42 protein-coding genes are annotated in these 46,600 nt (G+C 36.5%); 5 read left to right on the top strand and 37 right to left on the bottom strand.

The genetic code is table 11. From position 1 onward, the window contains the following. The coding region (locus JZO69_RS11990) for a BspA family leucine-rich repeat surface protein (protein ID WP_207113106.1) at window positions 1-333 on the top strand (333 nt) is incomplete at its 5' end. Window positions 334-514: 181 nt separating this feature from the next. On the opposite strand, the gene JZO69_RS11985 is transcribed toward JZO69_RS11990, so the two are convergent. Continuing rightward, complete coding sequence (locus tag JZO69_RS11985) at window positions 515-877, bottom strand: winged helix-turn-helix transcriptional regulator (protein WP_207113105.1); 363 nt, start codon at window positions 875-877, stop codon at window positions 515-517. A gap of 156 nt (window positions 878-1,033) precedes the next feature. On the opposite strand from JZO69_RS11985, the gene JZO69_RS11980 reads away from it, so the two are divergent. Both JZO69_RS11980 and JZO69_RS11975 read left to right on the top strand, forming a co-directional pair. Further along, the gene (locus JZO69_RS11980) at window positions 1,034-1,876 is read left to right on the top strand and encodes an aldo/keto reductase (RefSeq protein WP_207113104.1); all 843 of its coding nucleotides are present in this window, start codon (window positions 1,034-1,036) and stop codon (window positions 1,874-1,876) included. Between the two features lie 22 nt (window positions 1,877-1,898). Beyond that, window positions 1,899-2,693, top strand: a complete 795-nt coding sequence (locus tag JZO69_RS11975; RefSeq protein ID WP_207113103.1) for an SDR family NAD(P)-dependent oxidoreductase — start codon at window positions 1,899-1,901, stop codon at window positions 2,691-2,693. Between the two features lie 61 nt (window positions 2,694-2,754). On the opposite strand, the gene ftsY is transcribed toward JZO69_RS11975, so the two are convergent. The 25 genes from ftsY to JZO69_RS11850 all read right to left on the bottom strand — a co-directional run bounded on the left by ftsY (window position 2,755) and on the right by JZO69_RS11850 (window position 31,493). Next, on the bottom strand, window positions 2,755-3,984 hold the full coding sequence (ftsY, locus tag JZO69_RS11970) for a signal recognition particle-docking protein FtsY (RefSeq protein ID WP_207113102.1): 1,230 nt from the start codon (window positions 3,982-3,984) through the stop codon (window positions 2,755-2,757). After that, window positions 3,985-4,812, bottom strand: coding sequence for a Cof-type HAD-IIB family hydrolase (locus JZO69_RS11965; protein WP_207113101.1), 828 nt, complete (start codon window positions 4,810-4,812; stop codon window positions 3,985-3,987). It lies immediately after the preceding gene. A 23-nt stretch (window positions 4,813-4,835) separates the two neighbouring features. Then, the gene (smc, locus tag JZO69_RS11960; RefSeq protein WP_207113100.1) at window positions 4,836-8,414 is read right to left on the bottom strand and encodes a chromosome segregation protein SMC; all 3,579 of its coding nucleotides are present in this window, start codon (window positions 8,412-8,414) and stop codon (window positions 4,836-4,838) included. A gap of 23 nt (window positions 8,415-8,437) precedes the next feature. Then, entirely contained in the window at window positions 8,438-9,130 is a 693-nt protein-coding gene (gene rnc, locus JZO69_RS11955) for a ribonuclease III (protein WP_207113099.1), read from the bottom strand. A 233-nt stretch (window positions 9,131-9,363) separates the two neighbouring features. Then, the gene (gene ndk, locus JZO69_RS11950; protein ID WP_207113098.1) at window positions 9,364-9,771 is read right to left on the bottom strand and encodes a nucleoside-diphosphate kinase; all 408 of its coding nucleotides are present in this window, start codon (window positions 9,769-9,771) and stop codon (window positions 9,364-9,366) included. 227 nt (window positions 9,772-9,998) lie between these two features. Further along, window positions 9,999-11,774 (bottom strand): ABC transporter substrate-binding protein, encoded by a 1,776-nt coding sequence (locus JZO69_RS11945; RefSeq protein ID WP_207113097.1) that lies wholly within the window; start codon window positions 11,772-11,774, stop codon window positions 9,999-10,001. A gap of 17 nt (window positions 11,775-11,791) precedes the next feature. Next, window positions 11,792-12,694: an ABC transporter permease gene (locus JZO69_RS11940; protein WP_207113096.1), complete on the bottom strand. Its 903-nt coding sequence runs from the start codon at window positions 12,692-12,694 to the stop codon at window positions 11,792-11,794. Window positions 12,695-12,724: 30 nt separating this feature from the next. Beyond that, complete coding sequence (gene opp4B, locus JZO69_RS11935) at window positions 12,725-13,687, bottom strand: oligopeptide ABC transporter permease (RefSeq protein WP_207113095.1); 963 nt, start codon at window positions 13,685-13,687, stop codon at window positions 12,725-12,727. Then, window positions 13,687-14,631, bottom strand: a complete 945-nt coding sequence (locus JZO69_RS11930; protein WP_207113094.1) for an ATP-binding cassette domain-containing protein — start codon at window positions 14,629-14,631, stop codon at window positions 13,687-13,689. The genes opp4B and JZO69_RS11930 overlap by 1 nt, the downstream gene beginning before the upstream one ends. Then, the gene (locus JZO69_RS11925) at window positions 14,631-15,656 is read right to left on the bottom strand and encodes an ABC transporter ATP-binding protein (protein ID WP_207113093.1); all 1,026 of its coding nucleotides are present in this window, start codon (window positions 15,654-15,656) and stop codon (window positions 14,631-14,633) included. Before JZO69_RS11925 ends, JZO69_RS11930 begins: the two co-directional genes overlap by 1 nt. Before the next feature lie 211 nt (window positions 15,657-15,867). Continuing rightward, complete coding sequence (acpP, locus tag JZO69_RS11920) at window positions 15,868-16,107, bottom strand: acyl carrier protein (protein ID WP_069635051.1); 240 nt, start codon at window positions 16,105-16,107, stop codon at window positions 15,868-15,870. A 143-nt stretch (window positions 16,108-16,250) separates the two neighbouring features. Continuing rightward, window positions 16,251-17,249: a phosphate acyltransferase PlsX gene (gene plsX, locus JZO69_RS11915; RefSeq protein ID WP_207113092.1), complete on the bottom strand. Its 999-nt coding sequence runs from the start codon at window positions 17,247-17,249 to the stop codon at window positions 16,251-16,253. 242 nt (window positions 17,250-17,491) lie between these two features. Further along, window positions 17,492-19,546, bottom strand: a complete 2,055-nt coding sequence (gene recG, locus JZO69_RS11910) for an ATP-dependent DNA helicase RecG (RefSeq protein ID WP_207113091.1) — start codon at window positions 19,544-19,546, stop codon at window positions 17,492-17,494. A gap of 85 nt (window positions 19,547-19,631) precedes the next feature. Further along, window positions 19,632-21,302 carry a DAK2 domain-containing protein gene (locus tag JZO69_RS11905; RefSeq protein ID WP_207113090.1) on the bottom strand — a complete coding sequence of 557 codons (1,671 nt, stop codon included), beginning with the start codon at window positions 21,300-21,302 and terminating at the stop codon, window positions 19,632-19,634. Window positions 21,303-21,367: 65 nt separating this feature from the next. Then, on the bottom strand, window positions 21,368-21,730 hold the full coding sequence (locus JZO69_RS11900; RefSeq protein ID WP_010761897.1) for an Asp23/Gls24 family envelope stress response protein: 363 nt from the start codon (window positions 21,728-21,730) through the stop codon (window positions 21,368-21,370). A 220-nt stretch (window positions 21,731-21,950) separates the two neighbouring features. Continuing rightward, on the bottom strand, window positions 21,951-22,670 hold the full coding sequence (locus JZO69_RS11895) for a LytR/AlgR family response regulator transcription factor (RefSeq protein WP_207113089.1): 720 nt from the start codon (window positions 22,668-22,670) through the stop codon (window positions 21,951-21,953). 5 nt (window positions 22,671-22,675) lie between these two features. Beyond that, on the bottom strand, window positions 22,676-23,980 hold the full coding sequence (locus tag JZO69_RS11890; protein ID WP_242586779.1) for a sensor histidine kinase: 1,305 nt from the start codon (window positions 23,978-23,980) through the stop codon (window positions 22,676-22,678). Window positions 23,981-24,081: 101 nt separating this feature from the next. Further along, a complete protein-coding gene (locus tag JZO69_RS11885) occupies window positions 24,082-24,522 on the bottom strand; it encodes a hypothetical protein (protein ID WP_207113088.1) in 441 nt (146 codons plus the stop codon). Then, entirely contained in the window at window positions 24,509-25,744 is a 1,236-nt protein-coding gene (locus JZO69_RS11880) for an ABC transporter permease (protein ID WP_242586777.1), read from the bottom strand. The genes JZO69_RS11885 and JZO69_RS11880 overlap by 14 nt, the downstream gene beginning before the upstream one ends. Before the next feature lies 1 nt (window position 25,745). Then, entirely contained in the window at window positions 25,746-26,636 is an 891-nt protein-coding gene (locus JZO69_RS11875; RefSeq protein WP_207113086.1) for an ABC transporter ATP-binding protein, read from the bottom strand. A gap of 18 nt (window positions 26,637-26,654) precedes the next feature. Then, the gene (locus JZO69_RS11870; RefSeq protein WP_207113085.1) at window positions 26,655-27,368 is read right to left on the bottom strand and encodes an SDR family oxidoreductase; all 714 of its coding nucleotides are present in this window, start codon (window positions 27,366-27,368) and stop codon (window positions 26,655-26,657) included. Window positions 27,369-27,398: 30 nt separating this feature from the next. Beyond that, on the bottom strand, window positions 27,399-28,322 hold the full coding sequence (locus tag JZO69_RS11865; RefSeq protein WP_207113084.1) for a hypothetical protein: 924 nt from the start codon (window positions 28,320-28,322) through the stop codon (window positions 27,399-27,401). Next, window positions 28,315-29,553 (bottom strand): aminotransferase class III-fold pyridoxal phosphate-dependent enzyme, encoded by a 1,239-nt coding sequence (locus JZO69_RS11860; protein ID WP_242586775.1) that lies wholly within the window; start codon window positions 29,551-29,553, stop codon window positions 28,315-28,317. Before JZO69_RS11860 ends, JZO69_RS11865 begins: the two co-directional genes overlap by 8 nt. After that, window positions 29,540-30,289, bottom strand: a complete 750-nt coding sequence (locus JZO69_RS11855; RefSeq protein ID WP_207113083.1) for a methyltransferase domain-containing protein — start codon at window positions 30,287-30,289, stop codon at window positions 29,540-29,542. Before JZO69_RS11855 ends, JZO69_RS11860 begins: the two co-directional genes overlap by 14 nt. Then, complete coding sequence (locus JZO69_RS11850) at window positions 30,282-31,493, bottom strand: hypothetical protein (protein ID WP_242586773.1); 1,212 nt, start codon at window positions 31,491-31,493, stop codon at window positions 30,282-30,284. The genes JZO69_RS11855 and JZO69_RS11850 overlap by 8 nt, the downstream gene beginning before the upstream one ends. 1,211 nt (window positions 31,494-32,704) lie before the next feature. Here JZO69_RS11850 and rpmB point away from each other — a divergent pair. Beyond that, a complete protein-coding gene (rpmB, locus tag JZO69_RS11845; protein WP_010761898.1) occupies window positions 32,705-32,893 on the top strand; it encodes a 50S ribosomal protein L28 in 189 nt (62 codons plus the stop codon). Window positions 32,894-32,937: 44 nt separating this feature from the next. On the opposite strand, the gene JZO69_RS11840 is transcribed toward rpmB, so the two are convergent. The 11 genes from JZO69_RS11840 to gmk all read right to left on the bottom strand — a co-directional run bounded on the left by JZO69_RS11840 (window position 32,938) and on the right by gmk (window position 44,861). Next, a complete protein-coding gene (locus JZO69_RS11840; protein ID WP_207113081.1) occupies window positions 32,938-33,582 on the bottom strand; it encodes a thiamine diphosphokinase in 645 nt (214 codons plus the stop codon). Continuing rightward, the gene (gene rpe / locus JZO69_RS11835) at window positions 33,582-34,232 is read right to left on the bottom strand and encodes a ribulose-phosphate 3-epimerase (RefSeq protein ID WP_207113080.1); all 651 of its coding nucleotides are present in this window, start codon (window positions 34,230-34,232) and stop codon (window positions 33,582-33,584) included. The genes JZO69_RS11840 and rpe overlap by 1 nt, the downstream gene beginning before the upstream one ends. A 37-nt stretch (window positions 34,233-34,269) precedes the next feature. Next, window positions 34,270-35,169 carry a ribosome small subunit-dependent GTPase A gene (rsgA, locus tag JZO69_RS11830; protein ID WP_207113079.1) on the bottom strand — a complete coding sequence of 300 codons (900 nt, stop codon included), beginning with the start codon at window positions 35,167-35,169 and terminating at the stop codon, window positions 34,270-34,272. A 130-nt stretch (window positions 35,170-35,299) separates the two neighbouring features. Next, the gene (gene pknB / locus JZO69_RS11825) at window positions 35,300-37,492 is read right to left on the bottom strand and encodes a Stk1 family PASTA domain-containing Ser/Thr kinase (protein ID WP_207113078.1); all 2,193 of its coding nucleotides are present in this window, start codon (window positions 37,490-37,492) and stop codon (window positions 35,300-35,302) included. After that, window positions 37,489-38,238 (bottom strand): Stp1/IreP family PP2C-type Ser/Thr phosphatase, encoded by a 750-nt coding sequence (locus JZO69_RS11820; protein ID WP_207113077.1) that lies wholly within the window; start codon window positions 38,236-38,238, stop codon window positions 37,489-37,491. The genes pknB and JZO69_RS11820 overlap by 4 nt, the downstream gene beginning before the upstream one ends. A gap of 15 nt (window positions 38,239-38,253) precedes the next feature. Continuing rightward, window positions 38,254-39,618 (bottom strand): 16S rRNA (cytosine(967)-C(5))-methyltransferase RsmB, encoded by a 1,365-nt coding sequence (rsmB, locus tag JZO69_RS11815; protein ID WP_207113076.1) that lies wholly within the window; start codon window positions 39,616-39,618, stop codon window positions 38,254-38,256. Window positions 39,619-39,623: 5 nt separating this feature from the next. After that, complete coding sequence (fmt, locus tag JZO69_RS11810; RefSeq protein WP_207113075.1) at window positions 39,624-40,565, bottom strand: methionyl-tRNA formyltransferase; 942 nt, start codon at window positions 40,563-40,565, stop codon at window positions 39,624-39,626. Beyond that, window positions 40,558-41,052, bottom strand: a complete 495-nt coding sequence (def, locus tag JZO69_RS11805; RefSeq protein WP_207113074.1) for a peptide deformylase — start codon at window positions 41,050-41,052, stop codon at window positions 40,558-40,560. The genes fmt and def overlap by 8 nt, the downstream gene beginning before the upstream one ends. Window positions 41,053-41,103: 51 nt before the next feature. Next, window positions 41,104-43,536 carry a primosomal protein N' gene (gene priA, locus JZO69_RS11800; RefSeq protein WP_207113073.1) on the bottom strand — a complete coding sequence of 811 codons (2,433 nt, stop codon included), beginning with the start codon at window positions 43,534-43,536 and terminating at the stop codon, window positions 41,104-41,106. 400 nt (window positions 43,537-43,936) lie between these two features. After that, window positions 43,937-44,242 carry a DNA-directed RNA polymerase subunit omega gene (gene rpoZ / locus JZO69_RS11795; RefSeq protein WP_207113072.1) on the bottom strand — a complete coding sequence of 102 codons (306 nt, stop codon included), beginning with the start codon at window positions 44,240-44,242 and terminating at the stop codon, window positions 43,937-43,939. A 4-nt stretch (window positions 44,243-44,246) separates the two neighbouring features. Next, window positions 44,247-44,861: a guanylate kinase gene (gene gmk / locus JZO69_RS11790; protein WP_207113071.1), complete on the bottom strand. Its 615-nt coding sequence runs from the start codon at window positions 44,859-44,861 to the stop codon at window positions 44,247-44,249. A gap of 270 nt (window positions 44,862-45,131) precedes the next feature. Here gmk and JZO69_RS11785 point away from each other — a divergent pair, with 270 nt between their 5' ends. Then, window positions 45,132-46,580 (top strand): DUF1958 domain-containing protein, encoded by a 1,449-nt coding sequence (locus JZO69_RS11785; protein WP_207113070.1) that lies wholly within the window; start codon window positions 45,132-45,134, stop codon window positions 46,578-46,580. Window positions 46,581-46,600 lie beyond the last annotated feature (20 nt).

The raw sequence follows: 46,600 nt of genomic DNA, 5'->3' as shown, positions 1-46,600 counted from the left end.
AATGTTGAACAGTGGAATACCAGTAAAGTAAGCAATATGTCAAACTTATTTAGAACTACCAACATAAAATCTTTGAATTTAACTAACTGGGACACCAGTAATGTAACTAATATGTATGAGATGTTTCATTATTCCGCAATAGAAGAACTTACTTTAGGGAAAATGTTTGTTTTCAAAGGTGCCCCTCTCCTGCCTGAAAAAAATGTTCACCCCTATACAGGCGCTTGGGTCAGTAAAGACAAGACTTACAATAACAATACGGACTTTACAACAAACTATGACGGGACTTTCCCTGGAACCTACGTGAGAGAAAAAAATAAAACAAGTCAATAACCCCTTTATTTTACTGAAGGATATATATGTTAAAAAATGAGCTTTTGTGATTTCACTTTTTATATCCTCATTCTTCTTGTCACTTGTATTAAAAAAACATAAGAGCCCGGGACAAAACTAAAATCAGTTTTGTCCTGGGCTCTTATGTTTTTTTTAATCGTTTTCTATACTATACGTTTTCTCAATTATCACAATTCAAACTAATCGCTTCACCATTATCAATCAAATGCTCCGCATGTGTTTCTCCCCAAGAACAAAGTAAATCAAGAATATCCCCCAACGATTCGCCATAATCACTCAGACTATATTCAACTTTCGGCGGAATTTGGTTATATGACTTTCGATCAACGATATTATCTTGTTCTAATTCCCGTAATTGCTGCGTCAACATTTTTTGTGAGATATTCGGTATCGCTCTAAGTAGTTCACTTGTGCGCATGACTTGATGCCTTAAATTACAAAGAATAATCGGTTTCCATTTCCCACCAATCACATCCATTGTAACTTCTACACCTATATTGTATCTTTTTTCAATTGATTCCATAAACAACGCGTCCTTTCTTGATTTATTTAAACAAAAAAAGGTTGAAAAATCAATTAATTACTTTTTCGTTCGTATAGCACTTTAAAGTACGTACTAGTCATTTAGACCTGCTGCTGTTACCATAGATTTACTTTAAACGTGAAAGGAAGAGAAGCGATGATTGAATCATTAACAGATACAGTTTTATTAAATAACGAAGTAAGGATGCCTGGATTTGGTCTGGGTGTCTTTCAAGTAAGTAACGAAGATACTGTTTTATCCGTTCAAAAAGCAATCGAAGCAGGTTATGTCAGCATTGATACCGCACAAATTTACGGCAATGAAGTCGGTGTCGGCGAAGGGATCAGACGAGGGCTGGCTTCAACTGGTAAAAAACGTGAAGAGTTGTTTATCACAACGAAGCTGTGGAATCATCATTTAGACTACGATCAAACTATTACTGAATTTAACGATAGCCTAGTAAAATTAGGATTGGATTACTTGGATTTGTACTTGATCCACTGGCCTGGAAATAACGAATTCTTAGAACCTTGGACGGCGATGGAGGACTTATATCTTAGTGGAAAAATCAAAGCGCTCGGTGTCAGTAACTTTGAGATTCATCATTTAAAAACACTCCTAGAAACCACCCGAATCAAACCTGTGATCAATCAAGTGGAACTTCATCCAAGAATGGCGCAAAAAGAAATCCGTACCTTTGGAAAAGAATATGAAATTCTAACGGAAGCATGGTCACCTTTGATGCAAGGTAAATTACTAGAAGATGAAACAATTTTAAATCTTGCCTCAAAACACAACAAATCAGCAGCTCAAATCATTTTAAGATGGCATATCCAAAATGATATTATCGTTATACCAAAATCTGTTAAAGAAGCTCGAATCAAAAGTAATGCAGCGATTTTTGATTTTGAATTATCAAAAGATGATTTGGCTATGATTGATCAATTAGATGACGGAACTCGAGTTGGTCCCAATCCGGATACATTCTTTTTTGAATAAAATTTAGTGAGGAGATAGCATCATGGAAATGAATATCAAAGGAAAAACAGCTTTAGTCACGGGATCTACTAAAGGAATCGGTAAAGCCATTGCGATTGAATTAGCTAAAGAAGGTGCAAATGTCTTAGTCAACGGGCGCAATAAACAAGAAGTCACAGCTCTCGTTACACAACTAAAAGAACATTTTCCAGAAACCACACCGCAATCGGCTGTTGGTGATATTGTCTCACCAGAAGATCGCCAATCATTATTCGATACATTTCCTCACGTGGATATTCTTGTTAATAACATGGGTATTTTCCAACCAATGGCGTATGAAACTATTGAGGATGAAACTTGGGAAAAATTCTTTCGGACAAATGTACTTGCCGCCAATTCCCTCGTCAAATTTTATCTACCTAAAATGTTAAAAGAAAACTTCGGCAGAATCATTTTTATTGCCAGCGAAGAGGCGGTCATGCCCTCAGGCGAAATGCCACAATATAGTATGACAAAAACCATGCAGCTTTCTTTAGCGAAAAGCTTGTCTAAGTTAACCAAAGGAACACAAGTAACCGTTAATACAATCATGCCAGGCTCGACCATGACCGAAGGCGTACGTGATATGCTCGAAAAAATGTACCCCGATTCAGCTATGTCTTTAGCCGATAAAGAGAAATTATTTATGGCAAACAACCGACCTTTATCTCAAATCCAACGCTTGATCGATCCAAGTGAAATCGGACGTTTAGCTGCATTTATCAGCAGTCCTTATGCCACAGCCTTCAGTGGCGCAGCCATTCGGATGGATGGCGGTATGGTTCCAACAATAGTTTAACTAATAAAAACCTTTTGAATGTCTACTCGATGTAGTCACTCAAAAGGTTTTTGCTATTTCTTTAATCTTCGACTTTCAGTAAGCCTTTAAATAATCCAATTGCAAAATCATTTGCATCAAACGGTTCTAAATCATCGATTCCTTCACCTAATCCAACTAATTTCACTGGCAAATGCAGCTCATTACGAATCGCTAAGACGATTCCACCTTTTGCTGTACCATCCAGTTTAGTTAAGACTAAACCAGTGACATCTGTCGTTTCTTTGAATTGTTTTGCTTGTGACATTGCATTTTGCCCTGTCGTTGCATCTACTACAAGCAACACTTCATGAGGCGCATCCGGCAATTCACGCTGAATCACACGCTTGATTTTTTCTAATTCGTTCATCAAATTGACTTTGTTTTGCAAGCGACCTGCTGTATCTACAAGTAGGATATCCGCATTCTCCGTTTTTGCACGTTCTACTGCATCAAAAACTACTGCAGCTGGATCTCCTCCAGCATTGCCGCGAACAACTTCAACCCCCGCACGATCGCCCCAGACCACTAATTGGTCGATGGCTCCTGCTCTAAAGGTATCAGCTGCTGCCATTAAGACTTTTTTCCCGTCTTGTTTGAATTCATGGGCTAGTTTACCGATACTAGTTGTTTTACCAACACCGTTAACTCCCACGAACAACATGACAGTCAAGCCATTTTCTTGAATGTTCAAGGCGTTATTTTCTTCGATACCTTCTGCTTCGTACAAATCAACCATTTTTTCAATAATCGTATTCTGAACTGCAGCTGGTTTTTTCACATTACGTAATTTTACTTCTTGGCGTAGTGACTCAGTGATTTTAATTGCTGTATCAAAACCAACGTCCGCACCAATCAAGGTTTCTTCTAATTCTTCAAAAAAGTCTTCATCCACTGAACGGAAATTCGCAAATAATTCATTCAAACGTTCGCCGAAAGTCTTCCGAGTTTTTTCTAGCCCTTTTTCATACTTTTCTTGTACGATGATTTCTTCTTGTTGTTCCTCAATAATTTCAGGATCAACCAGTTCTTCTGCTTGGGTAACAGGATTTACTGTAATCAGAGGGTCGATTTCTGGTTCTTGTTCTTTTTCAGGCTCTTCTGCTGCTTCAAAAATCTCCTCTTGGACTTGCTCTAGTGATTCCGTATCAGCTTGTTTTTCTTCTGGCATTACTTCAACGGACTCGATGACTTCTTCATCTGTCTTGATTTCAGCTGGTGGTGTTTCTTTTTCGTTCATAAAAGCTTTTTTTATTTTATCGAAAAATCCCATTTAATTCCCTCCTTCCAATGGTTCTAAAACAAATTTTTCAACGGCTTGTGCGACTCCGTCATTGTCGTTTGTGTCTGTTATTATGTCTGCCAAGTCTTTCACTCTAGGAACGGCATTTTCCATTGCTACACCAAGACCTGCGTATTCGATCATCGGCAAATCATTTTCTTCATCGCCAATCGTCATGATCTCTTCTTGTTTAATGCCTAAATCTCTAGCTAATAATGAAATACCATAAGCTTTTGTGATTCCTTTAGGCATAAACTCTAGTAGGTTACTTCTAGTTTTGATGATTTCATAACGATCGTAAAACGGATCAGGTATTTTTTTGATTTGTTCATCTAGATACGTTTGATCTACTGCAATCACGGCTTTATTGTAGATTCTATCAGCAGTCAATTGAGCTAACTCGTAAGACTCATATGTCAGTAATTTATTTAGCTGACTATACAATGATTCATAATCCTTTGTCGTTGGTAGCTGCAACACTAGCCCATCAGATAAAATATCCAAAGGTACGTTCAATGAGGAAGCTAATTCAAACAAATCATGGACATTTTCTAAAGGCATCGTTGCTTTTTCAATAATTTCACCTGTATCATTTTTTTGAACCAAACCACCATTGAAGGTAATACTGTAATCACCATTGTCCCGCAAATTCAAGGCATCTAAATAAATACCGATGGCTGCTAATGGTCGACCTGTACAAATAACGATTTTAACACCTGCAGCTTTTGCTTGCACCAAAGCTTCTTTGTTTCTTATAGAGATTTCCTTTTTACTATCTAAAAGCGTGCCATCTAAATCAATAGCGACTAATTTAATCATTTTATTACTCCTATCATATACCCCTAAGTTTCAGCGACGATCGCGCCGCCTTCTTTGACTTCTTCTAAGCGAACCGAAACAATCTTCGACACACCTGATTCCTGCATTGTGACACCATACAGCACATCTGCAGCTTCCATCGTTCCTTTACGGTGAGTCACCACAATAAATTGCGTATCATCTTCAAATTCGCTTAAATAATGACCAAAACGAGAAACGTTCGCATCATCCAACGCCGCTTCAACCTCATCTAAGACACAGAAAGGTACTGGTCTAACGCGAATAATGGAAAATAGCAACGCAATCGCTGTTAAGGCGCGCTCACCACCAGAAAGTAAGCTTAGATTTTGTAATTTTTTACCTGGAGGTTGTGCTTCGATTTCGACCCCAGTATTCAATAAGTCTTCAGGGTTAGTTAAAATCAATTCTGCTCGACCACCGCCAAACATATTTGGAAATACCACTTTAAACTGGGCACGGATCGCTTCAAAAACTTCACTAAAGCGAGCTTTGACTTCTTCATCCATCTCACCCATCGTTTCAAACAACTGCTCTTTGGCATCTAACAAGTCATCACGTTGAGACACTAAAAATTCATGGCGTTCATTAACTTGCTCGTATTGTTCGATAGCGTTTAAGTTGACTGGACCTAAGCGTTCGATATCACGTTTCAAGCGTTTGACTTCGATTTTCGCTTGCTCTTTGTCGATCGTCAGTTCATAATCTTCGTTGGCACGTTCAAAGGTCAAACTGTATTCTTCTTGTAAATATTGCAAAGAATTGTCTAATTTGATTTCTGAGCGATTTTTCTCAACTTCTATTTTGGTTTGCTCTGTCAATAAATGTTGCTGCTGTTTATTCTCTTCTGCCAAACCTGTATCGATGTGATCAACTTGTTCTTGCAATTGTTGACGAGCCATTTTAGCTTCTTGAATGCTTGTTTGTAATTGCTCTTTTTTCTCAGCCAATTGTTCTAATTGAACCGCTAAGCTTTCTTCTGTGACTTGATGATCGCTTGAATTGTCATTCAATTGTTGTAATTGCTGACGCAACGCTGTTTCTCTTGCTAAGAATTCATCTAACTGTGTTTGTTTTTCTGATACTTGTTCAGTTAAATGAGCCAATTGTTCACTGGCAACAGCTTTATCTGCTTGTACTTGATTAAATCGCTCAAATGCTTGTGCTCGTAATGTTTCCATTTGGCTGGCTTCTTGATCAACTTGTTTCATTTCTTGGTCTAAACGCTCTTTGGTTGCGTTCAGTGCTTGTTGTTGTTCTGTTAACTCTTCTTTTCTTGTTTGGTACTCGGTTAAGAATTGATGCAATTCTCGGGCTTCAAATTCGAAAAGACGCTGTTCTTTCGTTAAACGAGTGATCGTTTCTTCTTGATTAGCTAATTTATTTTGCAATTCCTGCTGTTTCAGGCGGCTTGTTTCTCCAGTTGAACGCAATTGTTCTAGTTTTTCGTTTAGTTCTTTGACTTCTTCGGTCAACTGTTGGACTTCTTTTTCGTTGACTGTTAATTGTTTTTCCACACGTTCCATTTGTTCAGTCAGCGTTTGAAGTTCTTGGGTTTGAGAGAATAGGCTGCCTTGATTGCCTCGTTTGTTGGCACCACCTGTCATTGAACCACCAGAGTTCATGACATCGCCATCTAAAGAAACAACACGATATTGGTAGTTTACAGCTTTTGCTAATTGATTGGCACTTTCTAATGTCTCTGCTAATAAGGTCACACCTAAAAGATTTTGGATTACATTGCTGACATCCTCTGAAAAGTGGACTAATTCGCTGGCAATTCCTAGAAATCCTTGAACATTGCTAACTCGATCACGAACTGCACTAGAAACGGTTCTTGGTTTAATTGTCGTCAGTGGTAAGAATGTTGCTCGACCGCTATGTTGCTGTTTTAGGAATGTAATTCCCGCACGTCCGTCTTTTTCAGTTTCTACGACCACATGTTGAGCGGCTCCACCTAAGGCTGTTTCGATTGCCAACGTATATTCTTTCGGTACATCGATCAATTCGGCTACTGCACCGACGATTCCGGTTAGTTGTTCTTTATGTTTTAGAACTGCTCGAACCCCTTGATAAAAACCAGAATAGTTTTCTTGGATTTCTTGCAAGCTTTTTTGGCGAGCCTTAGCTTGTTGGACTTGGTTCATAGCTTGGTACATATTTTTTTGCTTAATAGCCAATTGTCCTTGTTTTTGATCCAATTGTTGCTTCAACTGTGTGTATTGCTCTCGTTGGTTTGTTAAAGATTGATCTGATTCAGACAAGGCGGCTTCCAGATTTTCTTTATCAGCCAAGGCATCTGTCATTTGTTTTTCTAATGCTTCATGCTTTTGGATAGATTGCTGATTTTTAGCCGTTTCTTGCTGATACTGACGTTCTAAATATTTTAGATCGTTAGTCGTATTGGCTTGTTCTTGCATTACTTCAACATATTGGCTACGCAGTTCTTCCAATAATTCTTTTGAAGATTTGCTGTATTTTTCAACTTCTAGTTCTGAGGCTTTGATTGCTTCAACTAGTGATTCACGTTGGGCTTTTTTCTCAGTAACTTTCGCTTGTAAGTCTTGGACTTCTTCACGATAGCGAGTGATTTTCTCGGCATTTTCTTCTAAAGACTGCTGATATTCACTGGTTGTTTGCATCGTATGTTTTGAGCGTTCAACTAGGACGTTTTTTTGTCCTTCGGTTTGTTTCAATGCTTCTGTGATTTGTAGAAGCTGTTGTTGTTCCGTTTCGATTTGCTCATCCAATTTGTTACGCTTACCGCGTAGTTGGAATAGTTCATCTTCTGAATCACGGATTTTTTTGCTGGCAAGCTGCAGCATTTCTTCGATTCCTGCAAGTTCAGCTGTTTTGATTTCCCAAATTTCTTTTGCTGCTTCGATTTCAGTAACTGTTAAGCTAACATCGATCTCAGTCAAGGTCTCTTTAAGTTTCAAAAACTCCTTGGCCGCTTCGCTTTGTGCAGCTAGAGGAGTCAGTTGATCTTCTAATTCATAGATGATATCTTGCACACGACTTAAATTATCTTCTGTTTCAAATAGCTTTTGTTCTGCCTTTTTCTTACGCTGTTTGTATTTCAAAACCCCTGCCGCTTCTTCAAAAATACCACGACGATCTTCTGGTTTACTATTAAAAATCGCTTCGACCTTCCCTTGAGAAATGATTGAAAAGGATTCTTTCCCTAAACCAGAATCCATAAATAAATCATGAATATCTTTCAATCGGCAAGCTTGTTTATTGATATAAAAATCACTTTCACCTGTTCTACGATAGCGACGTGTGACACTGATCTCTGTAAAGTCTAATGGTAAAAAATGATCACTATTATCTAATACAACCGTTACTTCAGCAATATTTAAGGCTTTACGGCCTTCAGAACCTGCGAATATGATATCTGGCATCTTGCCGCCACGAAGACTTTTGGCAGACTGTTCGCCTAAGACCCAGCGAATCGCTTCGGTGATATTACTTTTTCCACTACCATTAGGTCCGACAACAGCTGTAACACCATTTTCAAACTCTATAACGGTTCGATCCGCAAAGGATTTAAATCCTGCGATCTCAATTCGTTTTAAATACACGAATAAAACGGCTCCTTCCAAGCTTACTCAGGATTTTGTTTTAGAGCCTTTTCAGCGGCATCCTGTTCTGCTAATTTCTTCGATTTTCCTTGACCTGTGCCAATCAACTTTTCGTTGACATAAACTTCAACAAAAAAGATCCGATCATGCGCAGGCCCTTCTTCATTGGCTAAACGATAGTCAATATTGACATCGCCTTGACGTTGTAAGACTTCTTGTAAATGTGTTTTATGATCCATCTCATGTGAAAAAGCACCGGCATCGATTTTTGGAAAAATGACTTCTGCAATAAATTTCTTGACTGCATCGACTTTTTGATCTAAGAATAAAGCACCTAAAAACGCCTCAAATAAATCACAAAGCAACGCTGGACGTGTCCGTCCACCAGAATTTTCTTCCCCTTTGCCTAGAAGAATATATTGGTCAAAATGACATTCTTTCGCAAATTTGGATAAACTATCTTCACGAACAATTGCCGCTCGCATTTTCGTCAGCTTGCCTTCTGGCATTTCTGGGAATTGTTTATACAAATATTGAGAAACCAATAACTCTAAAACGGCATCTCCTAAAAATTCTAATCGTTCATTGTCAGATAGCTTTAAATAGCGATGCTCATTCACATAGGATGAATGGGTAAAAGCCTGTTCTAATAGGTTGACATCATGGAAAACAATGCCGTAACGTTCTTTTAATTCTGTAGTTAACTGATTGTCCATTTGCTACATTCCTTTAAGTTTATTTACAACCTTCTCTATTATACTTTTTTTTGTAGGATTTTTAAATGGTTAGGCGGGAATTGCCCTAAAATGACTGCTTAATTCGCGGTATTTGAAGAATTTCCTAATGATTTTAGCTTATTTTTATCATAAATCGCAAAATTTCTTCCATCCTTTCAGTTGAAAAAGACAAAAAGCGTTCAAGATCTCAAAAATCTTGATACGCTTTCAGTTTAATTTGTTTCAGTAAAAAATCGTTTAATTTCAACAGCGGCCGCTTCTGGTGAATCCGATGCATGGATAATATTTTCGTAACTATTAGCACCGTAATCTCCTCGAATCGTTCCAGGTTCAGCTTCTAAACAGTTTGTTGCCCCAATCATTTTCCGGACTGTTTTAATGACGCTTGTTCCTTCTAACACTAGATAAACAACTTCCGATGAGGTCATATACGTCATCATGTCTTCAAAGAAATCAAATTTTTTCACATGTGCATAGTGTTCTTCTGCTAATTCTCGGGACATTGTCGCTACTTTTAATTGGTTTAACTTTAACTGTTTTTTCTCAAATCGTTGAATGATTTCTCCAACTAATTTACGTGAAACGCCATCTGGCTTGATGATAACTAGTGTTTGCTCCATTTGATTTCTCTCCTTATTTTTCAACATTTATTTGAAAGCGCTTAACGAAAAGGTTATCATTCTTGTCGATTTATGTCTAGGATACAAGTGACAAAAAAAGTTAGTTCTTTGTCATTATTGGATATCCTTGAAAAAAAAGATGCTAGTTACAACTTGTTTTTATATGTAAATAAAAACAAGTAGTTATGAATTCAGTTCCATAACTACTTGTTTTTCAAATCAATAGATTAACGTTTTTCAGCTGTTAATTCAATGCTGTAGAAGTCTTTTGTATCTTCATAATTCCAAGTAAATGATTTCACTCGGTCATTAACTGGCATGATTTCATTACGATACAAGGTTGGAATAACCGGTGCTTGTTCAAACATATATTCTTGCCATGCATCGTATGCTTCTTTACGTTTTGTATCGTCAAATGATGCTTTTGAATCAATTGCTTTTAACAATTTATCATTTTCTTCTGAAGCAAAACGAGAGTAGTTGAATGCTGCATTGCGACTATATAATCCTGCTGGAGATGGCGCACTATTTACACCCCACGCCGCTTGGAAAACATCGATTTCTGGATCGTCATTTTTGATTTTATCGTAGAATGCTTGGAAATCGATTAAACGACCAGTTGCTAATTTCACATCTAAGCCAATCTCTTTCCATTGTTGTAGATAGTAATCAGCTAAAGGTTGAGCTGTTTCGCCACCTGCCATTGAAGCAAAGTTGATCGTTAATTTTTCACCTTTAGGATTTTCTCTAAGTCCATCGCCATCTGTGTCTTTGTAGCCAGCATCATCCAATATTTTCTTCGCTTTATCAAGATCATATTGATAGCCTTTTACATCCGTATTATGCAATGTTTTAAAGATTGGTGGAATCAATGTTGTTGCTCCAGTACGTAAGCCATTATAGAATTTTTGACCAATCGCATCGTTATCCATTGCATAGCCCATTGCTTGACGTAATTTTACGTCAGCCATTTTTGCATCTGGGTTCATAACAACTTCGCCTTTTTCTTTGTCAAAAGTACCTAATTTAAACCCAACATATGTGTATGCTAATTCTTCACGTCCTAGCATTTGGTACCCTTCTGAATCTTTGTAAGTTGGATAGTTATCTGTCGGCATTGAGTAAACCATATCATATTTTTTCGCTTTTACAGCTTCAACGATAGATGCTGTTGGTACGTTTGTAAATACGATTTTATTTAGCTTAGGTTTGCCTTGGTAGTAGTGTTCATTTGGCAAGTATTCCACTGATTCACCCGTTACAATTTTACTCATGTAGTAAGGACCAAAGGTTACAGGATTTTTACGGACTGCATCACTTTTTTCTTGGTCTTTAATAGGAATATCTTTAAAGATATGTTTCGGCATTGCACTTGTATAAACACCACCGTCTAATTGCAACATACCTGGATTCATTTCTTTATAAGTAACTTCAATCGTTTGATCGTCTACTTTCTTTATACCAGAAATAGTATCGGACTTACCATCATGATATTCATCCATTCCGACAATATTAGTAAAGTTATCATCATAACGAATTCCTGTGTAATCTTTATTTCCGATTACTTCATATGGATAGATCAAATCATCTGCAGTTACAGGTTCACCATCTGACCATTTAACATTTTCTTTAAGTGTAATCGTTGCTTTTTTATTATCAACATCTAAATCTAACTTAGCAGCACCATCATCTGTAATAACGAAATCTTCATCGTAACCAAATAGTCCTTCATCAGAAGGTCTCATATAATGGTAATCATAAGCATCTTGGTAGTATATTTTAGAAAATAGTCCTTTAAACTGAGTATCAGAAGCCACTGCAACTTCCAAAGTCCCGCCTTTGATTGCTTCTTTATCATTTTTGACCGTCATTGTAAATTTACTGATATCTTCAGTTTCCACGCTCTTATTATCTGAACCTGACTTCTTGCCTCCACATGCAGCTAATGTTACAGCCACTACTGCTGTTAATGTAATTAAACCCAAAAGTTTCTTGCTTTTCACACTACTTCCTCCTCTTCTTAACCTAAACGTTGTCTAGCATCTGCTGAACGCTTAAACGCTTGGCCAATATAATTTATACATAACATCATTACTAAAATCAGTACTGATGCAGGTACCCAGATCCATGTTTTATTCGCTAAAACGTCGCCATTGCTGGCATATCCAATCAATGTTCCCAAACTCGGTACATTTGTCGGCAAACCAAATCCTAAGAAAGTCAAGGTTGTTTCGATCCCGATATTTGCCGCAAAGTTAATCGTTAAGTTGGTGATGATCAATGAACTTAGATTTGGCATAATTTCTCGAAACATGATTTTAAAATCACTTGTCCCTAAAGTTTTTGAAGCACTCACATAATCTCTGCGAACCTCAGATAGTGTTTTACTTCTAAACAGTCGGGCTTTTGCAACCCAGTAAAAAGCACTCATGATTCCCACAAAGGACCAAACATTATAATTAGGAATGATTGTAACAAATACAATGATGATCATCATAATCGGTAAGATCATGATAAAATCAACGACACGCATCACTGCATTATCAAACATTCCGCCATAATAACCTGAAATAATCCCGATACCCACACCGATGATCGATGTGATAATCGTAATTGCAAAACCGATCACAACTGAATTACGGGCGCCAATGATCAATTGACCAAGGATATCACGTCCGCCTTCATCCGCTCCTAGTATAAAGTTTCCACCAGGCTCGGCATATTTATCTAAAATACTGACTGTCATTACTTTGTCTTGATCGGCTAATAAAGCACCAATGAAAACAACTAACAAGATAACAACTAGTAGTGCCAGTGAAAAAATAGCTAATTTATCTTTTTTGAATTCTCTTGCAATCATTCGAAATCCCATCGGTGGGATCGTTTCAGTTACAGTAACTGTATTTTCTTTATTTTTATCCATTTCGTCTCTTCCTCTCCTTAAAATTGATTTTTATTGAACCCGAATCCGTGGATCTACAAGACTCATCACGATATCTGATATCAGATTTCCGACGAGCGTCGCAACTCCTAAAATCAATACTAAGGCTGTGATTACTGCATAATCACGTTGTCCGATCGAATCGATAAATAATTTCCCAATTCCCGGGTAACCAAAGATTTTTTCAATAACTACTGAACCACTGATCAAAGCTGTGATTTCGTAACTTAATTGAGAAACAATTGGCAATGACGCATTTCTGAAAATGTGTCGTGTATATACTTTGTTGGTCGGTACCCCTTTTGAACGAGCTGTCCGCACATAGTCCAGTGACTGAGAATCAATGACTTCATTACGTAAATATTGAATCGTGATCGCCGTTCCAAGAAGTGCTTGAGACAAAGCTGGTAAGATCAAATGATAAAAACGATCCCAGATATACGCACCCGTGCCCGGCTCAACACCGCTGGATATCGAACCTGTCGTTGGAAACCAATCTAAACGGTAACCAAAAATAAATAGCATAACTAGTGCAAAAATAAATGGTGGCACTGCAAAACTAAAGAAGTTATAAACTACTACAAATTTATCTAAAATAGAATTTTGATAGCGTCCTGACAGAACCCCTAATGGTAAAGCAATTGCATACATGATCACAACTGTTACTAATGACAGAAGAATCGTATTGATCGCACGGCTACCGATCAGAGTAGAAACTGGTAATTTAAAAATAAAGCTCTCCCCAAAATCCCCATGAAAAACATTGGCAATCCAACGGATATATTGTGTCGTCCACGGATCATTCAACCCAGCAGATTCACGCATTTTTTCAATAACAGCAGGGTCTGTATTTGGATTGATCAATCCGGTAAAAGGATCACCAGGCATCATTTTTGCCAACATGAAAATCAGTACGCTTAAAATTAGAATTTGAGGGATCATAAAGAGTACACGTCGTAAAATCGTCTTCCACATTAGATTGCACCTCCATCTTTTAACGCTACTTGATGCGTTTCACTGACTTTACGTAAATCATATACGCGACCATTTTGATCGTAATAATCTTTTTGATGCTCAATATATTCTTTTTCTACTTGGCGACGTTGCGCCTTATGTGCTTCGCGATTAGCAACATCAATCTTAGGAATTGCTGATAATAATCGTTTAGTATAAATATGTTGAGGGTTCGTATAAATATCCTGACGCGTGCCGATTTCTACAAAACGACCTTTGTACATGATCGCGATATTGTCACACATATGCTTTACAACACCTAGATCATGGGAAATGAATAAATAACTCAAACCATATTCTTCTTGAATATTTTTCATAAAGTTCAAAACTTGTGCTTGAACGGATAAGTCCAAAGCAGAAACTGGCTCATCTGCAATAATCAATTTAGGACTAGTTGCCACAGCTCTTGCTACACCTAAGCGTTGACGCTGACCACCTGAAAATTCATGAGGGTATTTATACAGCGCATCTTCCGGCATCCCAACAATATCTAACAATCCTTTGACCTTTTTCTTTTCTTCTTGATCGCTCAATCGTTCAAAATTGCGGATTGGTTCAGCAATAATATCCAAGACACGTTTCTTAGGGTTCAAACTAGACATTGAATCTTGGAAAATCATTTGAACGTCTTTATTGTATTTCATCGCTTTACGATTATGCGCTTTTGTTACATCTTTATCTTCGTACAAAATACTGCCGTCGGTCACTTTTTCCAGCCCGATGATTGCTTTTCCAGTAGTTGATTTTCCAGAACCAGATTCACCAACCAAACCATATGTTTTACCTTTTTCGATAATAAAATCAACACCATCAACTGCCAACACATGGTCGGTCACTCGATTAAAGAAACCACTGCGGATAGGATAATGAACTTTCAAGTCTTTGATTTGAATGATTTCTGCCATTATACTTCCTCCTGATCGTCTCTAAAATGGAAATGCTGATAACATGTACAACGGACAAAATGTCCCTCTGATACTTCATGTAAAGTCGGTTCTGCCTCATGGGCATCTTCTGAAATCCAAGGAATTCTCGGTGCAAAGCGACAACCTTCCCTTGGTAATTTACTCAATGAAGGAACAACTCCTTCGATCACATGCAGCTGACTGTCATCTGAATTTTCTTGAGGAATCGATTGTAATAACGAACGTGTATATGGATGTTTAGGGTTGTTGAACAATTCTTCAGCTGTCGCAACTTCAACAAATTGCCCAGCATACATCACTGCTACTTTATCTGCCATTTCGGCTACCACACCTAAATCATGGGTAATCAAAATAATTCCTGAACCAGTCTCTTCTTGTAAATCTTTGAGTAAATCTAAAATTTGCGCTTGAATCGTTACATCCAATGCCGTCGTTGGCTCGTCTGCAATAATGATTGCTGGTTTACATGCAATTGCGATCGCAATGATGACACGTTGACGCATGCCGCCAGACAATTCATGAGGATATTGTTTCCCTACACGTTCTGGATTTGGAATACCCACTTGCGTCAATAACTCGATCACTCGCGCTTGTTTTTGTTCAGCGTTCATATCTGTATGATACGTTAAACTTTCTTTGATCTGATCTTCTATCCGCATCAATGGATTCAACGCTGATAAAGGATCTTGAAAAATCATACCAATATCATTACCTCGTATTTTATTGTATAGTTGCTCGTTAAACGTAGTTAAATTTAAATCCTTGTATAGAATTTCTCCAGTTACACGAGTATTATTTTCATCATGTAACCCAATAATTGTTGTAGCCAAAGTACTTTTGCCACAACCTGATTCACCAACGATTGCCAAGATTTCATTTTTGCCTAATTCAAATGACACATCATCAACTGCATCATAAAACTCGTCTTTAATACGAAACCCTGTGTGCAGATGCTGAACGTCTAATAATTGATTTCCGTCACTCACTTTAATACACTCCTCCATGCTCAGTAAATTATCTTTTTACAATCGAAAACCTTATTAAAAAAACTTTATTTTTTTAAGCATTTCTCTTTATATTCTCATTGTAATCATTTTTATGCAATTGTATATAATATTTGTAAAAATTGCAACATTTTGGTAATAGAAAATCGGTTATGTAAATAAGAAAATGAAGCAAAACGGCATTCGTTTTGCTTCATTTCTTTGTTTTAAATTATAAGTGATTCATAATATAATCTACAGCGGCACCAACTGTTTCAATTTGCTCTGCGTCTTCATCAGAAATTTCTGTACCAAACTCATCTTCTAGCTCTAAAACAAATTCCATTACACTAATTGAATCTGCATTCAAGTCATCTTTAATGTTTAATTGATCTGTCACATTCTCAGCTTCAATATCAAAGTGGTTTGAGATAATCTTCGCTACTTTTCCAAGTACTTCTTCACGAGTCAACTGTATTCACCTCCACTGCTTTTGAAAAGCGTTTCTCCTTATAGAGTTAAACGCTATGATACATTGTACTCACATTTGATTGATTTGTCCATCTTTTTTTGCAAAATCATTACAATATGGTTGCAAATAGGTTGCGGAATTGGTTATTCTTTTGTTTCATAATAGCTGACAAGTTGCGGTACAACTTCTGTTTTCAGCATAGTATGAATTTGACGAATCGTATAACGAACCGCTTCTGGTCCTGTCGATCCATGGGTTTTAATAACTGGTGCTTTCAAGCCAAAAAGAACTGCTCCACCATGTTTAGAATAATCCATTTCATCTTTCATTCCACGCAATGCATTCTTTAAAAGTAATGCGCCCATCTTGCCTTTAAACCCTTCAGCAAGAATCGATGATTTTAATAGTCCCATCATATTTAACGCTGTTCCTTCAATTGATTTCAACACGGCATTTCCCGTAAAACCATCTGTTACAACAACATCGGCTGCTCCACTAAGTAAATCACGTGCTTCCACATTACCAATAAAGTGAATACCTTCTTCTTCTGAAAGCAATTCAAACGCTTTTTTAGTCAGCTCGCTGCCTTTCGTTTCCTCAGAACCATTATTTAAAAGCGCTACACGTGGCTTCGTGATATTTCTAACTTTTTCAGCATAAAAAGAACCTAGTACTGCATATTGAACAAGATGCTCTGGTTTGTTATCGGCATTTGCACCTAAATCTAACATGTCAAATCCGCCATCCGGTTGACCGATTACTGGTAAAGTCGACATCAAACCTGGACGTTCGACATTTTTGATTCGTCCAACGATAAATAACCCTGCAGCTAGTAACGCACCTGTGTTACCTGCAGAAAAAATCGCATCTGCTTCGCCATTTTTTACAGCTTGTGCTGCTAAAACCATCGATGCTGTTTTCTTACGACGAATTGCTTTTACTGGTTCATCGTCGCTGTTGATTTTTTCGTCTGTGTGAATAATGGTAATATTCGTTTCATCTGTTACATATTTTTTGATTTCATTTTCTTTTCCATAAAGTAAAAACTCAATCTCAGGAAAATCCTGTTTGGCTAACATCACGCCTTCAACAATAGCTTGGGGCGCATGATCGCCACCCATTGCATCAACTGCAATCTTCATAACATAGTCCCTCCTAGGTGAATTACAATAAATAGTATAACATATCGAAAAGCGGAACGAGCCGTTTAGACCTCGATCAAATTAGGAAAATGCTGGAAAGATGCTCTTTATCTTTTCAGCATTTTGTCTATTTGTTGAGAAGTCTGGCTCGTGTAGCTAAATCAGCGAAAAGCGGAACAAAGCGTTTGACTCTCATGAAACCGAGTAGGTACCTTTTTTTATTCATTGTATATCAGCTCTAATCAATCAAAAAACTGCTGCTCATCATCATGCGGCTTAATTTTATCAGCAACACCACGATATTCTGGCAACACCCACCATTGTTCTTTTTTCCAAATCTCACTAGCTTCTTGGCGTGCAACCTCAAGAATATTGAAATCAGTCACGATATCTCCCACAGCAAATTGCGGAACACCCGATTGTCTGGCCCCAAACACTTCACCTGGGCCACGTAATTCTAAATCTTTTTCACTTAACACAAAACCATTATTGGTTTCTGTCATGATCTTCATCCGCTCCACGCCCATTTCATTTTTGGGATTGGCGACTAAAATACAGTAGGAAGCATCTGAGCCTCGTCCAACTCGACCACGAAGTTGATGCAATTGTGCTAAGCCAAAACGATCTGCATCCATAATCAACATGACCGTCGCATTAGGAACATTGACCCCAACTTCAATCACTGTCGTAGAAACTAGCAGTTGCAAGTTGTTTTCTTTGAACTCTTGCATGATCTCTTCTTTCTCTTGGTTTTTCATTTTCCCATGAAGCAAACCAACTTGGTAGGTAGGGTTAAAAAACGCTGACATATGTTCAAATATCTCAGTTGCATTTTTAACATCTAACGCTTCAGATTCTTCGATCAGTGGACAAATCACATATGCCTGATGCCCGCGCGCCAGTTCTTTTTCCATCCATTCTAAAACAGTATCTAATTGAGGAGGACGAATCCAGCGTGTCTCTATTGGAATACGACCAGCTGGCATTTCATCAATGATCGAGACATCCATTTCACCAAAAGCCGTGATTGCTAATGTCCTTGGAATAGGTGTCGCAGTCATGAACAATACATCAGGTTTCAGGCCTTTTTCTCTTAAGATTCGGCGTTGATTCACACCAAATCGATGTTGTTCATCCGTTATCACTAAACCTAATCGATGAAATAAGACATCCTCTTGAATCAAGGCGTGGGTACCAATAATGATATCTATTTCACCGTTCGCTAGTTGTTCAAGAATGACTCGACGCTCTTTAGTTTTGGTCGATCCAGTTAATAGGGCTGTGCGAACTTCTAAGGGATCGTACAATTGTTGAAGACTTTCCATGTGCTGTTGAGCCAAAATCTCTGTTGGCACCATTAAAGCACCCTGAAAGCCAGCTGTCATCGTTGCGTAAAGAGCAATTGCCGCAACAACTGTTTTACCACTCCCTACATCGCCTTGTAACAAGCGTTGCATATGATTTGGACTCATTAAGTCTCGACAGATTTCGTTCGTCACTTTCTTTTGGGCTGCAGTAAGTTCAAAAGGCAATTTCTTCGTAAATGATTTTAAACGTGCCACATCATACTGAATGCTTAAGCCATTTTTTTCTGCTTTTTCTTGCCTCTTCAACCCTTGCATTTTCAATTGGAACAAGAAGAATTCTTCAAAAACAACCCGACGTTTTGCTTGATGACTTTCTTCTGGATTACTAGGAAAATGCATCGCGAACATTGCTTCTTTTCTCGGCATTAAGCGGTACTTTTCTAATAATTCTTCTGGTAAAATCTCCGGAATCAGTTCTCCATATTTTTCAAACCCCATACGAATCAGTTGAATTAAACTGCTTTGGCGAACCTTTTTATTTACATGATAAATCGGAGCGAAGTCTTCTCCATCATTTTTAGCTGCTAGAATTTTCATGCCATTCAGAGCCTTGCGTTTAGCATCCCATTTACCATAAACCGCTATTTCTTCAGACATTACGATTTTATCTTTTAAGTATGGTTGGTTAAAGAAGGAAACATTGATCACAGCATGGTCTTGCATCATCCGAAACATCATTCGGCTTTTTTTATAGCCATAACGACTCACGACTGGTTCCGATACAACTAAACCTTTTAACGTGACTTTTTCTTGGTCTTGGATTTCATTTAGCTCTTTTTCTTGGATATCATCATAGCGAAAAGGGTAATAAGATAACAAATCTTCGATTGTTTGAATACCTAATTCTTTCAAGTTCTCGGCACGCTTTGGACCAACACCAGTCAAGACACCAATATCATCTGACAAGTTCACCGCTCTTCCTCCTTTCATAAATAGATACGTGTTTTACTCTCTATTTGTTTATTTTCTATAGAAAAAGCCAAACAACAAGTGTCTGGCTTCGATAAGTCATTTATTATTCAGCTGAAAATAGATACGGATAAACAGGTTGTCCGCCTTCATGAAGCTCTGTTTCCAAATCTTCATATTCAGCAGCTAATGCTTCTACGAATTTTTCAGCTTCTTTCATTGTACCGCCATCGCCCACAATAATCGTAACGATTTCTGTATCTTCATCGATCATGCGTTTTAGTGTGTCCAATGATGCTTTAAACATATCTGGTTCAGAAACGACGATTTTACCGTCGATCATTCCTAGATAGTCATCTTTTTTGATTTCGACATTATCGATCGTTGTGTCACGTACAGCAGTTGTTACTTGCCCGCTAACTACACTTTCGATCATTTCTGTCATTGTTGTTTTATTATCTTCAAGAGACTGCTGATCGTTGAACGCAAGCATTGCTGTCATTCCTTGAGAAATCGTTTTTGTTGGAACGACTGCTACTGGAATATCTGCTACTTCTGCTGCTTGATCGGCCGCCATGAAGATATTTTTATTGTTAGGTAAAATAATTACTTGATCAGCATTAACTTCTTTAACAGCCTTCAGAATATCTTCTGTGCTTGGGTTCATTGTTTGACCGCCACTGATAATATAGCTCGCACCTAGACTACGGAACAATTCTTGAACACCGTCTCCTGCTGCGATCGCAATAACCGCATATGGGACACGTGCTTTTGGAGCTGCTGCTTTGGCGTCATGTTCCACTAAGGTTTCATGCTGTAAACGCATATTATCTACTTTGATTTTTACTAATGAACCAAATTTTTGACCATAGTTCATGACTTCACCAGGATGTTCTGTATGCACATGTACTTTGATGATTTCATCGTCATTGACAACAAGCAGAGAATCTCCTAGTTCATTTAGGTAATTTCTAAATGTTTCATAATCGAAGTCACTGTCCACTGTTGGACCTTCACCGATTTGAACCATGATTTCTGTACAATAACCAAATTTAATATCTTCAGTCGCTACATGTCCGCTAACACCACGATGATGTTCTGCATTGACCATTTCATCCATTTCACCTGGACTTGGTTCATAAACTTCTGTCGCTAAAAATTCACCTGATAAAGCTTCTAAAAAGCCTTCGTAAATAAATAACAAACCTTGACCGCCACTATCAACTACTCCAACTTCTTTTAACACAGGTAAAAGATCGGGTGTTTTAGCTAACGCACGTTTGGCACCTTTAACGACCGCTTCCATTACTTCGATACAGTCATCGGTTTCTTTTGCTTTACGTTCACCAGAACGGGCAGCTTCACGGGAAACAGTCAGAATTGTACCTTCTACCGGCTTCATTACTGCTTTATAAGCAGTCTCTACACCATGAGTAAACGCTGCTGCTAAATCTTTTGCATTCAACGTCTCAACATCTGGGATTTGCTTAGAAAAACCACGGAATAATTGCGATAAGATAACACCAGAGTTTCCTCTAGCACCCATTAATAAGCCTTTTGAAAGAATCGTTGTTAGTTCCCCGACTTTTTCAGAGCGAGAATCCGCTACTGCTTTCGCTCCGCTTGTCATGGATAAGTTCATATTTGTTCCTGTATCGCCATCTGGCACAGGGAAAACATTCAATGAGTTGACATATTCTGCATTCACATGCAGACGACTCGCGCCAGCCTGAACCATCTCTTGGAACTGACTTGCACTGATTTCTGTTACATTCACCTAAAAAATCCTCCTTTGAGATTCCTGCAAATAGATGATAGTTCATCTATTTGGCAGCTGGCTACCTAGTCAGGCAACACACGAACACCTTGCACAAATACGTTGACTGAATTAGCTGTCACACCTAATAGTGTTTCAAGGTTATATTTTACTTTTTCTTGTACATTACGAGAAACTTCTGAAATTTTTGTTCCATAACTTACGATTGTATATACGTCGACCGCAACGCCATTTTCTTCTTGACGTACGACAACGCCTTTAGAATAATTTTCTTTACGCAAAATGCCATTTAAATTATCTTTGATTTGGTTTTTACTAGCCATACCGACGATTCCATAGATATCTGTCGCAGCACCGCCAACAACTGTGGCGATAACCTCATTGGTAATCTCAATGGTACCTGCTGGTGTTTTGATTTTTACAGCCATTGATGAAAGCCTCCTTAAAGAGCAGAATTGCCCTATTTTCTTCTATAATATTTTAACATAGCCGTACCTCAATGAAAAGGAACTTATCCAGATAATTATAGAGCGTCTCATCAAATTTACCAATAATTGTATAATTTACATCGTTTGAAGGGAATTGTCAAACTGAAATAAACGAAAAAAGCAACATAAAACCTTGAGGGTCTATGTTGCTTTTGAAAACTCATAAATTTTTCATAGCTCTTACAGAAACGAGACAGGTTTCACCATTGCTCATTTCAACTGTTCTTTCACTTTTTATTATATTACTGATATGGTTTCGGTTTATTAAGTATGATTTATGGCATCTATAAAAAGAATTGCATTGTTCTTCTATCTCTTTCAAGGCGCCATAAAATTCGATTTCTCCATTTTCTAAATGAAGAATTATTTTATGTGATGCCGCAGACGATTCAAAGAAAACGATATCTGCGGTATCAATAGAACGAACAGTATCTCCATCCTTTAACTTAAACAAGTTCTTTTGATTGCCACGGTCATTAGTCACCCGCTCATGAGCTAACTGTATGCTTTCACAAATTCTGCGTTGAAGATCACCTTTGTTATCTTTTATGATGTAATCCATCGCTTCAATCTTATAAGTAAATGTAAGATAAGATAATTCTCCATGGGTAGTGACAAAAACTATTTTTCCCAAATCATCATATTTTCTGATTTCTGCTGCTAGAGTCAATCCTGACATTTCATGCTGTAAATCAACATCAAAGAAATAAAGTCCAATCATTTTTGGCTTACTTTTAACAAATTCCAATACTTCCAATGGATTACCAGTAGAAAATGCCAACTCCATATCCAAACTCTCCATCATGATATAATTTTTGACATACATCTCAATTGTTTGACGCTGCCTCCAATCATCTTCACAAATGATAATAGATAACATTACGTTCACATCCTCTCCGTGTTGTCTATTGTTAATTTTTGAGTAAATAGATTTTTATTGATCGATGTAGCCAAACGGACATTTTCTAATGGTGCTATTAAATCCTGAACATTGCTCAACCCTTCACCTCTGGCATCTCCTTTAGTGGAAAACCCTCTTTTTTTGAGTATGTGAAATTTAGGTATATCTTCTCTGCAAGTGTTTTGGATGACAATATGGACCGCATGTTCATCCTTATACAACGCAACTGCAAGTTTTCCTTCGCCAATATATTCTAACTCTTCTATTGCATTATCTAAAAAAATCCCTAGCACCCTGACTAGAATTACTGAGTCTATAGAAAGAAAATCTATTATTTCATTTACCTCTACTTGTGCATCAATCTCTTTTTCTTGAGCTGAAATCAGTTTAGACGCTATAATACTTTTCACTTCTCTTACTTTTATATTCCCTATAGCATCCATTTTATAATCATTTTGATCAATAATATGTGAGGTCTTTTTTATTTTATTAAAATAATAACCCTTCAATCCATCGTAATCTTCATCAACAATAAAATCTTCTAATGAGTTCAATATATTTTTGTAGTCATGGCGAAATTTTCTCATTTCTTTATATTGATTTTCCATAAGCTCCATATAACGTTGGTTTTCTGAATATTCTCTTTCTTTTTGTTGCATCTCATATTTATCTCTTATTGCGCTAATGTACATAAAAAATGTAATCAGAGAAACAATTAAATAAATACCTAAGAAAAATAAATTTAAACCTATTAAGTCTATGCGGTTGCCTGGAACAATGCCAAAAAAGAGTAATACATATAGAATAGAAGAAGTTATTATACCAATCACATAAATAAGCACCTTAGTTTCAGCAGTTATAGTTACTCTATCATTTGCATACACTAAGAGTCTGGCTACACTTAAACTAACCGCCGTAGAAAACAAACAACCAATAACTTGATTTATTATTAAGAAATAATTGTTAGAAAAAAGATTCGTCCCTTCAAAAACATGCATATCTACTAATGTCACACAGTGATTACACATGATCAAAATTACTAATGAATAACTCATCATTCCAATAATTTCTATATATTTTTTTCTTTTGATAAATACCGCTAATAACATTAGCATAGAAATCAGCACAACTTCTCCAAGAGAGGTGCCAACTAGAGAATAGACAAAACCAACTAGAATAGATAAAAATACCAATAGTAAGGACTCAATTAAAGTTACTTTCTCCGAAGTCAATATTTTGTAATTAATGTATATAAAGATGAATTGAATAGCAATTAAAAATGCAATCATATCGTACCCCACGTATCCACATAATTATACGCTACATTATGTTATTCAATTCTAATCTAACGCTAACTTATTTGTCAACTTTTTCTAATAAAAAAATTGCGTTAGTAACCTAAATCAGTTACTAACACAGTCTCAATAATAAATAGTTCTCCAAACAAATCTATCCCTAAATCCCTCACATCAATTTCATCAAATCCACAATTATATTTCTTCAACTTTCTTTTAATGCTAGCTAAGATTTTTAAATTTTTATCTTCATCATATTTTTTTAATACAAGAATATAGTGTTTAGATGCATCCAGGTCTTCAACATGTTCACTCTTGTATACGAGTATATTACTTGCTACTATATTTTTATAATAAACCTCTCCTTTTATCAGGAAAACAACTCTGTAACTATTTTTTTTAAGTTCTGATTTTATTTTGTCTAACAATTTAAATAGCGCAAAAAAAATAATTTTTTCTCCGTTTGCCTGTTGAATCATTTCAAGCGTTTTATAAGGAATTTCAGCAACAAAATTACTTGTCTCAATTTTGAGCATAATACTTCCCTGATTTAAATGCTTTTTTCAAAATAGTTGTAAGTTTGTCTCCACTATAGATAAATACACCACCTTGATAAACGCTTTTTCCTACTAATGCTAAAACGACAGTAGCTCCTAAATTGATACCCATAGCAATGATGAACGTAGTCATCGTTGCATCCCCTAGCATATATCTTGCATACATAACAATGGGTGATAAAAATGGTAGGTAGGATGAAATTGCGATAACTTGGTTACTTCCTGCTCCAGTCGCCATAATAATTACCATAAATAAAGCAATAAATAGTGGAATAATTAAAATATACATCAGTTGTTGAACTTCTTGAACTGACGATACCAGTGACCCTAAAATTGCTGCTGTCACTGAATAAATCAAGTACCCCAAGATGAAGCAAACCACAGCTAGCACAATTGCTTGACCATTTTTTCCTTCGCTTAAAAAACCAAACACTCCAGTGCTATCGCCAAACATTTTATAAGATGCATACGCTGAGACTCCGATAGCGGCACCTTGAGTCAAGCCCACCATGCCAATACCAACTATTTTTCCTACTAAATGCTGAACTGGCGTGATTGTCGTCAATAAAATTTCCATTACTCTAGAACTTTTTTCTACTGCAATGTCTTGCGCCACCATCGTAGAAAAAAGCATAACTGCCATATAAAGAACAAACCCTACAACATAGACTAACATTAATGTTTGAGCAGAACTATCTTGATCTCCATCCAGTGACTCCATTGGAACAGTCGTGCTTGCATTCAAAAATTTTTGTTGCGTTTCATCTAAATTTAGCTGATGCAATTTAATTGATTGATTCAAGGCAGTTACTAATGTTTGCAATTGTTCAAAAATATTATGCTGCGCAGCACCTTGATAATAAATTTTACCATGATATAAGCCTGACTCATTTTTATCTAGCATCAAAATTGTTTTGCCATCAGCATCTTCCAGCTCTTTTTTAGCTTCTGACAACTTACCACCACCTTTAACAAAAGAAATATTTAAGTCCACTCCTGCTTCTTGTAAAGTAGAAACAAGTTGTTTGTCTTTTGACACCACAAGAACATTCTCTTTGCTTGGCTCATCACTCTTAAAAATCCCTTCATAATTCATTCCAAAAAATGTGCCACAAGCTAATACAAAGAGCATAATGATAAACACTTTCGACTCTACTTTCTGTTTATATGTCTCAATTGCGATCGTCAACATATTTTTCATGTTATTCACCTACTCTTTCTAAAAAGATATCATTTAAGGAAATTGGTTCAATTCTAAATTGTTGAATATTTTCAGATTGAAAAATAAATTGTTGAATTTTTTTCGCAACAAATTTATCTTGTGTATAAAACGAAACAATATTGTCACTTTCCTGATAAGACTCAATAGCAAACTCTCTTTTCAATACTTCTCTTTCAAAATCTGCTTGAATGGTAATTCTTCGCTTGTCCATGCTGTCCTTAATTTCTTGTAAATTACCACTCAGCAGAACTTCTCCTTTTTTGATCATACAAATATTTTCACAAATTTCTTCTACATTTGCCATTTGGTGAGAACTAAAAATAATCGTCGATCCACTTTCTTTTAAAAAGAGAATGGCATCCTTTAATTGGTTAGCGTTGATTGGATCTAACCCAGAGAATGGTTCATCTAGTATGATCAACTCTGGATTATGAATAACTGAAGCAATAAATTGAATTTTTTGTTGATTTCCCTTAGACAGCTCACTGATTTTGCGATCTAAATTTTCTTGGATTTCAAAAAAATTTAACCAAAATTCAATACTTTTTTCTACTTCTTTTTTATTCATGTTATGCAGTTTACCAAAAAAAGCTAATTGCTGTTTAACAGTTCTTTTTGGATATAAACCGCGTTCTTCTGGAAGGTATCCTATTTTCGCAGTGTCAAACCGATTTATTGAGTTCCCTTTCCATTTAATTGTTCCTTCATCAGGGGTATAAATCCCTAGAATATGTCTAAAAATTGTTGTTTTCCCCGCACCATTCGCGCCTAAGAACCCATAAATTTCACCTTCTGGAATAGTTAAGTCGATTTCTTTTAATATTTCACGTTCATTCATTGTTTTTTTTAGTTGTTTGATTTCTAAGCTCATTTTATCTAGTCCTTTCATTTAAACGATTGTGTAACCATAATCCACAATTATATTTTGTCCTCGAATCGCTTTACTGTAGTCTGATAATAGAAAATCGATGGTTCCAACTACATCTTCCAACTGCACAAATTTTTTCAAAGGGATTTTTTTCAATAGTTTTTTCCCTTCGAAAGAGTCCTTCAATAATTTTTCATTACTATGATTTAAAATGTAAGATGGAGAAACAACATTAACTTTAATATCTTTTTCATTATCTGCTTCAAAATCTAGTGTTAGATTTTTAGCTAATTGGATAAGTGCTGCTTTTGATGGTCCATAGTCAATTCGGTGCTCATGACCAACTACACCATTTTGCGAACCAATAAGTACAATTGAAACCTTCTCCTTAAAAATGGAATAGAGTTCTTTGATCATAAATACAACCGACTTTAGATTTACCGAAAATGTTTTATCCCATGTCTCTTCACTAATACTATAAAAACTCTGAATAGGATTGATTCCAATTGAGAAAATGATAGCGTCCATCTCAACTGATTCTTTTTCAAGTTCTTCTTTCACTTGCTTTATACTCCATAAATCTGTAACATCCGCCACAAATTCCTTATGCACCACTTCTTCACTATGATCGCCTTTTACTTTATCAATACCCCAAAAATGATATTTTTCTTTATTCATTTGAATATACGATCGTCCTAAATAACCAGCAGAGCCAACAATCAATACATTTTTCATATATATCCTTCCCTTCCTTAATAAGCATCCTCAAAAGAAAACTTGTATAATCTGTTTTAATCCGTTAACCAGTACATATGTAATGACAGCAACGTTAAACAAAGCTAATAGTAATTCAGAACCCTTTATTGACTTATTTGTTCTTCTAATCCAATTTTTAAAAGCGAGCATATAATCTTCGGATCCAATCAATAAGTTGATTATCCAGTAACCATCTGTTTTTATAAATGGAACTAGGTTAATAACAATATTTAAAAGATTTAAGAAAAATAACATTAAAAGGAATTCTGATGTTTTAAATAGCATAGCTGTGCATAGTATTCCGCTGATAATCAATTGTGTTTGAACACCTGCCATCATGATTTTTAATTGTCTCCTTTTTGAAAGATGATCCATAAAGTTAACATTTGTATAGAACATAAATAAAAAAAAATATCTTAGTAAGAAACCAAAACGAAATTTATTAGAGGAAATATATTTTTGATAATAATAATAATGACCTAACTCATGAAGCATAGTGATCACAATTTGGCTGACATATAACCCAAACAACATTAACCAGCTAAATTCAGCGGTTCCCGCTGTGTAACTATTGAATCCTTTTTGAAGAAAAATAGGCAGTAGCAACACACCAATTATTGCAAAAAGTTTGCACAGAATCGATGTATATTTAAACTCCATAAAATATAAAAATGTTGAAAAAAATTGTTTAGGGATACTAAACCCTTTTAATTTAAACTCCAAAAACTTCCTCTTCCCTGCACCAAAAATAAATTTATCAACTAATGGGTCATTATGATTATTATCAGGCTCATATGTTTCCAAATAGACAATCATTTCATTAGTTGTTTTGACCATCCGCTCATTTTTCGTATTAAAAATATAGACTTCCTCATTACACTGTACATACTCAAAAAGAACATGCTGTACTTTCAACTGTTGTACATCAAGCATATGATTTCACCACCTTAGCAATCTGTTTTACTACCTGTACTATTTTTTTAGAATCTGTGTAATACGATGGCATTAGTGTAAGCCCGTTATCTTCAGATGAATTAAAGTATTGGTAACACAAAATTCCTGCCTGTTCTAATGCATTAATAATCAATTGTAAGGCTGAAGGATTATTTATCGTTATTGCGAACATACATCCTATACCTCTACACGCAATATTATGTTCTTCCAATCCTCTAAAAATAACTTCATTTAATCCTTTTATATTTTCTAAAACTTCTAGTTCATTTTTTTGATAGTAATTTAAGGTTTCGTGTGCACTGATTATTCCGAGAAGGTTCCCATTTTGCGTAGAAAAGTGTTCTAAACTTTCTTTTTTCAATTTTTTAGTAAGGTCGTTGGATAATAAAACAGTTCCAAAAGGTAAGACGCCATTGTTAATTCCTTTACTAAGATTAATCATATCTGGTTTAAAATTTAGATAATGAAAGAAAAAACGTTTACCTGTTCGGTAAAAACCTGTAGCCACTTCATCAAAAACGATCGTAATATCATTCTGCTTCAATAATTTGCCTAATTTATTCATAAATAGGACCGATGAAATTTTCACCCCTGCTGATCCTAAAATAGGTTCAATAATCATTGCACTATATTCATAATGATGTTGTTCAATATAGGTTAATAGTTCTTCTTCTTCCGACTTATTTTCTGGAAATTTTACAAACTCCATATTACTTAATTTAGGATTATAAACTTGGGTAACTTCTTGATCCAAGCCACTCACTGACATACCACCCCAAAAAGTACCATGATATCCTTTTGAAAAAGCTAGAGTTTTAACTTTTTGCTTATTGATTTGCCGCGATAATTTCAGAGCTAATTCAGTACATTCAGATCCGCTATTTGTATAAATGAGCTGTGAATAATTCCCTTCAGCATCGACAAATGTACATAATTTTTCTGAATACTCTTGATAGAGTGGATGGTGAAATGAGTGAATATCTAAATAAGTTAGGTTTGTTGAAAATTGCTCACTTAATCGCTGTTGAATAACTTCGTACAAATCTGTCCTATAACCTAGATTCACATTCCATAATCCACTTCTAAGGTCTATAAACCTTTTCTGGTTATGATCAAAGATATATTCATTCTCTGCTCTTATCGGTGTTAATTTATTATTATTTACAGACGAAATATCTCCCATTGGAACTATATAATTATAGTTCATCATTTACCACCTCCATCATGACATAGCCTTTATGATCTCTTAAAACATGAGCTTTATACCCAAATAGCGCGCTCAGCTTATTTACTTGGTCTACTGAATAAATGTTCTTAACTGAATACCCTAACTTTCTTTCTCCATCAGTTGTTTTTGTGTAAATGTTATAGATAAACTGTTTCTCTTTTATAAAGTTTCCTGACATAAACAATTGATCATTAATCTTTTCGACAGAAACCTTCTCATGCAACTCTGCTATGCAATCTGGACTGAGAAAATCAAAGAGAATCTTGCCTTTACTTGTTAATAATTGTTTTACATTCTTTAAAAAGGTTAAAAAAAATTGCTCATCAAATAAGGAGACCGATGTAGCTGGAATAATGATATGAGTATAATTTCCAGAATGTTCAAAATGATGAATGTCTTCAATTCCTCCGATATACACGCGACTTTTTTCTTCTTCATTTAAAAATGTCAACATTTCTTCTTCAGGCTCAATACCATAAATTTCAATACCCTGTCTTAGTAATGGTTTTAAGATTCGCCCATTTCCTGTGCCGATTTCTAATACCCGGTCATTTTCATTGAAGCTAGTTAAGTAATAGTCTAAATCTCCATTCATATTTCCTTGAGCGATAGACTCATAATAACTGGCGAATACCGGCTCTTGATAAATATTATTTGTGATTTCTATTTCCTCCTTTAATTTTGACTTGAATGTGCCAAAAAATAGAGTTTCATACACTTAACATCAACTCCTTTTGTTCTTCAATCACTTCGTCCGTTATTTCGCTGTTTTTATCTTTCACTAGCTCTGTACACCCCTTAACCTGTGCTTCAAATATCTCAACAAATAACTGGTTTACTTCAAATGTCCGATTGCTTTGAATATGAAAAGCCAAGTAACTTTCGCTAGTTGATAAAACAATCCATTCACTTGGATATACTTCTAAATAAATTGCTTCAAATTGATTATCATTGAACGGTGTAACAAAAAATAATTGATTGTCTTTTAGGGAAAGCGCAAGACTTACTAATAGCGGAAAAACTTCATACAAACCATTTTTGTCTTGTTTTTGATCAAACCCACTTTTAGCTAACTCAATTTCTGCAAAAGAACGACTTATATCACTAAATAGCTTTTTTGTTCGCCTATAATCTAAGTAAATCCCATCTTCAAATATGAATAATCTTCGTGCTAATCCAAGAGACAACATATCAGAATAATCAATTATGCCATTTTTACGTTCTTCCCAAGCAACTGTCCCCGTCCGGCTAAATACTTCAAATTGCTGATTTAGCCTTTCCTCTGACAACTCTTCTAATTCCTCGTCTTTAACAAACGTGTTTAAAGAGTCTTTAAACATAACTACACCAGGAATATTCCTCTCTGATGTATATCCCACACCTTGAGACTCATCAATATACACCCCATGATTGATTGCACAGTTCAGATAAACGGATGGATGGATCTTAGCTAGGTCTGTCCCATGTTCAAAATATAAATGTTTAATTATATTCTTTCTAAATACTCTAGGATAGACACCTGTAAATAATGCCATTAAACCATTTTTTAAGATATCTTCTGAAGGCTCGTCTGCTTTTTCTTTAGAAGATAATTTTTTTCTATCAACAAATTGTTCCATTGTTTCATCTGACGCTTCATTGATAGATACAAAATGAAATTTTGTCACTTCACTAAACTTGTTAAGAAAATCAACAATCTTTGGTAGACGAACCGACTTTGACAAGCTAACGAACACATAATCTGTATAGTCTTGAAATTCTGTATAATCCAACAAATCTAAGAAATTATTTGTATCATAATCATATGTATCAAAACTTAACTCATCTATTAAACAGCTATCTTTTAATACATCTGATAGCTTCACATCGTTTACACTTCTCAATACGTGATTACTTTCTTCTACTAATGCCATTCCGATCATTTCAATCACTCCTTTTATTTATCTGTTTTCATTATATGTATGGAACCCTGCAATAAACCATTTTCTCTCAAAACCCATGATTCTTGCCTTTATTGATTCACTTAACGTTTAGGAATACTTAAACGTTATAAAAAAAATACTTGAAAACGAATAAGTGAAAAAAATAAGATATGAGGAAAAATGAACCGTGAATCAACAAATCATCCTATACTTTAAGTGTGCACAACAAAAAAATGAATGAAAGAAAAGAGGGAAAATTATGAACAAGATTAAATTTGAAGAAACTAACAGCAAAGTACTAAATGGTTTTTGGCAAGGTGTTGGCATTGGAATTGTTGTTGGTGGCGTAATTGCTTTAACATAACAATTGAAAATTATAGTAACCAGGAGGTAAAAATTATGAATTGGATTCCCCCCATTATGCTGCCAATTTGGCTTTGGAAATTTTAACAACTATTATTTCTGAAAGAAAATACATTAACTTGATGTTAACGAAGTAAAAATATTGAAAGGAGAATTATTCTAATGAAAGCTATTAACTTTGTAGAAATTGAAGAACAATTATTGAACGGTCATGTTGGCGATTTTTGGACAGGTGTCGGAATTGGTGTTGGCATTGCTGTAGGCGTTATTACAGTGACTTAAAATAAGTGAATAAGGAATTTTATAAAAAAATATAATTTAGGAGGATTCGGAATGAACTCAATTAATATGGTTGAACAACAAGAAAAACTTTTAAACTGTGGATGGTGCTCAACAGTCGGAGTTGGTGTTGGAATAGGAATTATCGCTATTGCTGTAACATAATTTATGAAATGAGGAATAATGATGGATAAAAAACAGCTAAATTTACTATTAGTTTTAATTTTCTTGTTCATGATGTCAACAATTGCAGTTACTTTCTTACCACTCAAAATTTTATTTTCTTGCATTACAACCTGTATTGGCGTTTTCTATGCGAGAAACCTGCGTAAGACATCAGAAAAATAAGTGAAAAAGATGGAACTAGTTATATGTTCCATCTTTTTTATCCTATTAATTCTTTAAAATCCTAGATTTACAAGATTCAATCTAGCATATTCTAGATAGCTTTTTATACTTTTTTTATTTTCCTCCTCATCCCCTTGCAAAAAACTGCTTTCTATGATAAATTAAGTTAGTATGAGCTGAAAACTATCGCTCCAAGATCAAAGCAAAGGAGGAAACTAAAAATGGCAAAAGTATGTTACTTTACTGGTCGTAAGACAAGCAGCGGCAATAACCGCTCACATGCAATGAACGCTACTAAACGTACTGTTAAACCTAACTTGCAAAAAGTTCGTGTATTAATAGACGGTAAACCTAAAAAAGTTTGGGTGTCAACTCGTGCTTTGAAATCTGGTAAAATCGAGCGTGTTTAATAGAACGTAATCAAAAAGCTGAACGGCATGCCGTTCAGCTTTTTTTATTTGTTATCTCGGCTTTGGATCACCGCTATCATTCCTGCATCAAATGAAAATTCAGCAGTTTCTCCTACAAATTCATTACTTGCATAAGAAGTAGGAATCGCAACATCAACATGCTCCAGAGTATATTTACTTTCTGCTAACGTCAGGTTTTTAACGGGTGTTAAACAACAGTAAGCTAAATAATCCATCCTTGCTTCTTTTTTCACCACATAGTCTCCTGGAAGATAATAGGCAATGCTATTTTGATGATCTTTTACTTTTATTTGATGGGCAAAATCTTGAAAACGTGGTTCCAACGGCAGCCACAGATTCGCTAAGAAGTGATCCAAACGACCGCCTGTTGCACCAATGATCGTGATTTCCGATTTTGGAAACTTTTGGACAGCTAGCGCTAAAGCTAATTGCGTGTCTGTATCATCTTTTTCTGCTTGTGCCTGTACAAGTTCTTTGGCTTGTTTTTGAACGGTCTGTTGTTCATCATTCGTTAAAGAGTCAAAATCTCCCACTGCCAAATCTAATGACCAGCCATGTTCCAAAGTATATAAACTACCTCGATCGATTCCCACAATATAATCAAAATCCTCCGAGTTCAACTGCGGCCACTCTTCAGGCGAACCGCCTGCCACAAGAAGAATTTTCATTAGTCCAACACAGCTCTCAGTGCCTCGATACGGTCTTTGGGACTTTCCGAATCATAGATATAAGAACCTGCTACAAAAACATTGGCACCTGCTTCTTTACAGCGTTTCGCTGTCTCAGGAACAATTCCACCGTCTACTTCGATATCATACGTATAGCCTTTTGTTTCTTTCCACTCTTTTAATTGAGCAATTTTATCTAACGAGCTTTCAATAAATGATTGTCCGCCAAACCCAGGATTTACGGTCATGATCAAAACTTGATCGACTAAATCTAACACATATTCAATTGCTGACAAGGGAGTCCCAGGATTGATCACTACACCAGCTTTTACACCAGAGGCCTTGATCATTTGCACAGCACGATGAATATGCGGCGTTGATTCTTCATGGACCGTGATAATATCAGCGCCGGCTTTGGCAAATGCTTCAATGTAATTTTCTGGCTGAACAATCATCAAATGAACGTCCAACGGCAATTTAGTCACTGGTCGAATCGCAGAAACCACGTTAGGACCTAAAGTAATGTTAGGTACAAATTGTCCGTCCATCACATCTACATGTATGTAGTCTGCTCCTAATTTTTCGACTAATTGAATATCTCTTTCTAAATTGGCAAAATCAGCACTTAAAATCGATGGTGCTAGCTTCATTACAATCGCTCCTTTAATTTTACAGTTTTTTTATTCGCTATTTTTTCTTATAAACGGGTCTACGATCTTCTATTTCTAATAAAAATTGCAGATAATTATCATAACGTGTCTGAGCAATCGTTCCTGCTTCTACACGTTTTTTCACTTCACAAGCTGGTTCTTTGCGATGCATACACTCCCGAAATTTACATGAAGATGAGGCTTCCACAAATTCCGGAAATTGTTTTGGCAGCTCTGTTGTTTCCATCTCTAAAAAGTCGATTGAACTAAATCCTGGCGTATCTGCGACTAAACCGTCATATAATGGCAACAGTTCTACATGACGTGTGGTATGTTTCCCTCGACCTAGCGATTCAGAAATTTCATTCGTCGCTAATTGTAAATCAGGAGAAATTTTATTTAATAAGGTTGATTTTCCTGCACCAGATTGTCCCATAAAAACAGTCAAACGTTCTGGAAAATACTGTTCTAGTTTGTGAATCGCTGCTTCGTCATTAGCTTTTGTTGCAGCAATTACTGGATAACCAATTTCCTCATAGACTTTTTTAACCTCGGTCACACCAACTGATTCTGTCCCATTCAGTAAATCGATTTTCGTCAAATAAATGATCGGCGCAATTCCTTTATCTTCCAACGTAACTAAAAAGCGATCCAATAAATTGTATGAAAAGTTAGGTTCAACCATACTCATAACAATTACTCCGATATCCACATTAGCTACTGGCGGGCGAACCAATTCATTATGTCTAGGAAATACTTCAAGTAAATAGCCATCAGTTGGATTATCACTTTCGAACATGACTTCATCGCCAACTAATGGGGTGATTTTTCGATTACGGAAATTTCCACGGGCTCTCGTTTGAAATGTTGCTCCATCTGCATAAATGTAGTAAAAGCCACTTATCGCTTTTCTGATTTGACCTTTCAGAAATGCCACCTCCTCGTTTCTATTAGTTCCATTTTACCATAGGTTGAAGAAAAGCTAAATGCAGGGCTAGAGAAATCGCTTTTTCGTATAAAAAAAGTGATTAAGACAATGTTCATCTTAATCACTTTAAGCTACTTAATTAACTATTTTCATTCCCTGTTGAATCCGTTGCACTTGAGAAATTGACAGTAACAGATGTTCCTTTTGCAACGCTATCACCAACGCTTGGTGAAACACTTGTCACTTTCCCTTTGGACGTATCCCCAGATCCTTCTACGTACTTCAAGCCAGCACCTTCTACTTGAGACTTAGCCTCTGCTGGAGAAAGTCCAATTAAGTTAGGAATACTAACATTACTTGGTCCCGTACTAACTTTTAACGTAATTTTCCCATTTTTAAGATCAAAGGTTGCGCCTGCTCCTGGATCCTGTGAAATAACAGTATCTTTAGGTAAATCGCTAGCTTCATCAACTCTTGAAATTTGATTTTCTTTAAGCCCTAGGTTAGTCAACGCATTTACCGCATTTTGATACGTGTAATTTCCTGCATAACTACCTAAAACAATTGTATTCGATTCAGAACTAGTCGTTGTTGTTTTATCTGGTCCAGAACTTACAGTTAATGTGATCTTGCCCTTTTTAGGGTTAAACGGATTACCTGCTGCCGGATTTTGTGCAATAACTAAATCTTTTTCTATGGTATCACTTGGTTTATCTACTCGGGTAATTTGACTTTCTTTGATTCCATAACTTAACAATTCGGTCACCGCATTGTTATAACTATAGCCTAGACTTGCATAGTCCGCTAAATAGACATCATCTGGTCCTTTACTAACAACCAATGTGATTTCATCTGATTTTGGATCGACTTCTTCACCTTTTTCTGGCGTCTGGCTGATGACTTTGTCTTCATCGATTTTAGAGTCAGTTTCTTTTGTAATTTTGATTTGACTCTCTTTAAATCCTAGTTTGCCTAGCGCTTCGATGGCATCTTTATAATCTTCTCCAGAATAATCATCAAGTTTGATTTTCTTATTCCCAGAGCTTATATAAAGTTCGATTTCTCGATTCTTTTTCACCGTAGAATCTATTGCTGGATCTGTTTTAACGACTTTGCCTTCATCGATAGATTCATCAGGAATTTCTTTTGTTTCTGCTTTGACTTTTAGCCCAGCATCTTCAAGCGTTTTTCGTGCTTCTGCTTCTGTTTTGTCTGAAACATTAGGAATCTTGACTTCACTGCTACCTCTACCAGCAAAATAGAACACTCCACCGATAATCAACGCCAATGCTAATAAAATCAAAAAGATGATCAACGGCTTCTTTTTATTTTTTTTCTTCTTTTCTGCAGCTTCTTGCTGCTCGATTTCTTCGTGTTCATTCCGTTCTTCCGGCGGCGTTTCCATCGAATTGAAAGAAGACGGCATCGCCATTTCGTCTGTGATCGGTGTTAAGATTTTTGTTTCTCCCATCAATCCTGTCGGCTGCCATTTTGGCTCATTTAAGCGGTTCGCTGCCAATACAGTATATAAATCACGCGACATTTCTTCTGCCGTTTTATAGCGGTCAGCTGGATCTTTAGCAGTCGCATGCAGCACCACATTTTCCAACGACTGAGGGATATTGGAATCAAATGTTTTGACTGACGGAATTTCTTCTTGGAAATGCTTTAAGGCAATCGTTACTGCCGATTCACCATCAAAGGGTACGTTTCCTGTCAGCATCTCATATAAAATAATCCCAACTGCATACACATCTGATTGATTGGTTGCCATGCTACCTCTCGCTTGTTCCGGAGATAGGTAGTGGACAGAGCCCAACATGGTATTAGTTTGTGTGATGGACGTTTCTGTCAGCGCAATTGCGATTCCAAAATCTGTGATTTTTACAACGCCGCTTTCATCCATCAAAATATTTTGCGGTTTTAAATCTCTATGAATAATTCTATGTTCGTGGGCTAACGATACTGCCGATAAAATTTGTTCCATGATATCTACAGTTTTCGCATATGGAATTGGGTATTGAGTCTGGATAAATCGTTTTAGATCCATCCCTTTGACATATTCCATAACTAAGTACTGCAAACCGTCTTCTTCACCTACATCATAAACACTGACGATATTCGGATGAACCAATTCAGTAGCAGCTAATGCTTCTCTTTGAAAGCGGCGAATCGCTGCTTGATCGTTTTGGAAGTCAAAACGTAGCACTTTTACTGCTACATCACGATCCAAAATCAAGTCATGAGCTAAAAAAACATTTGCCATACCGCCACTGCCGATATTGCCAATAATATGATACCGGCCATTCAATTTTCTGCCGATTTCGATCATTGGTTTTCCTCCTCTTGCTCATCAAAATGTATCACTAAAACGGTGATGTTATCTACTCCGCCAGCTTCGTTTGCTGTAGCGATCAATACATCAACTTTTTCATTTAACGGTTTTTCTGAAAGTAAAATAGCTAAAATTTCTTCTTCTGAAACCATATTCGTCAACCCATCTGAGCATAGCAAGATATAATCATTTGGTACCCAAAGATGATTGGTTACGTCAACTTCTACCATTCCCGGCATTCCTAATGAACGTGTCAAAACATTCTTTCTTGGATGATTCGCAGCCATCTCTCGAGTAATTTCGCCTGATTTAACCAGCTCATTGACTAAGGAATGATCTTCTGTCAGCTGACGTAATTGGTTATTGCGTACTAAATAAGCCCGGCTATCCCCAATATTAGCTAATACGAATGATCGATCCAACAACACAGCACTGACGATCGTCGTCCCCATCCCTAAGTATTCAGGCTGGGATTGACCTTTTTGATAGATCAGCTCATTTTCATCTTGGATCTCTTTAATCAGCCACTGAGCAGCTTTTTCTGACGTTTCGACTGCGCTTTCCTGCCAACGAACACCTATATTATTGACCGCCATCTGGCTGGCTACGTCTCCAGCTTGATGCCCGCCCATCCCGTCAGCTAAAATCGCTAAAGAAACACCTGATTGGTTTTCAAATAAACCAGCATAATCCTGATTAGTATTTCGTTTTCGTCCGACATCTGTTTGAAAATTGATTTCCACTATGCTTCACCTCGTTTAACAAACTTTCTGCATACAACAAATAAAAAAGCCATCCGTTCCTAATTGATGCGGGTATAATGTCAGCATTTGATCTTTTATCGCAGACTGAACAACTTCATTTACTGCCACATCGATTTTTTTGAATTCTGGATGTTTCTTTAAAAATGTTGCTACAACTTCTTGGTTTTCTTCTTCGGCAATTGTACATGTGCTATAGACCATTATACCGCATTGTTTCAATGTATGTGCAACACTTTCTAGAATTTCTAGTTGAATTTCAGGTAATTGTTCAAAATCCTGAGCTGTTTTGTTGTATTTAACATCTGGTTTACGACGCATTAAGCCTAAACCGGAACACGGCGCATCCACTAAAATTCGATCAAAATATTCAGCAGGAAATTCTTCGCCTACTTTACGCGCATCTAATTTTTCAGTATCGACAACTTCTTTTACATGAAGACGTTCAGCGTTTTGTTTGATTAATTTTATTTTATGATCGTGAATATCTAGCGATTTCACTCGTCCTCCTTGTGAAGCATCAAGGAAAGTCGCAATATGCGTTGTTTTTCCACCAGGTGCCGCACAGGCATCTAAAACAACATGATTTTTTTCAATTTGCATCGCTGGCGCCACTAACATCGAGCTTTCATCTTGAATCGTTAGTTTTCCTGCTGTAAATAAATAATTCCCTGCTAAAAAGCCTTTATCTGCCACCACACCATAAGGCGAAACTTGGCTGGCAGAAGCTTCAATATGGTCTTTTTGTAGTTCTTCTAGCGCATCAGCTATACTGATTTCACGAGTATCGACACGACCACTAACATGACTTTTTTCAAAAAGAGACAAACCTAATTTTCTGGTTTCTTCTATTCCCATTTGTTTGATCAGTTTTTCTGTCAACCACTGAGGCATACTAATTTCCACAGATAAGCGTTCTACTGGGTCTTTGATTTTATCTAAACTAGGCGCACCTTCACGCTGAAACGCACGAAGAACACCATTAACAAATTTAGCAATTCCGATATTTCCTCTGTGCTTACCGATTTCCACCGCTTCATTGATGATTGCATGATCAGGAATTTTATCTAAAAAGACTAATTGATAAATCGACAAACTAAGTAAGTTTTTCACCCAACTATCCACTTTTTTAGGATTTTGAATAAATGGGGTCAAATAATATTCCAGTAACAATTTACGACTGATCGTTCCATACACAAGCTCTGTGAATAAACGGCTGTCTTTTTCACCTAAAGCAGATTTGTTGATCATTTCATTTAGTAATAAATTAGAGTATGCTCCGCCATTGTCCACGCGCTCAATCGTTCTTAATGCTACGTAACGAACCGAATTTTTTACTCTTGTTGGTATTTTTTTTCCCATATTGATTAACCCACCTTATCTGATTCTGCGACTGTTTTACCAACCCCATTTAAGAAATCTTGAATGAATAATTTTCCTTTGCCTGATGGTTGAAGGATATTCACTGAAAGAACTGTTCCTTTACCACAAGCAATCCATAGTTCTTTTTTGCTGCGTTTAATGATTGTTCCTGGAACAGCTTCAGTCGTTTCATCTAAAGGTGTAACATCCCATAATTTCCAATTGATTTCATTGTATGTTGTAAATGCTGTCGGCCATGGACGCATACCGCGCACTTGATTATCGACCTGTTCAGCGGTTTTATTCCAGTCGATTTGCTCTTGCTCTCTGGTAATGTTGGGAGAGAAGGTCACTTTGGTCTCGTCTTGAGGAATTGGCGTGATTTCCTTCGCTAAAATTTTAGGTAATGTTTCTAACAATAATTCTCTTCCAACGATGCTTAGCTTATCAAACATTGTCCCTACATCATCAGCTTTAGTGATCGGGATCGCTTTTTGAGAAAGAATATCGCCCGCATCCATTTTTTTCACCATTTCCATGATTGTAACTCCTGTTTCCTTTTCACCTTCGATGATCGAATAATGAACTGGGGCACCACCACGATATTTTGGTAGCAATGATGCATGGACATTGACTGCACCAAATTTAGGTGCATTTAAAATTTTCTCTGGTAAAAACTGACCAAAAGCTGCTGTTACGATCAAATCAGGCGCAAGTTCAATAATTTTCTCCATTTCAGGTGAGCCTGAGATTTTTTCTGGCTGTAAAACAAGTAACTCATGTTTCAGTGCCGCTTCTTTAACTGGCGTTGGTGTAATTACTTTTTTGCGTCCAACTGGGCGATCTGGTTGTGTTACTACGGCTTGGATTTCATAGCCGTTTTCAATTAATCCTTCTAAAACAGGAACAGAGAAAGCAGGTGTTCCCATAAATATAATTTTAGTCATCAAAATGTTCCTCCATATATGCATCTAAATCTTCTGGCTTGATCGGTTCAATGATCTTATCAATGAATAATTCACCGTTTAAATGATCGATTTCATGTTGAAAGGCTCTGGCAAGATAGCCATAAGCTGTTACTTCGATCTCGTCTCCTTCACGGTCAAAATAACGCACAGTTACTTCATCCGCTCGTTCAACAGTTCCGTAAGTTTCAGGAATGCTTAAACAGCCTTCTACATCGATATCCGTACCTTTTCGTTCAATGATTTCAGGATTGATCAATTCAAACAACCCTGTTTCTTCATCTACTTCAATGACTGCAAGCTGAAGATTTTTACCGATTTGAGGTGCCGCTAAACCAATACCATCGTGGGCAATCATCGTTTCATACATATCTTCTAAAAGGGTGATTGTTTCATCGGTGATCATCGTTACTGGTTTTGCTTTTTGTTTCAGTCGTTCATTAGGGTGTATCACTATAGGATAGCGCATTAAGTTTCCTTTCTTAAAAAACATCTTTTAGTCATATCAACAATAAGTGTATCAAATAAAATTCATTGGCTCAGCATCGATCGATAATTTCAATCCATGTGCTGTCGCTCTTTGGGTGTCAGTCAGTATTTTTTTTAAAATATTTTGTAAATTGGGTTCATTTTTATATTTAATGATCACTTGATAAAAGTACCGATTATTGACCCGCATAATAGCGTTAGGCGTTGGGCCTAGTAAAATACTTTGATCAGACAATCCTTCTTTCAACTCTTTAACAATTTCAAACATCTGCTTGGCCGCCTGGTTTTCTTCTGAGTGACTAGCTGTAATTTGGACTGTAAAATAAAACGGCGGATAGTCTCCGCGATGACGGACGTACATTTCTTTTTGGTAAAAGTCTTCATAATCTTGAGCTTTAGCCAACTGGATCGCATAATGTTCAGGATTGAATGATTGAATGATCACTTCACCAGGTTTTTCTGCTCGTCCTGCTCGTCCACTAACTTGAGTCAACAACTGAAACGTTCGCTCACTTGAACGAAAATCTGGTAGATTTAGTGCAGTATCAGCATTTAATACTCCAACTAACGTAACATTAGGAAAATCCAAGCCTTTAGCAATCATTTGTGTTCCTAATAAAATATCTGCCTCATGATTACCAAATGCCGTCAAAATCTTCTCATGTGCGCCTTTTCTTCGAGTTGTATCAACATCCATGCGCAACACTCGACTCTCTGGGAAAAGAGCGTTTAATTCTTCTTCCACTTTTTGAGTTCCTGTTCCGTAATAGCGGATTTTATCCCCGCCACAATTTGGACAGTGATACGGAATCCGTTCTTCATGACCACAATAATGACATTTCATCGTTTTCGTATCCATATGCAAAGTCAACGAGATATCACAGTTTGGACAAGGTAACACATAGCCACAATCCCGACACATCACAAAAGAGGAGTAGCCACGGCGATTTAGCATCAAGACGATCTGTTCTTTTTTAGCTAAACGATCCTGTATTTTTCCTTGAAGTGCTAGTGAAAAGGACGAAGTATTTTTATTTTGAATTTCTTCACGCATATCTACGATATCGATTGTGGGTAACGTTGCCGTCTGATTTGCTCGCTGAGTCAATACCAATCGCTCATAGACATTTTTTTGCGCCCTAGCTCGTGATTCCAATGATGGTGTCGCACTTCCTAAGACAACAGGGCAATGATGATACTCTCCACGCCAAATAGCCAAATCGCGCGCATGATAGCGAGGTGTTTCTTCTTGTTTGTAGCTTGCTTCATGCTCTTCATCAATGATTACAACACCGAGGTTTTCCAATGGAGCAAAAATCGCAGAACGAACACCAACCACTACTTGGGCTTCTCCACGTTCAATTCTCCGCCATTCATCGTATTTTTCCCCTTGAGATAGTGCGCTATGCATTACAGCAACTTGATCTCCAAAACGACTCTTAAAGCGATGAACCATTTGCGGCGTCAAGGAAATTTCTGGAACCAGCATCATTGCAGTCTTACCTTGATTCAACACTTCTGCAATCACTTGAAGATAAACTTCTGTTTTCCCACTGCCGGTAATGCCTTCCAGTAAATAGGTTTTACTTACGCCTTGATTCATTGAACCAAGCACTTTATCCACTGCGTTTTGTTGCTCATCATTCAAAGATAAGGCCGTCGTTTTTTCAAAAGTATGCTCCGCAAACGGATCTCGATAAGCCTCTGTTTCAATAAATGTCAGCCACCGCTTATTCGCTGCATCATTTAAAATAGCTGTACTAAAGCCTAGTTCCTTCATTTCTTTGACCGTGGTCATTTTTTCGATGCCTAATTGCTGCAAATAGTTAATCAACTGCTCTTTTTTTTGCGAGCCTTTGCGTAAGTCCATACGTGCTTCTTCTAGTTCTTCAAAATTTTTCAGCGCTTGGATATAGCGAATCATTTTTACTTTATTCCGTGTATTGACTTCATAACGAATATCGACTTTTTGCTGCTTTCTTAACTGCATCAATTGCGGCAAAATATTACGCGCTAAAGCATCATCCCAAGCGATTTCATCCAAACCATAGAACAACTCATCTTGGCTTCCTTCGTCTAATTCATCCGTTAAATATATGTATTTTCGATAATCTGCCCGCATCACACTTGGCAGCATCGTTTGTAGACAAGTAATCTTAAAGGCAAATGTTTTTTCCTTCATATAATCAGCTAGTTCCAGCAGTTCAGTATTCAGCACAGGTTTTAAATCTAAAACAGAAAGAATTTCTTTCCATTCAAATTTTTGCGCAGAAATCACTTCATCTGAAACTTCATCTATCGCCATCACAAACCCTTGCAAATGACGGTTGCCATTACCAAAAGGCGCTTCCACACGCATGCCAACGGCCAATTGTCCTTCTAAGTTAAAAGGAATCAAATAAGTAAACGGTTGGTCTGTCTGCATTGTTGGTACATCAACAATCACTTGTGCCGCTTTTCTCATAAACATTCCTCCGTTCTCTAAAATCATCCTATTGTTCATTTCTTTGCTTATTGTACTAAAGAATCCAGTATTTGTCTTGTGTCCTTTATTTCTGTTTCAAATAGATTATATCTCTAGAGGCTATCAATCTAAACTTAAAAATGACCTATTTAATTAATTATGCAAGAATCAAGAAACATAGCTATATTGATTTGACAGAGACACAAACGTACTTGCCGCTTAAAGCTATAACATTTGCTTGGACTGAGCATTTAATCTAAAAAACGACTGATTTCTTAAAGCAGTGATTTACTGCTAATAAAAGAAAATCAATCGTTTTTTTCTTTAATCAAGTATGTGACGTACTCAAAGTTCGCCGCATTCACTTGCCTTCAGAATGGTATATCTTAGTCGGTTTGTATTACATTTTTTTCTCTTCGCGGATGCGATTTTCAAGTTCTTTTTGTTCTTGTTCATGTCTCATTTTTTGTTCTTCTTTTGCCATACGCATTCTTTCGCGTTTTTCTTCTGGGCGTGGATCGTTGATTACTGTTGCAGCGTCGATTTCTTCTAATGCTTGGCCTACGCTTTTTACAGATTCAAAACTTTCAAGTGTTGGTTGTGCACCTTCATCTAATTCGTGGGCACGTTTGCTTGCTAAGATCACAAGAGAATATTTTGATGGTACTTCTTTTAATAATGAGTCAATAGATGGTTTTAGCATCATAAGGCTACATCTCCTTCAACATTTTAATATATTTTCCGATTACTCGATCAACGCGAAAATGTTCACTCGCGATAATTTCTTTGATTCGTTTTACAGCCAATGGTACTTTATCATTCACAACGGCATAATTATATAATGCCATCATTTCGATTTCTTCGCGAGCCACACGCATTCTTTCTTCAATTACATCATCGTCATCCGTACCACGACCAACGATTCGTGATTTAAGCTCTGACAAATCTGGTGGTGTGAGAAAAATAAAGACACCATCAGGCACTTTCTCTTTGACTTGTTCGGCACCTTGGACTTCGATTTCTAAAAAGACATCTTTTCCCTTATCAAGCGTTTGGTTAACGTAAGAAAGTGGCGTTCCGTAATAATTTCCTACGTACTGTGCATATTCCAGCATTTCACCAGCTTCGATCATTGCTTCAAATTCTTCTTTTGTGCGGAAGTAGTAATCTACTCCTTCTACTTCTCCTTCCCGCATTTTACGGGTAGTCATAGAAATCGAGTACTGAAAATCATTCTCTTCACTATCAAAAATTGCTTTTCGTACTGTTCCTTTACCAACTCCAGAAGGACCTGATAGTACAATTAATAATCCACGCTCTGACATGACGACTTCCTTTCAAAATATGTCTTTTAAGTATTACTTCTATAATGCACTTTTTTTCAGTAATTTTCAAGGCTTTATTGCTTAATATTTGCAAAAAAAATATATACTTTTCTATCTATCAAAATTGTCACCTCTATTACAAAAATATTTGCAAAAAAAGTATACACTTCACCCACTTTTCAAGTAAAATAAAGTTATTACGCACTTTTATACTTTGGCAACTTTCTCACTGCAGAAATTGATGTATAAAAAACGAAGGGATCTAACTTTATGTTCATTAAAAAAAGATTTTGGAAAGCCACGACCGCTTTCTTACTTGCTGCTTGTATTTTATTTGGAGGTTTTGCGCAAACAAGTTATGCAGAAGAAGACCTAATGGAATTTGCAAAAAAATCAGGTTATCCTATAAAAGAAGGTTACCGACCAAAAGCCTCGATTGTCATTGATGCTGATTCTGGTCAGATTTTATGGGAAGATCAACCTGATTTATCATGGAGTCCAGCAAGTATTGCCAAAGTCATGACTATGTATTTGGCTTTTGAAGCAATGGAACAAGGTAAATTCAACCTAGATACAACAGTTAAAGCAACCGAAAAATATGTCAATATTTCTCAAATCTATGCATTAAGCAATAATAAAATTGCCTTAGGAGTTGATTATCCTGTTCGTGACTTATTTTCAATGGTAGCAGTTCCTTCTTCAAATGTTGCGACACTAATGCTGGCAAATCTAGTTTCTGACAACGATGAAGCTGGTTTTATTCGTAAGATGAATGAGAAAGCGGCAGAATTGGGTATGACAAATACCACTTACTTTAACTCTAGCGGAGCACAAATTAGTGCTTTTGGCGGATTTTACCAAGCACCAGGTATCGATCCAGATGGCGATAATAAATCAACTGCTAGAGACTTGGCTGTTTTAACGTATAATTTAATTAAAAAATACCCTGATGTTTTACAATTCACAAATAAACCCGTTGTCACAACTATGGCAAATACGCCTTATGAAGAAACTTTTGAAACCTACAATTACTCGTTGCCAGGTGCAAAATACGGCTATGAAGGGGTCGATGGATTAAAAACCGGCTCAAGTCCAACGGGAGGCTTCAACTATATCGCTACTGCCAAAAAAGGGGATACTAGACTCATTGAAGTTATTTTAGGGGTCGGTGATTGGTCAGACCAAGAAGGCGAATACGAGCGACACTTAGCCGGCAATGCGATCTTAGAGCATGCCTTTTCTACCTATGAACATAAAAAATTGCTTTCTAAAGGTCCAAATAAAATCAACAATAAAGAAATTGATCTAGAGCAGGATTTTTACGGATTTGTTAAAAAGAATACCCCACCTAGTTTCACACTAGAAAATGGTAAATTATCTTTACGCAATGAACTAGGTCAAGTGTCACCAACGATTCCAGTTCAAACGGTCAATTATAAAGAGTCTGAAGAAAAAACAGTGGCTAGTTCATCTGCCAAACAGGAAAAAATGATACTCCCTCAAACTTCGACAACAAAAAAAGAAGAACCTAACTATGTAATTACAGCTATTTTAGCTATAGGAGGTTTCCTAGCTATTATTTTATCTAGGATATTTAGAAAACGAATCGCTGGTGAAAGAAGAGGTAGCCGCAAAGCTTCAACACCGACAACTCGTCTATTATTTTTATTAGGTACTATTTTATTACTTTCAGCAGTCGGCGTATTTATCTTTTTATAAAAAAATAAAGGTGAGAAAAG

It is taken from the genome of Candidatus Enterococcus ikei (genome assembly GCF_017316105.1).
Taxonomy (GTDB): domain Bacteria; phylum Bacillota; class Bacilli; order Lactobacillales; family Enterococcaceae; genus Enterococcus_L; species Enterococcus_L ikei.
The sequence above is the reverse complement of the archived record's forward strand: the minus strand, read 5'-3'. Positions and strand labels throughout refer to the sequence as shown.

What these genes read in the sequence shown, in the direction of transcription:
- recG (WP_207113091.1), bottom strand. Translation starts at nt 19,546, where the DNA reads ATGAAAGGAGGAAGAGCGGTGAACTTGTCAGATGATATTGGTGTCTTG.
- JZO69_RS11890 (WP_242586779.1), bottom strand. Translation starts at nt 23,980, where the DNA reads ATGATTGCATTTTTAATTGCTATTCAATTCATCTTTATATACATTAAT.
- JZO69_RS11930 (WP_207113094.1), bottom strand. Translation starts at nt 14,631, where the DNA reads ATGGCAGAAATCATTCAAATCAAAGACTTGAAAGTTCATTATCCTATC.
- JZO69_RS11870 (WP_207113085.1), bottom strand. Translation starts at nt 27,368, where the DNA reads ATGAAAAATGTATTGATTGTTGGCTCTGCTGGTTATTTAGGACGATCG.
- JZO69_RS11895 (WP_207113089.1), bottom strand. Translation starts at nt 22,670, where the DNA reads ATGTTATCTATTATCATTTGTGAAGATGATTGGAGGCAGCGTCAAACA.
- JZO69_RS11985 (WP_207113105.1), bottom strand. Translation starts at nt 877, where the DNA reads ATGGAATCAATTGAAAAAAGATACAATATAGGTGTAGAAGTTACAATG.
- JZO69_RS11875 (WP_207113086.1), bottom strand. Translation starts at nt 26,636, where the DNA reads ATGAGCTTAGAAATCAAACAACTAAAAAAAACAATGAATGAACGTGAA.
- JZO69_RS11865 (WP_207113084.1), bottom strand. Translation starts at nt 28,322, where the DNA reads ATGCTTGATGTACAACAGTTGAAAGTACAGCATGTTCTTTTTGAGTAT.
- ndk (WP_207113098.1), bottom strand. Translation starts at nt 9,771, where the DNA reads ATGGAGCAAACACTAGTTATCATCAAGCCAGATGGCGTTTCACGTAAA.
- JZO69_RS11900 (WP_010761897.1), bottom strand. Translation starts at nt 21,730, where the DNA reads ATGGCTGTAAAAATCAAAACACCAGCAGGTACCATTGAGATTACCAAT.
- JZO69_RS11925 (WP_207113093.1), bottom strand. Translation starts at nt 15,656, where the DNA reads ATGGAGGAGTGTATTAAAGTGAGTGACGGAAATCAATTATTAGACGTT.
- JZO69_RS11965 (WP_207113101.1), bottom strand. Translation starts at nt 4,812, where the DNA reads ATGATTAAATTAGTCGCTATTGATTTAGATGGCACGCTTTTAGATAGT.
- JZO69_RS11980 (WP_207113104.1), top strand. Translation starts at nt 1,034, where the DNA reads ATGATTGAATCATTAACAGATACAGTTTTATTAAATAACGAAGTAAGG.
- plsX (WP_207113092.1), bottom strand. Translation starts at nt 17,249, where the DNA reads ATGAAGATTGCAGTTGATGCAATGGGTGGCGATCATGCGCCCCAAGCT.
- priA (WP_207113073.1), bottom strand. Translation starts at nt 43,536, where the DNA reads ATGAGAAAAGCGGCACAAGTGATTGTTGATGTACCAACAATGCAGACA.
- def (WP_207113074.1), bottom strand. Translation starts at nt 41,052, where the DNA reads ATGCGCTATCCTATAGTGATACACCCTAATGAACGACTGAAACAAAAA.
- gmk (WP_207113071.1), bottom strand. Translation starts at nt 44,861, where the DNA reads ATGTCAGAGCGTGGATTATTAATTGTACTATCAGGTCCTTCTGGAGTT.
- JZO69_RS11880 (WP_242586777.1), bottom strand. Translation starts at nt 25,744, where the DNA reads ATGAAAAATATGTTGACGATCGCAATTGAGACATATAAACAGAAAGTA.
- opp4B (WP_207113095.1), bottom strand. Translation starts at nt 13,687, where the DNA reads ATGTGGAAGACGATTTTACGACGTGTACTCTTTATGATCCCTCAAATT.
- rnc (WP_207113099.1), bottom strand. Translation starts at nt 9,130, where the DNA reads ATGGACAATCAGTTAACTACAGAATTAAAAGAACGTTACGGCATTGTT.
- rpmB (WP_010761898.1), top strand. Translation starts at nt 32,705, where the DNA reads ATGGCAAAAGTATGTTACTTTACTGGTCGTAAGACAAGCAGCGGCAAT.
- pknB (WP_207113078.1), bottom strand. Translation starts at nt 37,492, where the DNA reads ATGATCGAAATCGGCAGAAAATTGAATGGCCGGTATCATATTATTGGC.
- JZO69_RS11785 (WP_207113070.1), top strand. Translation starts at nt 45,132, where the DNA reads ATGTTCATTAAAAAAAGATTTTGGAAAGCCACGACCGCTTTCTTACTT.
- rpoZ (WP_207113072.1), bottom strand. Translation starts at nt 44,242, where the DNA reads ATGATGCTAAAACCATCTATTGACTCATTATTAAAAGAAGTACCATCA.
- rsmB (WP_207113076.1), bottom strand. Translation starts at nt 39,618, where the DNA reads ATGGGAAAAAAAATACCAACAAGAGTAAAAAATTCGGTTCGTTACGTA.
- JZO69_RS11860 (WP_242586775.1), bottom strand. Translation starts at nt 29,553, where the DNA reads ATGATGAACTATAATTATATAGTTCCAATGGGAGATATTTCGTCTGTA.
- JZO69_RS11975 (WP_207113103.1), top strand. Translation starts at nt 1,899, where the DNA reads ATGGAAATGAATATCAAAGGAAAAACAGCTTTAGTCACGGGATCTACT.
- JZO69_RS11885 (WP_207113088.1), bottom strand. Translation starts at nt 24,522, where the DNA reads ATGCTCAAAATTGAGACAAGTAATTTTGTTGCTGAAATTCCTTATAAA.
- JZO69_RS11940 (WP_207113096.1), bottom strand. Translation starts at nt 12,694, where the DNA reads ATGGATAAAAATAAAGAAAATACAGTTACTGTAACTGAAACGATCCCA.
- fmt (WP_207113075.1), bottom strand. Translation starts at nt 40,565, where the DNA reads ATGACTAAAATTATATTTATGGGAACACCTGCTTTCTCTGTTCCTGTT.
- JZO69_RS11850 (WP_242586773.1), bottom strand. Translation starts at nt 31,493, where the DNA reads ATGATCGGAATGGCATTAGTAGAAGAAAGTAATCACGTATTGAGAAGT.
- rpe (WP_207113080.1), bottom strand. Translation starts at nt 34,232, where the DNA reads ATGAAGCTAGCACCATCGATTTTAAGTGCTGATTTTGCCAATTTAGAA.
- ftsY (WP_207113102.1), bottom strand. Translation starts at nt 3,984, where the DNA reads ATGGGATTTTTCGATAAAATAAAAAAAGCTTTTATGAACGAAAAAGAA.
- JZO69_RS11840 (WP_207113081.1), bottom strand. Translation starts at nt 33,582, where the DNA reads ATGAAAATTCTTCTTGTGGCAGGCGGTTCGCCTGAAGAGTGGCCGCAG.